Here is a 56,255-nt window from a genome sequence, read left to right as displayed (position 1 = left end):
CAACCTGGCCGCCGCCGGCGCCCGCATGGAGCATCTGAAGGCCCAGATCGACCAGACCCAGGCCACGCTCAAGGCCGACGAGGCGCGCCTGGGCTATACGCGCATCTACGCGCCCATGGCCGGCACCGTGGTGTCGGTGGAGGCGCGCGAGGGCCAGACGCTGAACGCCACCTACCAGACGCCCAACATCCTGCGCATTGCCGACCTGTCGGCCATGACGGTGTGGACCGAAGTGTCCGAGGCCGACGTGCGCCGCGTGCGCGACGACATGCCGGTGTACTTCACCACGCTGGGCGGCGCCGACCAGGCCAAGCCCCGGCGCTGGTCCAGCAAGGTGCGCCAGGTGCTGCCTTCGCCCTCGGCCAGCCAGGCGCCGGCCGGTGGCAGCGCGGGCCAGGCGCCTGCGCCCGCCACCAAGGCCGTGGCCTATACCGTGCTGTTCGACGTGGACAACGAAGACGCCGAACTCATGCCCCAGATGACGGCCCAGGTGGTCTTTGTCACCGGCCAGGCCGCGCAGGCACTCACCGTGCCGCTGATGGCCGTGACTGACAAGGGCGGCAGCGCGCACACGGCCCGCGTGCTGGACGCCAAGGGCCAGCCCGAGCAGCGCACCGTGCGCCTGGGCGTGCGCAGCCGCCACCAGGCCGAGGTGCTGGAGGGCCTGCAGGAAGGCGAGCGCGTCATCGTCGGCGAGACGCCTCTGGACCGTGGCCCGCGGTGGCTGCAATGGTGATGGCGCAGGGCATGCAGGCCGGCGCGCCGCTGACCGCACCGCTGATAGAGCTGCGCGGCATCACCAAGCACTACGGCGGCGGCGACAGCGGCCAGCCCGCCGTCACCGTGCTGCACGGCATCGACCTGGAGATACGCGCGGGCGAGTTCGTGGCCGTGGTGGGCAGCTCGGGCTCGGGCAAGTCCACGCTGATGAACATCCTGGGCTGCCTGGACCGGCCCAGCGAGGGCAGCTACCACTTCCAGGGCCAGGACGTGGCCACGCTGGACTCGGACGCGCTGGCCTGGCTGCGGCGCGAGGCCTTCGGCTTCGTCTTCCAGGGCTACCACCTGATAGCCAGCGAAAGCGCCAGCGAGAACGTGGAAATGCCCGCCATCTACGCGGGCCTGCCCAAGGAAGAGCGCGTGCGGCGCGCCCGTGCGCTGCTCGAGCGCCTGGGCCTGGGCTCGCGCCTGGGCAACCGGCCCAACCAGCTGTCGGGCGGCCAGCAGCAGCGTGTGTCGATTGCGCGTGCGCTGATGAACGGCGGCCAGATCATCCTGGCCGACGAGCCCACGGGTGCGCTGGACTCGCACAGCGGCGCCGAGGTCATGGCCCTGCTGCGCGAGCTGGCCGACGCGGGCCACACCATCATCCTCATCACCCACGACCGCACTGTGGCCGCCCAGGCGCGCCGCGTGATCGAGATCAGCGACGGCCGCATCACCAGCGACAGCCAGCGCGACGATGCCGCAAATGGGGTGAATGCGGGCGCCGCTGCCCTGCCGCTCACGCCGCAGCGCGGCAGCGCCGGCGCGCCCTGGCTGGCCGAGCTGTTCGAGGCCGCGCGCAGCGCCTGGCGCGGCATGCGCATGAACCGCGTGCGCACCAGCCTGACCTTGCTGGGCATCGTCATCGGCGTGGCCTCGGTCATCGTGATGCTGGCCATTGGCGAGGGCGCGCGGCGCAAGGTGGTCGAGCAGATGGGGACCATGGGCACGGCCATCCTCTACATGGGCAGCAAGCCGCCGGCCACGGGCGGGCCGGCCGGGCAGATGACCGAGGAAGACCTGGCCGCCGTGCGCGAACTGCCCGAGATACGGCGCGTCATGCCCGTGATTGGCGACCCCATCACCGTGCGCTACGGCAAGGCCGACAAGCAGATCTACGTGTTCGCCGCCAGCGAGGAGATGCCCCTGGTGCACCACTGGAAGGTGGCCCAGGGCCGCTACTACACCGAGGCCGAGGACCGCGACCTGGCGCCCCTGGTGGTCCTGGGCCACAAGGCGCACCAGCACTTCTTCCCCGACACGCCCAACCCGCTGGGCCGCCAGCTGATCATCGGCACGTCGGCCTTCGAAGTGATCGGCGTGATGAGCGAGCGCGGCGCGGACTCGGGCGCGCAGAACTATGACGACATGGTCTTCATTCCCTACCGCTCGGGCCGGGCGCGCGTCTACCAGTCGCAGACCCAGCCCGACTATGTGGTGATCGAGGCCATGTCCTCCGACGTGGTGCACGAGGCGGAGGAGGCCATGCGCAAGCTGCTGCTGGCCCGCCACGGCGGGCGTGAGGACTTCGGCATCGGCAATGCGGCCGCGCGCATCCAGGCCGAGGCGGCCACGCGCCAGAGCATGGCGGTGATGCTGGGCCTGATTGCCGCCGTCTCCCTGGTGGTGGGCGGCATCGGCGTGATGAACGTGATGCTGATGACGGTGCGCGAGCGCACGCGCGAGATCGGCATCCGCATGGCCACGGGCGCGCGCCAGCGCGACATCCTGCGCCAGTTCCTGACCGAGGCCAGCCTGGTCACCTTCGTGGGTGGCACGGTGGGCCTGCTGGCCGGGCTGGCCGTGGGCGTGGTGCTCATCGTGGCGGGCGTGCCCGTGGTGTTTTCGGTGCGCGCCATGCTGGGCGCCTTTGCCTGCGCCGTGGTGACGGGCCTGGTGTTCGGCTACATGCCTGCCAAGACGGCGGCGCGGCTGGACCCGGTGCGTGCGCTGGCGGGAGAGTGAGATGAAAGAAATGAACGACAAGATGCTGGGAAATGCGCGCCTGGGCTGCATCGCCCTGGCCCTGGCTGCGCTGGGCGGTTGCGCCGCACAGCAGACGGTGCCGGACAGGACAGCGCCTGCGCTAGCCGCTTCGTGGAAGCAGCAGGGCGAAGCCGTCCCTGCCTCTGTTTCACCGCAGTGGTGGCAGGCCTTTGGCAGCGCGGAGCTGGGCGGCATGGTGCAGGCCGCCCAGGACCAGAGCCTGGACATGGCTGCCGCCATGGCCCGCGTGCGCCAGGCCGAGGCGGCCACGCGCCAGGCAGGCGCGGCGCTGCTGCCGTCGCTCAGCGGCGAGCTGCGCGCCCAGCGCATGAACCATGCACAGGTGGCGGGCGGGCAGGCCAGCGTCTATGGCGCCGCGCTGACGGCCTCGTATGAGGTGGACTTCTGGGGCCGCAACCGCGCCACGCGCGATGCGGCGGCGGCGGCCTGGCAGGCCAGCCGGTTCGACCAGGACACGGTGCGCCTCACGGTCACCGCCCAGGTGGCCCATGGCTGGCTGCAGGCCGTGGCGCTGCGCGAACGCCAGGCCATTGCGGCGCGCAACGTGGCCAATGCCGAGCGGCTGCTGGGCCTGGTGGAGTCCCGCGCGCGCGCAGGTGCCGCCACCCAGCTGGAGCTGGCACAGCAGCGCGGCCTGGTGGCCAGCCAGCGCCAGGCCCTGGCCACGCTGCGCCGCCAGGGCGAGGATGCCGATGCCACGCTGGCCGTGCTGCTGGGCCAGGCCCGGCGCCCCGCGCTGGCCACGGATTCGCTGCAGGCCCTGCAGCTGCCCGAGATCGGCCCAGGCCTGCCCACGCAGCTGCTGCAGCGCCGCCCTGACATTGCCAGTGCTGAGGCGCAACTGACCGCCGCCAGCGCCAACCTGCAGGCCGCCCGTGCTGCACTGTGGCCCCGGCTGACCCTCACGGGCAGTGCAGGCACCAGCGCTGGGCGCGCCAGCGACTGGCTGCGCGAGCCGGTCTATTCGCTGCTGGCCGGACTGGCCGGCCCCATCTTCGACGGCGGCCGTCTGGCAGCCGAGCGCGATGGCGCCCAGGCCCGGCGCGAGGAGCTGCTGGCCGGCTATTACAAGTCCATCGTCGCGGCCTATGGCGATGTGGACCTGGCGCTCAACGCCGTCCACGGCCTCGAGGCCCAGTCCGACGCCCAGGCCGAGGTGCTGGCCCAGGCCCGCCAGGCCGTGTCGCTGGCCGAGCTGCGCTACAAGGCCGGGGCGGAAAGCCTGCTGTCCCTGCTGCAGGCCCAGACCACGCTGTATGCGGCGCAGGACGATGCCGTGCTGCAGCGCCTGCTGCAGCTGCAGGCGCGCGTGGCGCTGTACCGCGCGCTGGGCGGGGGATGGGAGGCGCCTGCCATGGGCACTGAAATGCCGGAAAGGCAGGCGCAAAAAAGCCAGGAGGCATTGCCACCTGGCTGAGAGGGAAGGGCCAGGGCCGCCACCCGGTCCTGCAGGGTGTGCGGCCTCAGGCCTCAGGCTTGAAGCCTGCTCAGCTGCCGCGCGTGATGGGCACGCCGGCATCCTTGCCGTAGGCGCCGTACTTGCCCAGCTCCCACTTGGCGATGGCGTTGCGGTGCACCTCGTCCGGGCCGTCGGCAAAGCGCAGCGTGCGCGCGTGGGCGTAGGCGCTGGCCAGCGGGAAGTCGTCGCTCATGCCGCCGCCGCCGTGCACCTGCATGGCCCAGTCGATGACCTGGCAGGCCATGCTGGGGGCCACGACCTTGATCATGGCGATCTCGCTGCGTGCCACCTTGTTGCCGGCGATGTCCATCAGCCAGGCGGCCTTGAGCGTGAGCAGGCGCGCCATGTCGATGCGGCAGCGCGCCTCGGCGATGCGTTCCTGCGTCACGGTCTGCTGCGCCACGCTCTTGCCGAAGGCGATGCGCGAGCTGGCGCGCTTGCACATCAGCTCCAGCGCGCGCTCGGCCAGGCCGATCAGACGCATGCAGTGGTGGATGCGGCCGGGGCCAAGGCGGCCCTGGGCGATCTCGAAGCCACGGCCCTCGCCCAGCAGGATGTTGCCAGCGGGCACGCGCACGTTCTCGAAGTACATCTCCATGTGGCCGTGCGGCGCATCGTCATAGCCCATGACGTTGAGCGGACGCACGATGCGGATGCCGGGCGCGTCGCCGGGCACGATGATCATGCTTTGCTGCGAGTGCTTGGGCGCATCGGGGTCGGTCTTGCCCATGGTGATGAAGACCTGGCAGCGCGGATCGCCGGCACCCGAGATCCACCACTTGTGGCCGTTGATCACGTACTCGTCGCCCTGGCGCTCGATGCGGGTGCAGATGTTGGTGGCGTCGGAGGAGGCCACTTCGGGCTCGGTCATGGCGAAGGCCGAGCGGATCTTGCCCTCCAGCAGCGGCTTGAGCCAGCGCTCCTTGAGTTCGGTGCTGCCGTAGCGCGCAATGGTCTCCATGTTGCCGGTGTCGGGCGCCGAGCAGTTGAACACCTCGCTGGACCATGGCACGCGGCCCATGATCTCGGCCAGCGGCGCGTATTCCTGGTTGGTCAGGCCGCCGCCCTTGTAGCCTGCGGCCTCGGCGCTGTCCACGGGCAGGAACAGGTTCCACAGGCCTTGCTCCCGGGCCTTGACCTTGAGCTTCTCGATGGTCTGCAGCGGCGTCCAGCGCTTGCCTGCGGCGGTGTTGGCTTCCATCTCGGCGGCATAGTCCTTTTCGCCGGGATAGATGTGCTCGTCCATGAACTTCAGCAGGCGTTCCTGCAGGTCCTTGGTCTTGGGCGAATATTCAAAGTCCATGGATGCGCTCCTTCTCTTGGCTTGTCGCTTGTGGTGGAAACGGGGTGATCAGTGAGTGTTGGGGGCTGGTCTGGATGGCTCAGCTGCGCTGGGCGAAGGACCAGGCCAGCTCGGCCATGGGCCGGGCCGTGTCGCCGGAGGCCTTGGCCTGGGCGCTGGAGGCCGTGCCGGCCTCCACGCGCTTGGCAATGCCCTGCAGGATGGCCGCGATGCGGAACATGTTGTAGGCCATGTAGAAGTTCCAGTCGGCGCGCAGCGTGTCCACGTCCTTGAGGCCCGTGCGCTCGCAGTAGCGGCGGATGTATTCCTCTTCGCCGGGAATGCCCAAAGCCGCCAAGTCCTTGCCTGCGATGCCCCGGCCCAGCGTGGCCGGGATGTGCCAGCTCATGCAGTGGTAGCTGAAGTCGGCCAGCGGGTGGCCCAGGGTGGACAGCTCCCAGTCCAGCACGGCGATGACGCGCGGCTCGGTGGGGTGGAACATGAGGTTGTCCAGGCGGAAGTCGCCGTGCACGATGGACACGCGCGAGGCATCCAGCGCGCTGGCCGGCATGTGGGCGGGCAGCCACTGCATGAGCTGGTCCATCTCGGGGATGGGCTGGGTGACCGAGGCCACGTACTGCTTGCTCCAGCGGCCGATCTGGCGCTCGAAGTAGTTGCCGCTCTTGCCGTAGTCGGCCAGGCCCTGGGCCGCGAAGTCCACGGTGTGCAGGGCCGAGATCACGCGGTTCATCTCGTCGTAGATGGCGGCGCGCTGGGCCGGCTCCATGCCGGGCAGGGACTGGTCCCAGAGCACGCGGCCTTCCATGCACTCCATGATGTAGAAGGCGCGGCCGATGATGGACTCGTCCTCGCACAGCGCATACATGTGGGGCACGGGCACGTCGGTGCCGGCCAGGCCCTTCATCACGCGGAACTCGCGCTCGATGGCATGGGCCGAGGGCAGCAGCTTGGCCACGGGGCCGGGCTTGGAACGCATCACGTAGCTGCGGCCGGGCGTGATCAGCTTGTAGGTGGGGTTGGACTGGCCGCCCTTGAACATCTCCACCTGCAGCGGGCCGGCAAAGCCCTGCACATGGCCCTGCATCCAGGCGGTGAGCGCGGGCACGTCGAATGCGTGCTGGTCGGAGACGGGGCGCGTGCCTACGAAATGGTCGAAAGTGCTCATGGGGCAGTCAGTCCTGTGATCGGTTCGGAAACCGGTTCTAGAAAGGGGTGCGGCCGCGCGGCACGGGCGCGGCAAGGCACCGGCCGGCGCGAACGTCCGGTCGGTGAAGGAAAGGGTTGTGTGTACGCGGCGCGGCGCGGGCCGCGCAGGTTCAGGCGTCGGGCGCGGCGATGCGCAGCAGCGTGTCGCGGTCGCAGACCACCAGGCCGCCCGGCTCGATGCGGATGGCGTTCTCGCGCTCCATGGCCTTGAGTTCCTGGTTCACGCGCTGGCGCGAGGCGCCCAGCAATTGGGCCAGTTCCTCCTGCGCCAGATGCAGGCCGATGCGGATCTCGCTGCCATCCGACAGGCTGGTCACGCCGTAGCTGCGCACCAGGTGCAGCAGCTGCTTGGCCAGGCGCGCGCGCAGCGGCAGGGTGTTGAGGTCCTCGACCAGGCCGTAGAGCTGGCGGATGCGCCGCGCATGCAGGCGCAGCATGGCTTCCGAGAACTCCACATGCATGGACAGGATTTTCTTGAAGTCGGTCTTGGACACGCACAGCAGCGTGGTCTCGCCGTGCGCATAGGCATCGTGCGTGCGCTTGTCCCCGTCCAGGATGGCCACGTCGCCGAACCAGATGCCCGGCTCCACGTAGTCCAGCGTGATCTGCTTGCCCGTGATCGAGGTCGAGCTCACGCGCACCGCACCCCGGGCGCAGGCGATCCATTCCTCGGGCGGTTCTCCGCGTGCGCAGATGAGCGTGCCATCTTTGAACCGTTTGACGTAAGCGCATCGAAGAATGTCGTGCCGAAGCGATGGAGAAAGTGATGAAAACCAGCGACCGGAATTGATCGCTTCACGTTCTTCGATGGTAAGAATCGGGTCGTCCATGGCCTGTCTTTTGCGTGACTGATGACGGTCACATTGTCGCGTGTGGGACCGCCGCGGCGCAGCATGCCGCCGGCGGGCCTGTCACTTCGGTGTCTGGGCCTGCCGAAAACGGGGCAGGGCGGCGAAAAAAAGGCGACCCGTCGTGCATCGGGTCGCCGGCTTTGCAGGGCTTATGGCTCCTCGTGCGTGAGGCTCAGCCCCAGCGCGCCACGGCGGCGCAGCCAGGGGCTGGGGCGGTAGCGCGGGTCGCCATACACGGTCTGCAGGTTGAACAGGACCTCCAGCATGTTGGTGGGGCCCCAGCGGTCGCCCATGGCCAGCGGGCCCATGGGATAGCCCAGGCCCAGGGTCACGGCCTTTTCCAGGTCGGCCGGGCTGCCGATGCCCTGCTGGCAGATGTCGCTGGCGATGTTGACGATGGAGCCCACCACGCGCTGGGTGACAAAGCCGCCGCTGTCTCGGATCACGCTGACGGCCTTGCCGTCGCTGGCAAAGAGCGCATGTGCGGCATCGCGCATGTCGGTGCGCGTGGCCGGCGTGGTGGCCAGCACGCGGCGGCGCGTGTCGGCGTCGGCGATCAGCATGTCGATGCCCATGGTGCGCGTGCAGTCCAGCCGCTCCACGGCAGCCACCGTGGTCACGTCCAGGCCCAGCGGCGCCACCAGGATCAGGGCCTGCTCGGTCGGTGCCTGCGCGGTTTCAATGCGCGCGCCCAGGCTCTTGAGCAACTGGTAGATCTCGTTGCGCCGGGCCGCGCGTGCGGACACCCAGACCGGTGGCAGCGTCTGCACCTGCGGCACGGCAGGCTCGGCAGGCTGCTCGGCGCGGCCTTCTGCATAGCGGTAAAAGCCCTGGCCGGTCTTGCGGCCCAGCAGGCCGGCCGCCACGCGCTGCGCGGCAATGGGGCTGGGGCGGTAGCGCGGCTCCTGGTAGTACTGGTGGTAGATGTGCTCCATCACGGCATGGGTGACATCCAGGCCGGTGAGATCCATCAGCTCGAACGGGCCGAGCTTGAATCCCACCTGCTCGCGCAGGATGCGGTCGATGGTGGCGAAGTCGGCAATGCCTTCCTGCACGATGCGCAGCGCCTCGGTCACATAGCCGCGGCCCAGGTGGTTGACCAGGAAGCCCGGCGTGTCCTGCGCACGCACGGGCGTGTGGCCGAAGCTGCGCGCGAACTGTGCCAGCGTGGCGCAGGTGGCCTCGTCCGTGGCCAGGCCACGCACGATCTCCACCACCTTCATCAGCGGCGCCGGGTTGAAGAAGTGAAAGCCGGCAAAGCGCTGCGGGTGCTTGAGCGCCGTGGCCAGCGTGGTGATGGAAAGCGCCGAGGTATTGCTGGCGATGAGGGTCCCGGGTGCGACGATGGCCTCCAGCTCGCGCAGCAGCGCCTGCTTGGCATCCATGCGCTCGACGATGGCCTCTATCACCAGATCGCAGTTCCTGAAGGCATCAAGATCGTCCACCACCGTCAGCCGGGCCTTGCAATCTGCGGCTTGCTCACTTGTTATTTTTTGTTTCTTCTGCAGCGTGTCCCACAGCGCAAGCAGCTGTTGTTGCGCTTGTGCGGCAGCACCGGGACGGGCATCCTGCAACAGCACCCTGGCGCCTGCCTGGGCGGCCAACTGGGCAATGCCTTGCCCCATGATGCCTGCGCCTATCAATCCGACGTTTCTGATAGGAGAAATGTTGTTTTGGATCATATACATAGAGGAGGTGTCCTACAGGTGTCTATGCAAAAATGCAAGCGTTCAAAGAAAGGCTGATGTGAGAATTTGTAGCACCATTCTCGGCGTCGCCCTGTCCTCCATGGCCTGGAACGCGTCCGCATTGTCGTTGGGCAGTCCTCGGGGCAACGTGGTGCTGGGCGCTCCGTTCGACCTGGTGGTGGGCTTGCAGCCCGATAGCGGAAACGACGCCGGCAGCTCCTGTGTGCGCGCCGAGCTGCTGGCCGGTGACAGGCCCATCGAATCCTCGCGCGTCAGTGTCAGCCCGACCTCGTCGGGCAAGGCCGTGCGGGTGCAGGCCCGCTATACGGTGGACGAGCCCATCGTGACGCTCAAGCTGTGGGCGGGCTGCGAAGGTGGCGGCATCAGCCGCAGCTATACGCTGCTGGCGCAGCTGCCAGATTCGGTGGACGCCTCAGGCAACCAGCCCATCAATGTGCGTGAACTGGCAGCAGCCCAGCCTGCGCTGCCGACCGTGGGCGCCGCAGCAGCAGCAGCCGGTGCTGGTGCTGGTGCTGGTGCAGCCGGTGTGGCTGGCACCGCTTCTGAATCTTCTTCGACACCCTCCCGCGCGGCCGCTGCCCGCAGTGCCCGGTCGGATGCCCGGCCTGCCACGGTGCCCGCTCCCAAGGAGGCGCAGCCCCAGCCCAAACCAAAGCCCAGGCCGAAACCCAAGGCCGCGGCCGAAAAGTCCAGGCCTCCCGTGGGTGTGACCGCCCAGGCCCAGGCCGGGCAGCTGCAGGCAGGCCTGCGCATCGAACCGCGCCTGCGCATGGAGCCGGTGGAAGAATGGCTGGGCACGGGCGGAACCCCGGGCGCCGCTGGAGCAGCCGGAACACCCGGAACACCCGAAGGCGGCGCCGCATCTGCGGCTCCCATGTTCGATGCCGGCAGCGAGCAGCTGGCCGAGGCCAACAAGCGCGTGCAGGCGCTGGAGGCCGAGATGGCGGCCTTCAAGAAGCGCGACGGCGTGGACCGTGGGCAACTGGCCCAGTTGCGGGCCGAGCTGGACGCAATGCGCCAGGAGTCCGGCGGCTCGTCCTGGCTGTTCAATGCGCTGCTGCTGGCCCTGATTGCCGCCGTGGCCGTGATCGGCTGGATGGCCTGGCGCATGCGCTCGGGTGCTTCGCTTTTCTCGCGCGAGCAGAACGCCTGGCGGGAATCGGTGGAGCGTTCGTCGCAGGACCCCGTGCCGTCGACCCCGCCGCATGTGCGCGATGACGAGATCCACACCCTGCCGCATTCCCTGGATCCCCATCGGCCCACGCGGCCCATGGCCCCCAGCCTGCGTGAGCACCGGCCTGCGGCACCGCAGCAGGACGACCGCCGGGGACCGGATACCCTGGCTTCGCCCTATGTGCAGCGCGGCGCCCAGATGCGTCCCGGCGTGACCTATGAGCTGCATGAGGATGTGGACCCTGGCGACTTCGGCCCGGCCACCATTCCCGTGCCTGTGTCCGTGCATGCCGAGCTGGAAACCGAGCCTGCGCCGCAGGCCCCGGCACCTGTGCGCACGTCTGCGCCCGAGGCCATCAAGGCCAGGCGCATGGTGCAGCCCGGCGAACTGTTCGACGTGCAGCAACAGGCGGAATTCTTCATCTCGGTGGGCGAGCACCAGCAGGCCATCGAGCTGCTGCGTTCGCATATCGACACGCATGAGGATTCCTCGCCGCTGGCCTATCTGGAGCTGCTGCACCTTTACTACACGCTGAGCCGCCGCGACGATTTCGACCAGCTGCGCGCGCGTTTTGCCAGGCATTTCAACGCCCGTGTGCCGGCCATGCCGGGCTTCACCGACAAGGGCAGCAGCCTGCTGCAGGGCTATCCCGAGCAACTGGCACGCATCGAGGCCCTGTGGCCCGTGGAAGAAGTCGAAGCTTGCCTGGCGCACTACCTGTTCAAGCAGGACGGTGCACCCGACCCCGATGCGCCGGCTCCCTTCGATCTGGCCGCCTTCGACGACCTGCTGCTGCTGCTGTCCATTGCGCGCACCTCACCTGCCGGAACACGCGGCGAACCCGGCCCGCGCGAGCGCACCACGCCCCGCATGGTGGCGGGCACGGCCGCAGCCGGCGCAGCCACGGCCGGCGCGGCTGCCTTCACAGCGGCTGCAGAAACCACGCCGGCGCAGGCTTCTGCATCCGCAGCCACGGGCGTGGACTGGATGGCAGAGCTGCAGCCGCCGATAGAACCTGCACAGCCGCAGCCGGCCTCTGTGATGCCGCTGGAGCCGGGCCTGGAGTTCACCCCCATGGACACGCTGCCCCTGTCCACGGGTGCAGTCGGTGGCGGCGACAAGCCTGCGAGCAGCGCACCGGACTCGTTGTCCGCACCGCTGCACTTCGAGCTGCAGCCCCTGAACTTCGATCTGGATCAGGCCGGCCAACTGCCCGCAGGCCAGGTGCGCGCCGTGCCCCTGGGCGAGGCGCCTTCCTTCATCCACGATGAGTCGGCACCGCTGCTGGACATAGACCTCACGGACCTGGGCGAGAACGAGCTGCCGCATGTCGACGTGCCCTCGCGCTTTCCGCCCGTGACGCTGTCGATGCCCGGTTCGGGTGCCGTGGGTTTCAGCAGCCACAATCTCAAGGCGCCGCTGGACATGGACCTGGCGCTGGACAAGTGGGAGCTGGAGCCGCCCGACACCGTGCGTGAGCACCGTGGCCTGGACGAGCCGCTGAGCCGCTCGGTGGACATGCTGCTGTCGCGCGAAACCGATCCGGCCTTTCGCACCGCGCTGCCTGATGCGGAAGCCGACAACGGGAAGGACAAGCACAATGATCCGCCGCTGAGGGGGTGATGGAGCGCAGGGCACCTGTTGAATAAATAAAGGGAGCCATTGCTCCCTTTATTTATTGGCTGATCAGCGCTGGCTGTCGTGTGGCAGATTGCTCAAATGCAGTGTCCTGGCAAATTCGTAAATTTACGGAGATTTGTCACTGAGGAAGCAGAAGGTCCTCTCTTATCTCGCCATTGCTACCAAACAGTTCAAGATAGCCGTCATCGGAAATATCGGTTAGCTGATATTCCGTTTTTTGGAGTTCGGGAAAATCCAAGTTTGTTTTTATGTCTGAGATGGTGTGCGCTTGAACTGATAGAGAAAAGCCTGCACTGAACACGAAAGCCGCAACCAGACTCGCATGAAGCCCTCTGACTCTGAAGTACCGAGGCAGCAAAAGACGGGCGGGACCATTGTCTGCGGTTCTCATCGGCGACCTTTCGGAGTTGGGGCAGCCCATTCTAGTTTTACGACTTCCGCAAGAGAAGTACATTCGCGCCATCGAACGGCGCAGGCCGATGCATTTAGATGATCGCCCTGCACTTTCAGGCCGACGCCTGCATGCTGGCCATCAACTCGCGTGCCGCCGCTTCAGGATCCTCGGCATTGACCAGTGCCCGCACCACGGCCACCGAGCCCACGCCCGTGGCGCGCACGGCCGGGAACTGGTCGGCCGAGATGCCGCCTATGGCCACCAGCGGATAGCGCTGCATCAGCCGCACATAGGCGCCCAGGCGCGCCAGGCCCTGCGGAGCCGTGGCCATTTTCTTGAGCGTGGTGGGGAAGACGGCGCCCAGCGCGATGTAGCTGGGCTGCACGGCATGGGCGCGCACCATTTCGGCATAGCCATGCGTGCTCACGCCCAGGCGCAGGCCCGAGGCGTGGATGGCCTGCAGGTCGGCGCCGGCCAGCGCATCCAGGTCTTCCTGGCCCACATGCACGCCATAGGCGCCGGCATCGATGGCCTCGCGCCAGTGGTCGTTGATGAAGAGCAGGGCGCCCGTGCCTTCCACGGCGGCCACGGCGGCGCGCACTTCGCGGGCGATGGCGTCGCGGTCCTCGGACTTGAAGCGCAATTGCACGGTGGGCACACCGGCGCGGGCCATGCGGCCCACCCATTGCGCATCGGGCAGCACGCCGTACAGGCCCAGGGACCTTGGACAGTCCGGGAAGGCCAGTGCGGGATCGGCGCCCTCCAGGCCGAAGTCGCGCGGATCGTCGGGCCATAGCGTGGCCTCGAAGCGGCCCCTGCGCAGCGTCTGCGCCTGCCAGGCGCAGGCCAGCGTTTCGGCGTCGATGGCGATGAAGCCCAGGGCGCTGCAGGCCTGCAGCGCCGCAAGATAGGCCGGCTCCTGGCGCTGTGCCTGCGGCACGGGCTGCGAGGGCAGGGCGGAGCCTTCAGGGGCGAAGGTGGCGCCGTGCAGGCGCACGATGGCATCTGCCCAGGATTGGATCGAGTCGTTGCTCATGGCCGGTCTCCTCAGCCGTGGTGCCAGAACGGCGTGCCCAGCACGGGCGTGCTGGGCTGGGCGGCCGATTGCTCGGCCATGGCGCCGGCGCGGTGGGCGGCGTGGCCGGCGTTCACGGCATCGGCAAAGGCGCCGGCCATGGCGACGGGATCTTCGGACAGGGCCACGGCCGTGTTCAGCAGCACGGCGTCATATCCCCATTCCATGACCTGGCAGGCATGCGAGGGCCGGCCCAGGCCCGCATCCACGATCAGCGGCACCTTCAGGCGTTCGCGCAGCGTCTGCATGGCGTAGGGGTTGACGGGGCCGCGGCCCGTGCCGATGGGCGCCGCCCAGGGCATGACGGCCTGGCAGCCCACATCCACCAGGCGCTGGCACAGCACCAGGTCCTCGGTGGTGTAGGGCAGGACCTGGAAGCCGTCCTTGATGAGGATGGAGGCGGCCTCGACCAGGTTCAGCGTGTCGGGCTGCAGGGTGTAGTCGTCGCCGATCAGCTCCAGCTTGATCCAGGGCGTCTCGAAGACTTCGCGCGCCATCTGGGCCGTGGTCACGGCTTCCTGCACGGTCATGCAGCCGGCGGTGTTGGGCAGCACGGGCACGTTGAGCTTTCTGAGCAGTTCCCAGAAGCTAGCACCGGTCTCGGCGGCATTGCTGCCCTGGCGGCGCAGCGAGGCCGTGACCATGGCCGGGCGGGCGCGCTGCACGGCAGCTTCCAGCACGGCGGGCGAGGGGTAGCGGGAGGTGCCCAGCAGCAGGCGGCTGTCAAAGCGCTGGCCGTACAGGACCAGGCTGTCGTCGGAGGAAGAGGCGGAAGTCGTCATGGCGTGAGGCAATGGGAGAGTCGGATGGGGCATCAGCCGCCGGTCACGGGCGAGATCACTTCGAGGCGGTCGCCGTCGTTCAGCGCCTGCTCGGCATAGCGGGCCTTGGGTACGAAGACGGTGTTGATGGCCACGGCAAAGGGCGGGCGCGGCGCAAGCTGGGCCAGCGCGTCGGCCACGGTGGCTCCGTCGCTCAGTTCGGTCGCTTGCTGGTTGATGGTGATGTTCATGGCGGCTGGGGGGAAACGAAAGGCGGGTACGGGGGGCTTGTTCGATCTTAGGCAGGGCCAGGCCTGGCGACCCTGCATGCATGTCCGGTCTGTTGTGCGTGAAAGTGCCGTGCGTGCCGTTCAGGCGGCTGCCTTGTGCTGCGATGGCGCATGCTCGACGGCAACATTGAAGCGGCGGGCCAGTTCGGAATCACCGCTGTCGAGCAGCTCCAGCACCACGTCCAGCATGGCCGGCGCGATCATGAAGCCATGGCGGTACAGGCCGTTGACCTCCATCACGCGCGGCGCGCTCCAGCGCACGGCCGGCAGATTGTCGGGCAGGGTGGGGCGGCATTGGGTGGCTATCTCGACGATGCGGCCCTCGGCAAAACCCGGATGCACGGTGTAGGCGGCACTGAGCAGCTCCAGCGTGGAGCGCACGCTGGCCGGCGACATGTCGTCGGACTCGATCTCGGTGGCGCCGATGACGAAGAGGTGGTCCTCCTTGGGCGCAATGTAGATCGGGTAGCGCGGATGGATCAGGCGCGTGGGCCGCTGCAGCGTGACCTCGGGCGCGTGGATGCGCACCACCTCGCCGCGCACGCCGCGCAGCGCAGGCCACTGGCCGCGTGCGCCCAGGCCCCGGCAGTCCAGCACCCAGTCGGGCTGGCCCGGCGTGCCGGGTTGGAAGTCGGCCAGCTCGCGCGGCTGGTTCCAGTGCTGCTCCACGCCCAGGCGGGTCAGCGTGGCGCGGAGTGAGGCCAGCAGCTGGCGGTTGTCCAATTGGCCCTCGCCCTGCAGGTACATGGCCTGGGCAAAGCGCCGTTCAAGCGCGGGCTCGCAGTCGTGCAGGGCCTGGTCGGCCAGCGGCTGCAGCGCGGGAAGGCTGGGGTTGATGCGGCGGTTTTTCTCCAGCAGGCCGAAGAAGCGCTGGGCATCGCCCGCGTCCTGGCGGTGCCAGAGGATGAGGGTGCCGTTTTGCTGGAAGAACACGGGCGCATCGAGCTGGGCCAGCAGTTCGGGCCAGCGCGTCAGGCCGTGCTGGCCCATGCGCACCACGCCGGGCTCGGTGATGGCCGATTCGGCCAGGGGCGCGAGCATGGCGGCTGCCACGCGGGCCGCTGCGCCATCGCCTTCGGGGCCGTGGGCGTCGTATACGGCAATGCCGTGGCCGCGACGGGCCAGCGCCAATGCCAGCAGCCGGCCCATGAGGCCGCCGCCCAGAATGGCGATGCGGGAAGAAGCTTGTAGAACGGACATGTGCATCTGGTGGTCAAGTGCGCCCATGCCCGTGGGACTGCCGGCCGGCTGTCCGCGCACAGGGCATGTGCTGGACAAAACGCGGCGTACCACCCCGATTGATTGAAACTCCCCACGCCAGCATGACCTGGATCGGGTGCAGGGGCGCTGCGCGGCAAGGTGCCTGTGGTGCAGGCTTGTGCGGCAGGGGGCTGGTCGCCCCGGGGCCCCAGGGTGTTTCTCAGTCACGCATCGGTGAGGCGGGCCAGGCCCTGTTTCACCGACGGGACACCCCTGTTTCGTCCGTCAGCAGGCATTACAGCACATCCCGCAGCTGCCGGTATTGACCATGCGCATGGGTGATAATTTTCGCCCATGACTGCCGACCACTCCCCTTCGACCGCCGCATCCCCCGAACCGGCTCCCGCCGCGCGCAAGCGCTATGCCCGCGTGCTCATCATCGCGGGCTCCGACAGCGGTGGCGGCGCCGGCATACAGGCCGACCTCAAGACCTGCAGCGCACTGGGCTGCTACGGCATGACGGCCATCACGGCCATCACCGTGCAGAACACGCTGGGCGTCAGCGGCATCCACGGCATTCCCGTGGACATACTGCGCGGCCAGATCGATGCGGTGGTCGAGGACATCGGCGCCGACGCCGTCAAGATCGGCATGCTGGCCACGCCCGAGGTGGTGCAGGTGGTGGCCGATGCCATCCGCCGCCACCAGCTGCGCAACGTGGTGCTGGACCCCGTGATGGTGGCCACCAGCGGCGACCGGCTGATCGCGCCGGAAACCGCCTCCGTGCTGGTGCGCGAACTGTTCCCCCTGGCCACCGTGGTCACGCCCAATCTGGACGAGGCCGCACTGCTGCTGGGCCACTCCATTGATGGCATAGATGCACTGGACGGCGCCGTGCAGGAACTGCTGGCGCTGGGCGCGCCGGCCGCCTTGCTCAAGGGCGGGCACTTGTCGGGCGATCTGGTGGTGGACCTGCTGGGCCATGGCAACGGCCAGCGGCTGCGCCTGCAGTCGCAGCGCATTGCCACGCACAACGGGCACGGCACGGGCTGCACGCTGTCTTCGGCGATTGCCTCGCACTTGGCGCTGGGCCTGCCGCTGGAGGCGGCCGTGGGCCAGGCGCGCGATTACATCCTGGGCGCGATTGCGGCCGGCGCCGATGTGTTCACGGGCGCCGGCCATGGCCCGCTGAACCACGGCTATGCGCCGCGCGCGCAGGTTGTGGTCAACGGCTGAACGTCAGCCAGACGTCCAGGTAATCAGCCCACGTCACCAGCCCCAGGTCAGGCTGCGCGCCACCCAGCCCTTTTGGCCGTTGTCGCGCTGGACCTGGGCCCAGGAGCCCTGTTTCCTGAGCGTGCGCACCACTTCCATTTCAGCCAGCTTGCCCACCACGCGATGGTTCTGGCCCGGGCCGGCGCGCAGGTTTGCGGTGCGTCCGGTCACCACCATGTGCGGGGTCTTGCCGGTCAGCGGCGCATGCACCCAGCCCAGCGTGCTCTCGTTGTCCCTGACGCGCAGCCACTGGCCCTTGCGCTGCACCACCTGCAGCGGATAGCCCTTGCCCAGTTCCCACAGCGTGGCCGAGCGCGTGGTGGGCTGCTGCCGCACATTGACGCTGGAACCCTTGACGCTGACGAACTCGCGCGCATGGGCGACGGCCGGGGCCAGGGTGGTGGTGAGGACGGCGAGGGCGGTGGCGGCTGCGGCCAGCCAGCGGGCGGCACGGCGTTGATTGCAAGGCACGGGAACGGGTCTCCTTTCGTTCGAGGTCGGCTGGCGCGCGGAGACTTTCCAGCGCGGGCCGAGCCCAGGGAAAGCGCGTGGGATCAGGCGATGCCGCTATAGTTCCTGAATGAAACTGACGGGCGGCCCCCCGGGTTCGCCTGCAATCGCCCGGGCTTGCCGTACGCTTGCCGCACCACAGTGTTTTCCAGGAGGGCTTGTATGCACCATGCTGTTTCCCGATCCGGCGCGCAGGGCCGGCACGCGGCGATTCTGACGGCCTGCCTTGCGGCGGGACTGGCGGATGTCCAGGCGCAGGAGGCCCAGGCCGTTGCCGCAGCCGCCGAGGGCCGCGACGCGGCCAAGGCGCAGGAGGGTGTGGTGAACCGCCCCGAATTCGGCCCCGCGCTGCTGGCGGCCGCCCAGGCGGGCGAAGCGCTGCAGGTGCGCGACTGGCTCAAGCGCGGCGCGCCGGTGGATGTGCGTGATCCGCAGGGCAACACTCCGCTGCTGCTGGCCGTGCGCGGCAACCATGTCGAGGTCGCGCGCTCCTTGCTGGTCCACGGGGCCAATCCCAATCTCAAGAACGACCTGCAGGACAGTGCCTATCTGCTGGCCGGTGCCCTGGGCCGGCTGGAAATCCTGCGCATGACACTGTCGTATGGTGCCGACCTGCAAAGCGTCAACCGCTACGGCGGCACGGCGCTGATCCCCGCCTGCGAGCGCGGCCACGTCGATACCGTGCAGGCCTTGCTGGCTGCCGGTGTGCGGGCCGACCATGTGAACCGGCTGGGCTGGACCTGCCTGCTCGAAGCCGTTTTGCTGGGCGATGGTGGCCCGCGCTACCAGGACATCGTGCGCCAACTGATCACGGCGAAGGCGGACCTCAGCCTGCCCGACAAGGACGGCGTCACGGCCCTGGCCCACGCCCGCCAGCGCAGCCAGCATGAGGTGGAGCGGCTGCTGCAGGAGGCGGGAGCGCGCTGATCGACGCAAGCGAAAACGCCTGAGATCGAGGTCTGAACACCAGAATCAGACGGATCTGATTGCTTGGGAAAGGTCTTGTTGCAAATGATTTCCATTTTCAACAAAGGCCCTTGCCATGCGCACTTCAGATTGCCGTTCCCGACCTTTCGTCTCCGGCCCCCAGTCATGCCTTTATTCGGTCTTCGCTGCGGCGCTGGTCACACCCGCATACGCGCAGGATGTGCCCCCTGAGGATCGCCAGGTCCAGCTGGCGCCGGTCACCGTTTCGGGACCGCGCACCACCGGCTCGCGCACCGAGGCATCCGAATCGGTCAAGTACGCCAAGCCGCTGCTGGACGTGCCCCAGACCATTACGGTGGTACCGGGGCAGGTGCTCCAGGAACAGAACGCCCTGAGCCTGCAGCAGGCGCTGTCCAATGTGTCGGGCATCACCTTCAATGCGGGCGAGGGCGGTGCGGGCTCGGGCGACAGCATCAATATCCGCGGCTTCAGCGCCAACGCCAACCTGCAGATCGACGGGCTGCGCGACAGTGGGCAGAACAACCGCAGCGACCTCTTCAACACGGAGTCTGTCGAAGTCATCAAGGGCCCGAACTCGGTCTTTGGCGGGGCAGGCACCTCGGGCGGCAGCATCAACATGATCAGCAAGCAGCCCAAGGCCCATGACTTCACCGAGGCCGACGCAGGCCTGGGCACGGCCAGCTACCGGCGCCTCACGCTCGACACCAACCGGGTGCTGGCTGGCGGCAAGGCCGCCATGCGCCTGAACCTCATGGGCCATGACAGCGACGTGGCCGGGCGCGACACCATCTTCAAGCGGCGCTGGGGTGTGGCGCCCTCGCTGGCTTTGGGATTGAATTCGCCCACGCGCGTGACTCTCAGCTTCTTCCACCAGAACGATGACAATCTTCCCGACTTTGGCGTGCCGGCCTTTCGCGGCAAGATGCTCGATGGCGTCTCGCGCAATGCCTATTTCGGCTGGCGCAACCTTGACCGGGAAAAGATCAGCCAGGACGCCCTGACCGCGAAGATCGAGCATGACTTCGCCTCGGGCGCCAAGCTGCAGAACCTCTCGCGCTACTCGCGGCTGAGCCGCGATACCGTGATCTCTGCCTCGCATGTCGATCTCCGGGGCATGCAGCCTGGCTACTACCGGCCCGCAGGGCCCCAGGCCTATGGCCGCGATGCGGCCACCACCCTGTGGATCAACCAGACCAACCTGACCCAGCGCTTCGACACAGGCGTGCTGGGGCATACGCTGATCACGGGCTTCGAGATCGCGCGCGAGACCTATGACCGCACCACCTCTTCCTACAACATCAACCGGCAGTTCCCTGCCGGCGGCTATCCGCTGGCCCGTCCGCCCGGATACTGGACGGGCACGACGGACTTGCAAAACAGCGGAAGGAACGAAACCAGCCTGGACACCCGCGCGCTGTATGCCACCGACTCCATTGCGCTGGGTCCGCGCTGGGATCTGAACCTTGGCCTGCGCTATGACTGGATTGACGGGCGCTCCAACGCCACAACGGCCGCTGGCGTGCGCACCTCGGTGGACAGCTCCGACGGCCGGCTCAGCGGCCGCACGGCCCTGAGCTTCAAGCCCGCCGACAACGGCCGCATCTACCTGGCCTACGGAACGGCATTCAACCCTTCCGCCGAATTCCTGGTCTCCACGGGCTCGGGCCTGGATGCGGCCACGGCCTCGCTGGCACCCGAGAAGAACACCAGCCTGGAACTGGGAACCAAGTGGGATGTGCTGGACCGCCAGCTGGCGCTGACCGGCGCCCTGTTCCAGGTGGACAAGACCAATGCCCGAGAGCAGATGGCCGATGGCAGCTATCTGCTGGCCGGAGAGCAGCGCGTGCGCGGGCTGGAGCTCGGTGCCGCAGGCAAGGTGACGCCGCAATGGGATGTCTTCGCCAACTACACCTTCATGGCCAGCAAGACCCTCAAGTCATTGAACGAGCCTGCGCGTGTGGGCCAGGCGCTGGGCAATACGCCGCGCCATTCGCTGAACCTGTGGACCACCTATGCATTGCCCCAAGGCTGGACGCTGGGCTATGGGGTGCGCTTCGTGGGCACGCGCAATGTCACCTCGGCAGGCGATGGGAAACTCTCTGCCTATTGGGTGCACAGCGCCATGGTCGGCTATGAACTCAACCGGCAATGGAAGCTCAGGCTCAATCTCGAAAACATCGGCAACAAGGCCTATGTGGCCGGCGTGCGCCAGCGCCTGGGCGAGCAGTCGCGCTCCTCGGCCGTTGAATACGGCGAAGGCCGCACGGCCAGGGTAACGGCAACCTATCAGTTCTGAAGTGCCGGATTGCCCGGGGCGCGACGCTCAGAGTCGGCCGCAGGTAACAATGCGTGCAAGCTGCCCCCAGAGGGCAGCTTTTGTTTTTGATAGGGTCGTCGGACAAAAAAAGAGCCCGCACAAGGCGGGCTGGTGATGGTCAGGCCGGCGGCAAAAACCGCCGACTCGTACGCATCTTACTGGATCTTGGCCTTTTCGCGCAGCGATTCCTGGAATTGCGCCAGCTTTTGCTGTTGCAGCTGCTGCACGATCTGGGGCTTGACTTCCTCGAACTTGGGCAGTTCGGCCTGACGTGCGTCGTCCAGGCGGATGATGTGGTAGCCGAACTGGGTCTTGACCGGCTCCTGGGTCATGCCACCCTTTTCGAGCTTGATCAGGGCTTCGGAGAACTCGGGCACGTAGTTGCCGGGGTTGGCCCAGTCGAGGTCACCGCCACGGGCGCCGGATCCGGGGTCCTTGGACTCCTTCTTGGCGATGTCTTCAAACTTCTTGCCGGCCTTGATCTCGGCAATGATGGCCTTGGCGCGGTCTTCCGACTCGACCAGGATGTGGCTGGCCTTGTATTCCTTGCCGCTGTTGGCAGCGACGGCCTTGTCGTACTCGGCCTTGGCTTCGGCGTCGGTCACGGGGTTCTTCTTCTGGAAGTCCTCGAACAGCGCGCGGATCAGGATGGTCTGGCGGGCCAGTTCCATCTGCTGCTTGTAGGCTTCGCTGTTGGCCAGGCTGCGCTTGTTGGCTTCCTGCATGAAGATCTCGCGGGCGATGACTTCTTCCTTGATCTGCCCTTCCAGCTCGGGCGTCACGGGGCGGCCGCTTTGCTCGATCTGTTGCTTGAGCGCTTCGGCGCGTGCCTTGGGCACAGCCTTGCCGTTGACGACGGCGATGTTCTGGGCCGAGGCGGACAGGGCCGCGGTGCTCAGCACGGCGGCAGTCACCAGGCTGGTCAGAAGCTGTTTTTTCATGCGAATTCCAGATATGAAGGAAAAATTGATTCTATAGCGCGGATACGCAACAGGCTCCGAATCGTCGGAGCCTGTAAAAGTTCAAAGAACCTCGATGGCGATGGCGTGTGCGCCCTGGTCAATGAATTCTTGCAGCGCATCATACACAAGGCGATGGCGTGCCACGCGTGGCTTGCCTTGAAACAAAGGTGACGCAATGCGCACGCGGAAATGCGTGCCGAAGCCGGTGCCGTTGGCGCCCACATGGCCGGCGTGCTGGTGGCTCTCGTCGATCACTTCCAGGTGATCGGGGGCGAGGCGCTCGCGCAGCACGGCCTGCATGGCTTCGGCGGTGATGGGCAGCGGATGGGCGGGCGCGCTCATGGCTGCTTGTCCTGCTGCACGCCAGACGGGGGCAGGGCGTCGGGCGTGGCGGCTGCTGCCTCGCCCTTGTCTTCCTGCATGAAGCGGCTCATGTAGATGGCCTGGCCGATCACGAAGACCAGCATCAGCCCCATGCCGCCGAACAGCTTGAAGTTGACCCAGGTGTCGGTGTCGAAGCGGTAGGCGATGACCAGGTTGAGCGCGCCCATGACCGCGAAGAACGCCGCCCAGCTCCAGTTCAGGGTGCGCCATGCGTTGTCGGGCAGTTGCAGCTGTGCGCCCATGACCGAGCGCAGCAGGTTCTTGCGGAACACCAGCTGGCCTATCAACAGGGCGCTGCCCATGAGCCAGTACAGCACGGTGGGCTTCCACTTGATGAAGGTGTCGTTGTGGGCCAGCAAGGTGGCGCCGCCGAACAGCACGATCACGCCCAGGCTTACCCATTGCATGGGCTCGACCTTGCCGTGGCGCACACGCAGATAGGCGATCTGGGCAATGGTGGCGACGATGGCCACGGCCGTTGCCGTGTAGATGCCCCAGACCTTGAAGGCGACGAAGAACAGGATGATGGGGAAAAAGTCGATCAGTAACTTCATTGGAAGGTTTCGATGGGCTTGGAGTCAGGCATGGGGCCTGAGCTTGGCAGGCGCATTGTGGCGCAGCCGGCGCGGCCCGGCATCGGTGCAGGGCCGCGTGGCCTGGGGTTTTTGCGGGCCTGGAGCCTAGGCCTTGGGCGGCTCGAATTCCAGCGATGCGGAATTCATGCAGTAGCGCAGTCCTGTGTCGGAGGGGCCGTCGGGGAATACATGCCCCAGGTGGGCGCCGCACTGGCTGCAGACGGTTTCGGTGCGCACCATGCCGTGGCTGCGGTCCACGATTTCGGTGATGGCGCCGGGGATGGCGCGGTCGAAGCTGGGCCAGCCGCAGCCGGCATCGAACTTGGTGTCGGAGTCGAACAGCTTGCTGCCGCAGCAGATGCAGCGGTAGCTGCCATCGGCCCAGAACTGTTCATAGCGGCCGGTGAACGGGCGCTCGGTGGCTGCATGGCGTGTCACCTGGAAGGCGGCAGGTTCGGCGCCCTTGGCCTGCAGCTCGGCCTGCCATTCCTGTTCGGTCTTGTGGATGGGAAAGCTCATGATGAACAGCTGATCTCGATGGAGGAAGCCCAGTCGGGCGGGAAGCCTGCCCATTCGGCATGCTCGGCGTGGGGGTCGAACGGAGTCTGCAGCACGGCCAGCAATTGGCGCACAGGAGCGAAGTCACCGGCCTTTGCGGCGCGGATGGTCATCTCGCCCAGGTGGTTGCGCAGCACGAAGCGCGGATTCGATTCTTGCATCAAAGCGGCGGCCGCCGCGGCATCCGTGCCTGCCAGGTGCCGTGCGTACAGGGCTGCCCAGCGGTCGAAGGCCTCGCGGTCCAGCACCAGGTCGCGCACGGGCTCGAGGTCGAGGTCGAGGTCCGTACCGGCACTGGCACCGGCAGCCACCGCATCGGTCAGGCGGCTGAAGAAGATGGTGTAGTCCACCGCGTTGTCGGCCATGAGCTGCAGCAGCGGGTTCACCAGGGCGGCAAAGCGCCCCTCGGCGGGCGGCGTGCCTGGCGCATCTTCGGGCAGGCCCAGCTTGCGCAGCATGAGGGCGCCATAGGCCTGCGGAAACACCTGCTTGTATGACTCCAGCGCCGCAATGGTCAGTTCCTCTTCGCCGATCAGCGGCAGCAGGGCCTGGCCCAGGCAGTACAGGTTCCAGTAGGCCACCTGGGGCTGGCGGTTGAAGGCGTAGCGGCCCTGGGTGTCACTGTGGTTGCAGATATGGCCGGGGTTGAAGGCATCGAGGAACTGGAAGGGCCCGTAGTCGATGGTCAGGCCCAGGATGCTCATGTTGTCGGTGTTCATCACGCCATGGCAAAAGCCCACGGCCTGCCAGTGCGCCAGCAGCCGCGCCGTGCGCTCGCTCACGGCCTGCAGGAAGTTGGCGTAGGCGTTGCCGGCCAGTGCCTCGGCCGTGCGGCATTCGGGGTAGTGCCGGTCGATCACGTAGTCGGCCAGCTGGCGCAGAGGGGCTATCTGGTCGCGCGCCGCAAAGTGCTCGAAATGGCCGAAGCGTATGAAGCTGGGCGCCACGCGTGCCACCACGGCGGCGGTCTCGATCTCTTCGCGGCGAATGGGGGCGGGCGATCCGGTGAGGCTCAGCGCGCGCGTGGTGGGAATGCCCAGGGCGTGCATGGCCTCGCTGCACAGGAACTCGCGGATGGACGAGCGCAGCACGGCGCGCCCGTCGCCCATGCGCGAGTAGGGCGTGCGGCCCGCGCCCTTGAGCTGGATTTCCTGGCCCGAGGCGGTCTCGCCCAGCAAGATGGCACGGCCGTCGCCAAGCTGGCCGGCCCAGACGCCGAACTGGTGGCCGCTGTAGACGCTGGCCAGCGGATGGCTGCCGGGCAGCACGGCATTGCCGGTGAGCGCCTGCAGGGCCTCATCGGAGGCCAGCCACTGCGGGTCCAGGCCCAGCAGCTCGGCGGTGCCGGTGCTGGTGGCAATCCAGTGCGGCTCGGGCAGCGGCGTGGGGCGCAGATGGGTGAAGAAGTCCGGGCCCAGGGCGGCGAAGCCGTCTTGCCAGGAGATGGGAGGGCGTGGGGAGGTCGCCGGAGCCTGGCCTTCGGCGGCAGCATGCAGGTTCATGCGGGAATTGTCCCCCAGCGCCTATGCCCCGTGGGGCGCAAGGTTCATGCGCGCATTCACCGCATGCATTCACGCACGCAGTTGCTGCCGGTACTGGCCCGGCGGCATGCCGAACCAGCGGCGGCAGGCGCGAAAGAGGTTGCTCTGGTCCACAAAGCCCAGCAGGTCGGCCACCTCGGCCAGGCTGCGGCGCGGCTCGCCCAGGTACTGCAGGGCCAGCTCGCGCCGGGTTTCGTCCAGCAGTTGCTGGTAGCTGGTGTCTTCGGCCTGCAGGCGGCGCTGCAAGGTGCGGTCGGTCAGGCCCAGCAGGCTGGCCACGTCTTCGCGGCGCGGCTCGCCCTGGGGCAGCAGGCGCGCGATCTCGTGGCGCACGCGCGCGCCCACGCCGGCCTGGCCCAGGTGGTCGAGTTCGGTTTCGACCAGCTTTTCGTGCAGTGCCAGCAGTTCGGGGTTGTGCGTGGGAATGGGGGCGAGCAGGTCGGCCTCGGACAGCAGGAAGCGGTTCGCGTCCTCGCCGAAGCGCGGCAGCAGGCCGAAGGCCGCGCGGTAGGCGGCCTCGTGCGAGGGGGCGGGCGCCTCGGCCATGAATTCCACGGCCAGCGGCCGGACATCGCGCCGCGTCAGCCAGTTGCACAGCACCAGCAGCGTGAGCACGGCGAACTCCACGCGCTGGCGCGGCACGGGCCGTGTGGCGCCGATGTGATGTATGGACAACCAGTAGCCGCGCGCATCGCGCTCCAGCGTGAAGGACGTTGCGTCCGAGATCACGGCCATGTGGCGTTCCAGGTCGCGGAAGCCGGCCAGCAGGTGCGGGCCCGAAGCCAGCGAGTAGCCGACCAGATCGATGTTGCCGTGGCGCGCGGCCAGTTGCCGGTCCAGCCCCAGCGTGGGATTGGCGGACTGGGCCACGGCCAGCTCCCAGAGCCGGCTCACGCGGTCCACATCGGTACGGGTCTGCGAATGCTGCAGTGCGGCAAGGTCGATATCGGCTGCGGCGCACAGGCTTTGCGGGGCCAGCCCTTCGGTGGCCATCATGTCCAGGATGCCGCGCACCCAGGCGGCGGAGCTGCTGCGCTGCGTTGTCATGACCGGGTTTTCCTGGGCCATTCGGGGCGCTGTTTGCGTTCTGAAGTCACTGTTTTGGCGTGGTTGCGATAGCGGCGTTTTGCCGCGCTGTTCCTAGAATTTTTGCAGCGCGGCGAACGACTGCGCAGTGTGACCCATGGGCCCGGCGCGGCCCATACGGGAAACCCCAAAAACCATTCAGGAGACAAGCATGCGCACAGGACAGCGGTGGATGGCTGGCGGCATACGCCTGGCCGTGGCTTCAATGGCTTTGTGGCTCGCGGCCTGCGGCGGCTCGGGCGGCGGAGGTCCCGAACTGCGCGAGACGGCCTACGGCCCCTTGCGCGGCGTGGACGACGGCGCCGCCACGGGCACCTATTACTGGAAGGGCGTGCCCTTTGCCCAGGCGCCCGTGGGCGCGCTACGCTGGCAGCCGCCGGCCGAGCCCAAGGCCTGGGAGGGCGTGCGCGAGGCGCGCCAGTTCGGCAATGCCTGCCTGCAGATCGGGCGCATGTACGGCCCGGGAGCCAACAACCGCTTCGACGACACCATTGCCTCCACCCTGGGCCAGCCCGTGGGCAGCGAGGACTGCCTGACGCTCAATATCTGGCGCCCGGCCAGCGGTGCCGAGAAGCTGCCGGTGCTGGTGTTCATCCACGGCGGCAGCGCCATCTCGGGCTATACGGCCGATCCGCTGTATGACGGCGCGGCCCTGGCACGCGCCGCCAATGCCGTGGTGGTGACGGCCAACTACCGGCTGGACATCCTGGGCTACATGCACATGCCGCAGATGCAGGCCGGCGCGCCCGCCACGGGCAACTTCGCGCTGCTGGACAACCTGCAGGCGCTGCGCTTTGTGCAGCGCAATATCGCGGGCTTTGGCGGCGATCCGGGCAATGTCACGCTCATGGGCCAGTCGGCAGGTGCCACCAATGTGCTGGCGCTGCTGACGGCCGAGTCGGCGCGTGGCCTGTTCCACAGGCTGGTGCCGATCAGCGGCGGGCTGTCGCTTCCATCCAACCTGCCGGCCGGCGTGCTGGCCACGCTCAAGCCGGCTTCGGCCTACGCCACCCAGTCCGCGCTGTTGCTGGCCCATCTGATGGTGGCCGATGGGCTGGCTGCCGATGTGGCGGCTGCGGCCACGGTGGCTGCCGGCTGGACACCGGCGCAGATTGCGGCCTACCTGCGCGGCAAGGATGCGCGCGTGCTGCTGCAGACCCTGGTGGCCAAGGGCCTGACGGGCGCGGGACCGATTCCCGACGGCCTGCTGCTGCCCACCGATCCCATGGCCGCGCTGGCTGCGGGCCAATACAACCGCATGCCCGTGATGGCCGGCTACACGGCCGAGGAGGGCAAGCTGTTCGCACCCCTGCTGGCGGCGCTGGGCGGCAAGCCGGGCTTCAGGATCGATGATGCGGCGCGCTTTCGCATGATGCAGTCCTTCGATGCGCAGTCGCCCAACGCGCCGGGCCTGGCCGACATCATCGATGCCGCCTACCTGCCCGTCGATACGCCGGTCACCGGCTACAACGCCCGCATGGCGCAATTGACCCATCTGTTCGCCGATCCCAGCCGCGACCAGTTGCTCAACACGCTGCGCACCCGGCAGGCCGAGGTCTGGAGCTACCGCTTCGACTGGGCGCGCCAGCCCGCGCCCTGGAACACGGTCTACGGAGCGGCCCATGCGTTCGATCTGCCCTTTCTCTTCGGCAACTTCGGGCCGTCCGTGTTCTCCCGCGTGACCAACAGCACGGCCAATGCCCCGGGCCGGCTGGCGCTGTCGAACGCCATGATGGCCAGCCTCAAGGCCTTCATGCAGACGGGCAATCCGCAGAACGCGGCCCTGGGCCAGACATGGAAGCCCTGGCCGTCCAGCCTGATCTTCGACGCCGAGCCGGGAGCGACCAGCATCCGGCTGCAGTGAGAGAGCCGTTGAGCGGGCAGGTGAGCGAGTAGATGAGCGAGCAGGGGCTTGCCGCGGCAAGCCCCGAGAGACAGCCAACAACAACGAAGGAGACAAGTACCCATGACAGTCAAGACCGTTTTCACACATGCCTGGCGCTGGCCGCTGGCGGGGGCCATTGCCGCCGCCGCCGTGGGCCTGGCCGCCTGCGGAGGGGGATCGTCGGGCATGCCCGCGCCCATGGGGCCGGGCCAGCAATCGGGCTACATCACCCTGCCGGACGGCAGCAGGATGCGCTACTCGCTGCTGCTGCCCGAGGGGCAGGGTCCGTTCCCGCTGCTGGTCGAGTACGACGGCTATATCTCGGGCTCGTACCCCAACATCAGCAGTCCCTGGACCAAGGAAGGCTATGCGGTCATGGGGCTGAACGTGCCGGGCACTGGCTGCTCCACGGGGGATGACAAGGTGTTTGACGCCAGCGTAGGTGCGGCCGGTGCCTTTGCCATCGAATGGGCCGGGCGGCAGGCCTGGTCCAACGGCCGCATCGGCATGATCGGCTACTCGTACTCGGGCTACAACCAGCTGTGGGTGGCGGCGCACCGGCCCAAGGGGCTGCTGGCGATCACGCCCAGCAAGAATGTGGGCGATCCCTACCGGGACGTGGGCTATCCGGGCGGCATTGCCAACATCGGCTTTCCGGCGCAGTGGTGGAACGGCTTCCCGCGCATCTGGCGCACGGCCGCCGACCTGGCGGTGAAGAACGGTGGCGACACGGAATGCGCCAAGACGGTGGCCGACAACATCGAGAAGATCAAGCGGCCCGAGCTGGACCTGATCAAGTGGCTGGACAACCCCTATGCCGATGGCCTGTACCTGGAGCGCAGCGCCATGCTGCAAAGCGGCAAGATCAATATCCCCACGCTGGGCACGCAGTCCTGGCAGGACGAGCAGATCGGCCCGCGCTCGGGCTACTACGAGGACACCATTGCGCCCGACAGGATGTGGCTGGTCAGCTCCAACGGCGACCACCACACGAACATCACCTCGGACCATATCGACCAGACGCTGAAGCGCTTCCTGGCGCGCTTCGTCAAGGGCGAGGACAACGGCTTCGACAAGGAGCCGCGCGTGCGCCTGCTGCAGGAGATGCAGACCACGGACGCCAAGGCCCTCAATGGCGGCGCCAAGCTCATGCCCACGGGCGAGGCACGGTTTGACCGGCTGCCTGTCCAGGTCAAGCCCCTGCGCCTGTGGATGCAGCCCGGCCAGGCGCTGGGCGACAGCGCACCCGCCTCCGGGACGGCTTCGTCCAGCTACCGCTATCCGGCCCTGAGTCCGCAGGTGAACAACCCGGCGGCCGAAGGCTGGCCCGCCGTGCCCGCTTCGGAAAAGGATGGCCAGCTGGTCTTCACCACGGCGGCCCTGCCGCAGGACCTGAGCTTCTATGGCGAAGGCTCGGCCGACCTGTGGCTCAGCGCCACGGCCGCCAATACCGACATCCAGGTCACCTTGTCCGAGGTGCGGCCGGACGGGCAGGAGATGTTCGTGCAGCGCGGCTGGCTGCGTGCCTCCAAGCGTGCGCTCGATGAGAGCCGATCCACGGCGCTGCGTCCCTGGGGTGCCTACACACGGGACAAGGATGTGCCACTGGTCGCCGGCCAGCCCCAGTTGATGCGGGTGGAGATTCAGAAATTCGCGCATGTGTTCCGCGCCGGTTCAAGCATTCGCGTGACAGTGGATTCGCCATCGCAGACCGGATACTGGATCTTCGGCAACGACAAGACGCCGTCCACGAACACGCTGTGGCATGACGCGGCGCATGCCTCCAGCATCGTCCTAGGGTATATCCCATACGAGCATGCGAAGACGCTGCCGAGTTGCGACAAGACAATGCGTCAACCATGCCGGAAAAACGATGCGCCTGTCCCTGCCGGGATCGGACCCAGGGCGCCGGCCTGAGCCACCCTCCATGCGGGCAGCGGCATCGCGCACCAGGGCCTTGGCCTTGCGCGAATCCGCGGTCCGCAGTTCACGAAGTTCAATCACCTTAGGAGCCTATAGATGCTGGGTCTGATGCAAAGCCAACCACTGTTGATTTCGTCGCTGATCGACTTCGCCGACCGCCACCATGGCGATGCGGAGATCGTCTCGCGCAGGGTGGAGGGCGATATCCATCGCTATACGTACCGCGACCTGGCACGGCGTTCGCGCCAGCTGGCGAACACGCTGGACGGCCTGGGCCTGCAGCCCGGCGACCGCGTGGCCTCGCTGGCCTGGAACGGCTACCGCCACATGGAGATGTACTTCGGCGTCAGCGGCTCGGGCCGCGTACTGCACACGGTCAACCCGCGCCTGCACCCCGACCAGGTGGCGTGGATCATCAACCACGCGGAAGACCGCGTCATGTGCTTTGACCTGACCTTCCTGCCCATCATCCAGGCCGTGCATGCCAAGTGCCCCACGGTGCGCCAGTGGGTGGCGCTGTGCGATGCGGACCGCCTGCCCGCCGACAGCGGCATTCCGGGCCTGGTCAGCTACGAGGACTGGATTGGCGGCCAGTCCGACCAGTACCAGTGGCCCGAATTCGACGAGAACACGGCCTCCAGCATGTGCTACACCAGCGGCACCACGGGCAACCCGAAGGCCGTGCTGTACAGCCACCGCTCCACCACGCTGCACGCCTACGCGGCCGCGCTGCCCGATGTGATGTGCATATCGGCGCGCGACTCGGTGCTGCCCGTCGTGCCCATGTTCCACGTCAACGCCTGGGGCATTCCCTACTCGGCCGCGCTCACGGGCTGCAAGCTGGTGTTCCCCGGCCCGGCGCTGGACGGCAAGTCGCTGTACGAGCTGATCGAGGCCGAAGGCGTCACCTACGCGGCCGGCGTGCCCACGGTCTGGCAGATGCTGCTGGGCCACATCAGGCCGGGCGGCCTGCGGTTTTCCACGCTCAAGCGCACGGTGATCGGCGGCTCCGCCTGCCCGCCGGCCATGATCACGGCCTTCCAGGACGAATTCGGCGTGGAGGTGCTGCATGCCTGGGGCATGACCGAGATGAGCCCGCTGGGCACGCTGTGCACGCTCAAGAACAAGCAGCTGCAGCTGCCCAAGGACGAGCAGATGAAGATCCTGCAAAAGCAGGGCCGTGCCATCTATGGCGTGGACATGCGCATCGTCGACAGCGACGGCACCGACCAGCCCTGGGACGGCAAGAGCTATGGCGACCTGCTGGTGCGCGGCCCCTGGATCGTGGACAGCTACTTCAAGGGCGAGAGCCCGCTGGTCAAGGACGCGCAGGGCCGCGGCTGGTTCCCCACGGGCGACGTGGCCACCATCGACCCGGACGGCTTCATGCAGATCACCGACCGCAGCAAGGACGTGATCAAGTCCGGCGGCGAGTGGATCAGCTCCATCGACATCGAGAACATCGCCATGGCCCATCCGGCTGTGGCCATGGCCGCCTGCATCGGCATGCCGCATCCCAAGTGGGACGAGCGCCCCATCGTCGCCGTGGCGAAGAAGCCCGGCGCCGAGGTCACGCGCGAGGAACTGCTCAAGTTCTACGAGGGCAAGACCGCCAAGTGGCAGATCCCCGACGACGTGGTCTTCATCGATGCCATCCCGCTGGGCGCCACCGGAAAAATGCTCAAGACCCGGCTGCGCGAGCAGCTGGCCGGCTACCGGCTGCCGGGGCTTTGAGCCGTTGCGGGCGGCCACCGGGCCAGGGCATGCGGGGGCATGTCCTGGCCGGGGCGGCCGGTCCGAGTCTCGTCGGCGATAGCCGCTAGGGGCAATCACCGATCAGGGCAGGGCACAGGGGCCATTACCCTGGGCCTCGCCCAGAAACCACCACAAGAGGAGACGCTTCATGAAGTTTGCGATCAAGGCATTGACGGCATCCCTGGCCCTGGCTTGCGCCACGGGCGCCATGGCCCAGAAGGGCGAGACGGTGAAGGTTGCGTGGATCGACCCGCTGTCCGGCCTCATGGCCGCGCTGGGGTCCAACCAGCTCAAGAGCCTGCAGTACATCGCCGAGGAGCTCAACAAGGGCACGGCCTCGGGCGTGAAGTTCGAGATCATCGGCATCGACAACAAGCTCAGCCCGCAGGAAACCACGGCAGCCCTGCGCTCGGCCATGGACCAGGGCGTGCGCTACGTCTTCCAGGGCAACGGCTCGGGCCCGGCCCTGGCCATCATGGATGCGCTGGAAAAGCACAACGCGCGCAACAAGGGCAAGGAAGTCGTCTACCTCAACTACGCGGCCGTGGACCCGGACCTGACCAACAGCAAGTGCAGCTACTGGCACTTCCGCCTGGATGCGGACACCTCCATGAAGATGGAAGCCTTGACCACGTACATGAAGGACGTGCCCGAGGTCAAGAAGGTCTACCTGATCAACCAGAACTACTCGCACGGCCAGCAGGTCTCCAAATACGCCAAGGAGATGCTCAAGCGCAAGCGCCCCGATGTGGAGATCGTGGGCGACGATTTCTCGCCGCTGGCCCAGGTGCGCGACTTCGCACCCTACATCGCCAAGATCAAGCAATCGGGTGCCGACTCGGTGATCACGGGCAACTGGGGCTCGGACCTGGCGCTGCTGATCAAGGCCGCCAGCGATGCAGGCCTGAACAACGTCAAGTTCTACACCTACTACGCCATCGCCACCGGCGCGCCCACGGCCATGGGCGCGGCCGCCGCCGACAAGGTCTACATGGTGGGCTACGGCCACATGAACCTGCCCGGCCCGCTGGACCGCATCACCAAGGGCTACAAGGCCAAGTTCAACGACGACATGTACACGGGCTCGCTGTACTCGGGCCTGACCATGCTGGACCAGGCCTTCCTGCGCGCCAAGACCACGGACCCGGCCAAGGTGGCTGCCACCATGGAAGGCATGAAGTTCAACAGCCTCAACGGCGAAGTGGAGATGCGCAAGAGCGACCACCAGCTGCAGCAGGGCCTGTTCATCGCGCGCTGGGAAAAGGCCGGCGGCAAGTATCCGATGGATTCGGAGAACACCGGCTACACCTTCGTTCCCGTGAAGTACTACGAGCCCTATGTGGCCAGCACGCCGACATCCTGTGAGATGAAGCGACCCTCATGACGGCATAACTGGCCATTGAACTTCGCAAAGGGGCGCGAGGCGCCCCTTTTTTTGCCCGAAATCAGGCAAAACACGGTTTTCTGGCCTGATCGATGGCGATCTGTCGCCAATGTGTCCAGGGCCGCAGCCAAGTCGCATGCGCGATAGTTTCTAAGGCATTCCCCAGAGGGAAATTGTCATTCAGGCGTTAGTCTGGCGCCAATACAGATATCCGAATCAACCGGAAAAAGGAGACAGAAAAATGAAGTGGATCGTGCATTCGGTGGCCGCCTCGGCCATGCTGGCCTGTGCATCGGGCGCCTGGGCGCAAAAGGGCGAGACGGTGAAGATCGGCTGGATCGATCCGCTGTCGGGTCTGATGGCCGCCGTGGGCACGAACCAGCTCAAGACCTTCCAGCTGATGGCCGAGGAGTTCAACAGGAAAAATGCCTCGGGCGTGAAGTTCGAGATCATCCCGCTGGACAACAAGCTCAGCCCGCAGGAGACCACGGCCGTGCTGCGCTCGGCCATGGACCAGGGCGCACGCTATGTGGTGCAGGGCAACGGCTCGGGCCCGGCCCTGGCCATCATGGATGCGCTGGAAAAGCACAACGCACGCAACAAGGGCAAGGAGGTGGTCTACCTCAACTATGCGGCGGTGGACCCGGACCTGACCAACAGCAAGTGCAGCTACTGGCACTTCCGCCTGGATGCGGACACCTCCATGAAGATGGAAGCGCTGACGACCTATATGAAGGACGTGCCCGAGGTCAAGAAGGTCTACCTGATCAACCAGAACTACTCGCACGGCCAGCAGGTCTCCAAGTACGCCAAGGAAATGCTCAAGGCCAAGCGGCCTGATGTGCAGGTGGTGGGCGACGACTTCGCGCCCCTGGCCCAGGTGCGCGACTTCGCTCCCTACATCGCCAAGATCAAGCAATCGGGCGCCGACACGGTGATCACGGGCAACTGGGGCTCGGACCTGTCGCTGCTGCTCAAGGCCGCCAATGACGCGGGCCTGAACAACGTCAAGTTCTACACCTATTACGCCTTCGGCTCGGGCTCGCCCACGGCCATGGGCGCGGCCTCCGACGGCAAGGTCTACACCGTGGGCTACGGCCACTACAACATGGGCGGCCCCATCCAGCCGCTGATGGCCGAGTTCAAGAAGAAGATGAACGACGACCTCACGCAAAGCTCGATCTACCACGTGTTCGCGCTGCTGGATGCGGCCTTCGTCAAGACCGGCGGCACCGACCCCGTGAAGGTGGCGGCCGCGCTGGAGGGCATGAAGCTCAAGAGCTTCAACGGCGAAGTGGAGATGCGCAAGACCGACCACCAGCTGCAGCAGGGTCTGTACATCACGCGCTGGGAAAAGGCCGGCGGCAAGAACCCGTATGACGCAGAGAACACGGGCTACACCTTCGCCCCGGTGAAGTACTACGAGCCCTACGTGGCCAGCACGCCCACCTCCTGCCAGATGAAGCGCCCGTCCTGAGAGCGGCCCGCACCGCTCCCTGTCCCCAACGCACCGAGACCAAGGCCTTTCGATGACGCTTGAGTTCTTCACCATATCGCTGCTCAACGGCGTGAGCTATGGACTGCTGCTGTTCATGCTCAGCTCGGGGCTGACGCTGATCTTCAGCATGATGGGCGTGCTCAACTTCGCCCACACCAGCTTCTACATGCTGGGCGCGTACTTCGGCTACACGCTCAGCGGCATCATCGGCTTCTGGGGCGCGCTTTTCGTCGCGCCCCTGCTGGTGGGCGCGCTGGGCGCCATGTTCGAGCGCTACAGCCTGCGCCGCGTGCACAAGTACGGCCATGTGCCCGAACTGCTCGTGACCTTCGGCCTGTCCTATCTCATCCTCGAGGTGGTGCAGCTGGTCTGGGGCCGCGGCACCGTGCCCTACGGACTGCCGCCCGCGCTGCAGGGCCCCCTGTTCACGCTGTACGGCACGCAGTTCCCGCGCTCGCGCTCCTTCGTGATGCTGCTGGCCCTGCTGATGCTGGTGGCCGTCTGGCTGCTGCTGACGCGCACGCGCATCGGCCTGGTCATCCAGGCCGCGCTCAAGAACCCCGAGATGGTGGAGGCCCTGGGCCACAACGTGCCGCGCGTGTTCATGATGGTGTTCGGCGGCGGCTGCGCGCTGGCGGGGCTGGCCGGCGTCATCGGCGGCAACACCTATGTGACCGAGCCGGCCATGGCCATGTCGGTCGGCTCCATCATCTTCGTGGTGGTGGTGGTTGGCGGCATGGGCTCGCTGGCGGGGGCCTTCGTGGCCTCGCTGCTGATCGGCGTCGTGCAGACCTTTGCCGTGGCCATCGACTGGTCGCTGGCCAGCCTGCTGACCTCGCTGGGCAGCCCGGTCGGCGAGCAGACCTTTGGCTGGCCGCTGCTCAAGCTCACCATCTCCCAGGTCGCGCCCATCCTGCCCTACCTGTTCCTGGTGCTGATCCTCATCTTCCGGCCCAAGGGCCTCCTGGGCACGCGGGGAGATTGACACCATGTCCTCGATCACCAAAACGACCATGACATCCACTGCCGCAAAAGGCGTTCCGGGCGCTTCGGGGGCTGCGGGCGCAGGGCGCCACTACAGCTTCCAGCCGCTCAACATCGGCCGCATCCTGATCTGGGGCGCCTTCGCCCTGGCGCTGATCGTCGCGCCGCTGGTGTTCACCAGCAGCCTGGCGCTGACCATGCTCAGCCAGATCGGCTATCTCATCATCATCTGCCTGTCCTACAACATCCTGCTGGGGCAGGGCGGCATGCTGAGCTTCGGCCATGCGGTCTACACGGGGCTGGGCTCGTTCATCGCCATCCATGCGATGAACCGGGCCAGCTCCGGCGACTGGGGCATTCCGTTGGTGCTGATTCCCATCATCGGCGGCCTGGGCGGCATGTTCTTCGCGGCCCTGCTGGGCTATGTGACCACCAAGAAGTCGGGCACCACCTTCGCCATGATCACCATGGGCATCGGCGAGCTGGTGGCGTCCATGGCGCTGATGTTCCCCGAGTTCTTCGGGGGCGAGGGCGGCATCACCACCGACCGCGTCTATGGCAAGCCCTTCTTCGGGCTGACCTTCGGCTCGGGCATGGAGGTGTACTACCTGATCGCCGCCTACTGCTTCATCTGCACGGCCGCCATGTTCGCCTTCACGGGCACGCCTCTGGGCCGCATGCTCAACGCCGTGCGCGACAACCCCGAGCGCGTGGAGTTCGTGGGCTACAACACGCAGCGCGTGCGCTACTTCTCCTTCATCATCGCGGGCTTCTTCGCAGGCGTGGGCGGGGGGCTTGCAGCCATCAACTTCGAGATCATCACGGCCATGGACAGCGTGAGCGTGATGCGCTCGGGCTCGTACCTGCTGTTCACCTTCCTGGGCGGCGCCACCTTCTTCTTCGGGCCCATCATCGGCGCCGTGCTGCTGGTGCTGGCCTCGGTGCTGCTGTCGGAGCTGACCAAGGCCTGGCTGCTGTACCTGGGCCTGGTGTTCCTGCTGATGGTGATGTACGCACCGGGCGGCGTTGCCAGCCTGATCATGATGAACCTGCGCGTGGCGCGCTTCGGCAAGTGGCGCCGGCTGGCCCAGCCCTACCTGGCCATCGCGGCCAGCGCCCTGGTCATGATCGTGGGCGGCGCGGCCATCGTCGAGATGATCTACCACCTGCAGCTCAACGCGGCCCTGGGTCCCCAGGTCTCGTTCATGGGCGTGCAGCTCGATACCAGCTCGGCATCGACCTGGACCGTGGCCGTTGCCATCTTCGTGGTGGGCCTGGGCCTGCTGGAAGTGGCCAGGCGCTGGTGCCTGCGCCGCTGGGAGCGCATCCAGGAAGAAATCGAAGAAGCCATCAAGCGCGGGGAGGGTTGAACCATGTCCAGCATTGCAATCGAACGTCCGGGCACCGCGGCCGCCGCCGTGGCTGGCGAGGCCACCTATGCGCTGGAGCTGCGCGACCTGTACAAGCGCTTCGGCAAGGCAGAGATCATCCGTGGCGCCCAGCTGGCCGTGAAGCCGGGCGAGCGCGTGGCCATCATCGGCCCCAACGGTGCGGGCAAGAGCACGCTGTTCAACCTGATCAGTGGCCGCTTCGAGCCCACCAGCGGCCAGGTGCTGCTCAACGGCCAGCGCATCGACGGCAAGAAACCCTATGAAATCAACCGCATGGGGCTGTCGCGCAGCTTTCAGATCACCAACATCTTTCCCAAGCTCAGCGTGTTCGAGAACCTGCGCTGCAGCGTGCTGTGGAGCCTGGGCTACCGCTACAGCTGCTGGCGCTTCCTGTCGAAGCTGCGCGACGCCAATGCCCGCGCCGATGAGCTGATGGAGATGATCGGCCTGCATAGAAAGCGCGACACGCTGGCGGTGAACCTGACCTATGCCGAACAGCGTGCGCTGGAGATCGGCATCACCATCGGCGGCGGCGCCGGCGTCATCCTGCTGGACGAACCCACGGCCGGCATGAGCAACAGCGAGACGGCCCACTTCATCCAGCTGATCAAGAAGGTCACCGAAGGCAAGACCCTGCTGACCGTGGAGCACGACATGGGCGTGGTCTTCGGCCTGGCCGACAAGATCGCCGTCGTGGTCTACGGCGAAGTCATCGCCTACGACACGCCCGAGGCCGTGCGTGCCAATCCGCGCGTGCAGGAGGCCTATCTGGGCTCGTCCGTGGCGGATCAACAAGCTGGTGCACATTGAGGGAGCGCGGATGCTGAACATCAACAACCTGCATGCCTATTACGGCAAAAGCCATGTGTTGCATGGCGTGGATTTCTCGGTGCAGCCCGGCGAAATCGTCGCGCTGCTGGGGCGCAACGGCTCGGGCCGCTCGACCACGGCCAAGGCCATCATGGGCCTGGTGCACTGGGAGGGCTCGCTGGACTGGAAGGGCCAGAGCCTGACCGGCCGCAAGGCCTACGAGATCGCCCACCTGGGCGTGGGCTACGTGCCCGAGAGCCGCGACGTGTTCCCCAACCTCACCGTGCACCAGAACCTGCTGCTGGGACAGAAGGGCAAGGGCCGGGACAGCCGCTGGGGCTTCGACGACATGTACGCCATGTTCCCGCGCCTGAAGGAGCGCCAGCACACCGAGGCCGGCGTGATGTCGGGCGGCGAGCAGCAGATGCTGACCCTGTGCCGCACGCTGATGGGCGACCCCGACCTGATCATCATCGACGAGCCCACCGAGGGCCTGGCTCCCAAGATCGTCGAGTTGGTGGGCGAGTACCTGCAAAAGATCAAGCAGCGCGGCGTGTCCGTGCTGCTGATCGAGCAAAAGCTCACCATTGCCATGAGCATCTCCGACCGGGCCCTGGTCATGGGCCATGGGCGCATCGTCTTCGACGGCACGCCCGACGGGCTGCGCGCCGATCAGAAGGTGCGCAAGGAGTGGCTGGAGGTCTGATACCTGACTGTTCTCTGTTCAGGGTGCACTGGCCAGGGCGCTCGTTGCCTGCGTACGCTCCGTCCAGCCGCCGCCCAATGACTTGTACAGATCGATCAGGTTGCCCAGGCGCGCCAGCCGCGTCAGCACCAGCGCCTGCTGCGATCCGTAGCGCGTGCGCTGCGCATCCAGCAGGCTGAGGTTGTCGTCCAGGCCTTCGGCAAAGCGCTGGGCGGCCAGTTCCTCGGCCTTTTCGCTGGCGTCCAGCAGCAGTTGCTGCGCTTGCATCTGCTCGTCCAGCGTGCGTTTGCCGGCCAGACCATCGGCCACTTCGGCGAAGGCGGTCTGGATGGCCTTCTCGTAGCTGGCGACCTCGGCGCGCTGGCGCACCCGGGCGACGTCTAGCTGGGCCCGCAGCGAGCCGCCCTGGAAGATGGGCAGGCCAATGCGCGGCATGAAGCTCCAGGTGCCCGAGCCTGCGTCGAACAGGCCGCCCAGGCTGGCGCTGGCCGTGCCGGCAACGCCCGTCAGCCCGATGGTGGGGAAGAACGCTGCCTGCGCGGCGCCGATGCTGGCGTTGGCTGCGCGCAGCCGGTGCTCGGCGGCGCGCAGGTCGGGCCGGCGCATCAGCAGGTCCGAGGGCAGGCCTGCTGGCAGATTGGCGGGCACCAGGTCGTCTGGCAGCGTGAGGGCCCTGTCGAGCTGGTGTGACAGCTCGGGTGTCAGCGGCTGGCCCAGCAGCAGCACCAGGGCGTTGCGGTCCCGTGCCGCCTGGCGCGTGTACAGCGCCCGGTTGGCCTGCGCCGTGCGCAGGGCGATCTCAGCGCGCCGCAGGTCGATGCGGTTGGCGCTGCCAGCCTCCACCAACTGGGCCGTCAGTGCGAAGGAGCGCTGCTGGGCCTCCAGCGTCTGCTGCGTCAGGCCCAGCAGTTCCTGGTCTGCGCGCAGCGCCAGATAGGCGTTGGCCACTTCGGCGACCAGGCTCAGTTGCCCGGCCGTGCGGGTTTCGTCCAGGGCCAGGTAGGCGGCCAGCGCCTGTTCGCCGAGGCTGCGTATGCGGCCCCACAGGTCCAGCTCCCACGAGACGACGCCCGCGACCTGGAAATTGCGACGGATGCCGGCTGTGCCGCTGGGGTTGAGGTCGGCTGGCAGGCGCTGTGCCGAACCGTCGGCGCCCAAGCCGATGCGCGGCAGCAGGTCGGCGCGCTGTATGCGGTACTGGGCCCGCGCCATCTCCACGTTCAGCGCGGCCTTGCGCAGGTCGCGGTTGTTGGCCAGGGACAGGGCCACCAGTTCCTGCAGCAGCGGGTCGCGCAGGAAGTCTCGCCAGCCGATGTCGGCCACGGCCTGCGGGGCCGCATCGGCATCGCCATAGGCGGGACCGCTGGGGTAGATGGTTTCGATGGGCGCTGGCGGGCGCTCATATCTGGGGGCCAGCGAGCAGCCGGCCAGCAGGCTGGCCAGGGCCAGCAGCGACAGTTTTTTCAGGGGACGTTCAGTCCGCATGGCGTACTCCGATCTGCTGCGCGGGTGAGGTGGATGGCGTGGCCGCAGGGCGCTGGCGGCGCGTGGTCCAGCGCCTCACCAGCACGTAGAACACAGGCGTGAGCACCAGGCCGAACAGCGTCACGCCCAGCATGCCGGCGAACACGGCCACGCCCATGGCATGGCGCATCTCGGCACCGGCGCCGCTGGCCAGCACCAGGGGCACGACTCCCGCAATGAAGGCCAGCGAGGTCATCAGGATCGGGCGCAGGCGCAGGCGCGCCGCTTCGAGCACGGCGGCGAGCGGGTCGGCCCCTTCGTCTTCCTTGGCGCGTGCGAACTCCACGATGAGGATGGCGTTCTTGGCGGCCAGCCCCACAAGCACCACAAAGCCGATCTGCGTGAAGATGTTGTTGTCGCCGCCGGTCAGCCACACCCCGGCGATCGCCGACAGCAGCGCCATGGGGGCGATCAGCAGCACGGCGAAGGGCAGCGACCAGCTGTTGTACTGGGCCGCGAGGATCAGGAAGGCCAGCAGCACGGCCAGCGGGAAGATGTACAGCGCCGAGTTGCCGGCCTGCTTTTCCTGGTAGACCAAGTCCGTCCATTCGAAGGTCATGCCTTCGGGCAGGGTTTCGCGCGCAATCCGCTCCATGGCGTCGGTGGCCTGGCCCGAGGAGTAGCCGGGCGCCGGCCCGCCGCTGATGTCGGCCGAGGGAAAGCCGTTGTAGTGGATCACCCGGTCCGGGCCCGAGCTGCGGGTGATGCGCACGAAGGCGCTCAGCGGGATCATGTCCCCGGCCGCGTTGCGCAGCTTGAGCCGGCCGATGTCCTCGGCCTGCATGCGAAACGGCGCGTCGGCCTGTGCCATGACGCGGTAGGTGCGGCCGAAGCGGTTGAAGTCGTTGACGTACAGCGAGCCCAGGTTGATCTGCAGCGTCTCGAACACGTCGGTCAGCGAGATGCCCAGCGACTTGGCCTTGGTCCGGTCGACGTCCACCTGCAGCTGCGGCGCGTTGGTCTGGAAGCTGGCCAACATGCTGGCCAGCTCGGGCGTCTGCATGGCCTTGGCCATGAGGGCGCCCTGGGCCTGCACCAGCGCCTCCAGGCCCAGGCCCGCGCGGTCTTCGATCTGCATCTTGAAACCGCCCATGCTGCCCAGGCCCGGCACGGGCGGCGGCGGAAACATGCCCAGAAAACCGTCGGGGATCTGGCTGAACCGGCCCATCAGTTTCCCCGCGATGGCATTGGCGGACAGCGATGGGTCCTTGCGCTCGGCAAAGGGCTTGAGCATGGCGAACATGACGGCCGAGTTGGGCACGTTCACGAAGCCGTTGATGGACAGGCCCGGGAAGGCCACCACGCTCTCCACCCCGGGCTCGGCCAGCGCGATCTCGGACATCTGCTTGACCACGGCCTCGGTGCGGTCCAGCGAGGCCCCGGTGGGCAACTGGGCGATGCCGACCAGGAAGTACTTGTCCTGGGCCGGAACGAAGCCACCGGGCACCTGCTGGAAGCCCAGCCAGGCCAGGGCCACGAAGCCGCCATACAGCAGCAGCACGATGGCGCTGCCGCGCACTGCGCGGCGTACCGTGCCCACGTAGGCATTGGAGGCGCCGTCGAAGAAGCGGTTGAACAGGCGGAAGAACCCGCCGAACACGGCGTCCATGGCGCGCGTGAGCCGGTCGGGCCTTGCCCCGCCGTGGTGGGGCTTGAGCAGGATGGCCGACAGCGCGGGCGACAGTGTCAGCGAGTTGATGGCCGACAGGATGGTCGATATGGCGATGGTCAGCGCGAACTGGCGGTAGAACTCGCCCTGCAGGCCCGACAGAAAGGCCGATGGGATGAAGACCGCCGCCAGCACCGAGGTGATGGCCAGGATGGGACCGGTGACCTCGTCCATGGCCTTGCGCGCCGCGTCGCGCGGCGATTCGCCCAGGGCGATGTGGCGTTCCACGTTCTCGACCACCACGATGGCATCGTCCACCACGATGCCGATGGACAGCACCAGCCCGAACAGCGACAGCGTGTTCAGCGAAAAGCCGAAGATCTGCATCAGCGCGAAGGTGCCCACCAGTGACACCGGTACGGCCACCAGCGGGATGATGGAGGCGCGCCAGGTCTGCAGGAACAGCACCACCACGATGACCACCAGCACGATGGCCTCCAGCAGCGTGACGGCCACCGATTGCAGCGAGGCGCGCACGAAGACCGTGGGGTCGTAGGCGATGCGGTACTCGATGTCCTGCGGGAAACCCTTTTGCAGCTCTTGCATCCTGGCGCGCACGGCATTGGAGACGTCGATGGCATTGGCGCCGGGGCTCTGGATGATCTGCATGGCCAGTGCCGGCTCGCCATCGAGCAGGCTGCGCAGGGTGTAGGCGTCGGCGCCCAGCGAGATGCGGGCTACGTCGCGCAGGCGCGTGACCTGGCCGTCGGCGCCGGATTGGACGATGATGTCGCCGAACTGTTCCTCGCTGGCCAGGCGGCCCATGGTATTGACCGTCACCTGGAAGGCCGACGAGGTGTCGGGCTGCTGGCCCACCGAGCCGGCCGCGACCTGCACGTTCTGCTCACGGATGGCGGCGACCACATCGCTGGCACTGAGCCCGCGCGTGGCCACCTTGGCCGGATCCAGCCACACGCGCATGGAGTATTCGCCCGCGCCCCAGACCTGCACATCGCCGATGCCGGGCAGGCGCGCCAGTTCGTCGCGCACCTGGCGCAGGGCGAAGTTGGACAGGTACAGCGGGTCGTAGCGCTTGCCGGGCGAGACCAGGTGCACCACCATCAGCACGTCGGGCGAGGTCTTTTGCGTGACCACGCCGATGCGCTGCACCTCCTGCGGCAGGCGGGGCAGGGCGCGCGAGACCCGGTTTTGCACCTGGATCTGCGCCATGTCCGGGTCGGTGCCCTGCTTGAAGGCGATGCTGATCGCCATCCGGCCGTCGGTGGTCATCTGGGAGCTCATGTAGAGCATGTTCTCCACGCCGTTGATGACCTGCTCCAGCGGCGCGGCCACGGTGTCGGCGATGACCTCGGGATTGGCGCCAGGGTAGCTGGCCGTGACCTGCACCGTGGGCGGCGTGACGGCCGGATACTCGCTCAGCGGCAATTGCCAGAAAGCGATGGCGCCGGCCAGCAGCATCAGCAGCGACAGCACGATGGCGAAGATCGGCCGCGCGATGAAAAAGCGGGGAAAGTTCATTGGCGTGCCTCCACCCGGTCATTGGCGGCGCCAGCCGCTGCGGGTGAGGCGGCAGCGGAGGCCGTCTGCTGCATGGGGGTCGGGCGGGGCGTGACCTGCATGCCGGGACGCACCAGCCCCTTGAGGATGATTTTCTCGCCGCTTTTCAGGCCCTCGTCGATCACGCGCAGGCCATCCACCAGCGGCCCCAGCCGCACCGGGCGGTACTGGGCCTGGTTGTCCTCTGCCACGACCAGCACATAGTTCTTGCCCTGGTCGGTGCCCACGGCCTGGTCATCGATCAGGATGGCCTCGCGCGCAGCACTCGTGGCCAGCCTGGCCCGTGCGAACAGGCCCGGGGCCAGTACACCCTTGGGGTTGGGCACCACGGCGCGTGCGCGGATGGTGCCGGTGGCGCGGTCCATCCTGTTGCCCACGAAGTCGAGCACGCCTTCATGGGGGAAGCCCTGGTCCGTGACCAGCCCCAGCGCCACGCGCGGCGCCGCCTTGCCGCCACGCGCCTCGGGCCGGGCCTGGCGCACGGCCGTGAGATAGGTGGCTTCGTCGATGTCGAAATAGGCGTGCATGGGATCGACCGAGACGATGGTGGTCAGCAGCGTGGCCGCGCCCGCCGAACCTCCCGAGCTGCCGCCGACCAGGTTGCCCTCGGTCACCAGCACCCGGTCCACGCGGCCCGAGATAGGCGCCGTGATGCGCGCGTAGGACAGGTCCAGCCGCGCCGCTGCCACGGCGGCCTGGGCCGCCTGCACCTGTGCCTGGCGGGCGTTGTGCGCGGAGACGGCATCGTCATGGGTCTTGCGCGAGACGGCGCCCGTGGGCGCCAGCCGTTCGGCGCGCTCGACATCGGCCTGGGCCTGGCTGGCCAGCACCTGGGCCTGGCGCAACTGTGCGGCCGCATTGTCCAGCGCAACATGGAAGGGGCGCGGGTCGATCTGGAACAGCAACTGGCCCTTGCGCACCAGACTGCCCTCGGGAACGCTCACGGCCTCGACCGCACCGCCCACGCGCGAGCGCAGCTCCACCGTCTTGGGCGCGGCGAGAAAGCCCGTGAACTCGGCCGATGGCGTGACCGTGCGCGTAATGACTTCGGCCACCGGCACCTGCGGCCCGGCGGGTGCGGCCGCCTTTGGCTGGTCGCCCGAGGCCTCGCGGGTGGCGAGGGCTATGCCCAGTACCCCCGCCATGGCGCCGGCAAGCGCGGCGATTCTGATTTTTTCACGCATGGAAGTGCCCCTTTCTCGGCTGCAGGGCCCCGGACCATCCGGCGCGTCGCTGCATCGACATGCGCAAAGGCTGGGGCTTACAACGGCGGCAAGGTCAAGCTTTGCCAAAAGAACTCCGGGCCGCGAGGGCACTTGACCTTGACGTTGTGTGAAGGATCAAGCTGTGCACGCCGTGAGGCTGGTCCTGCGGGGCAGGCCATGCCACGGCACTTTGAAACAGGAGATAGACCATGAACATCGGAGAAGCCTCCAAGGCATCTCGTATCTCGGCCAAGATGATTCGTTATTACGAGCAGATCGGGCTGATACCCCCGGCGAATCGCTGCGAAGCGGGCTACCGCGTCTATGGCGGTCCCGACATCCTGCGGCTGCACTTCATCCGCGGCGCGCGCGACTTCGGCTTTTCGGCGTACGAGATAAAGGACCTGCTGGACCTGTGGACCGATCCATCGCGGCGCAGCGCGGACGTCAAGCGCGTGGCCGAGCAGCACATCGCGGCGTTGGAGCAGCGCATCGATGACATGCGGCAGGTGGCCTCGTCCCTGAAGGCGCTGACCAGATCCTGCGCAGGCGATCAGTCGCCGGCCTGTCCTATTCTGCAGGGACTGCAGCAGCCCGATAGCGGCAAGAGGGAACCCTCGCGGCGCACAGGCGCCGTACCGCGCAAGAACCACCCGCATGCGTGCGGCAGGACGAACGAAGTTGCGGGCCGCTGCGCCTGTCCGCACTGAAGGGAGGGCCGCCACCATGCCACAACTGACCGTGATCGCGCACGCCGAACTGGCCCCGGAGGGGGCGGTGTTGCAGGTGCCTGCGGGCACGTCGATCTGCGAAGCCCTGCTGGACCACGGCATTGCCATCGAGCACGCCTGCGAGCAGGTCGGCGCCTGCACGACCTGCCACTGCATCGTGCGCCAGGGATTCGGCTCCTTGAACGACGTCGAGGAGCAGGAGGAAGACATGCTGGACCGGGCCTGGGGGCTGCAGGCGCAATCGCGCCTGAGCTGCCAGGCCATCGTGGGGCGGGAGGATCTGACCGTGGAGCTTCCCCGCTACACGATCAATCACGCCAAGGAGGGCCGGTGACCCTCCGAGGAGGCTGGCGCGGGGCTCGCGTCCGTGGGAGGGCCGCAATCCATCGGCCTTGCCGACGGATTGCGGCGGCGTGTCATCCCTTGCCTGGCGGGTAGCCCGCCTGGCGCAGTGCGGTGGCGATCTGCTCCTCGGTGGCGCTGGTCTGCACCTCCACCCCACGGGTCAGCGGGTCCGTGGCCACCCTGGCATCCGGATCGACGGTCTTTATGGCCTTGGTCACGGAACGGGCGCAGCCGCCACAGGTCATGTCTTCAAGAAAAAACTGCATGAAAAACTCCTTGGGGGTTGAAGGTCCATGCAGTCTGGGCATTGCTACGGTGGGAAGGTCAAGTCCCTCAAGCTGGATTTCCCTGTCGGTACAAACACTGGAGCCTTGGCGCTTGCATGACTTTGCGAGGCCGCCTCCCCGTAAGCTGGCGCGGGCGCGGACCCCGGCGAGACCTGCTGGACGCTGCAGCGCAGCAAAACTTGTCCCGACCGGGACAGCTTGCACCGCCAACGGCATGGCGCTGCCGGTCAAGCCTTCCTAGAATGGAAAAAGCACGTCCGTACTATTTGCTTAAACCTCAGGAGACATTGCATGACGGCTGAATACAAGGTCGACGGCTCGGTTGCCGTGATCACGCTCAACAATCCCCCCGTCAACGGCCTGGGCCTTTCCACGCGCCGCGGCATCGTCGAGGGGCTGGACAAGGCTTACGCCGACCCGGCCATCAAGGCCATCGTCATCACGGGTGCCGGCAAGGCCTTCTCGGGCGGCGCCGATATCAACGAGTTCGGCAAGGAAGAGGCGTATCGCGAGCCTCACCTGGTCTCGCTGATCAACTCGCTGGACCAGGGCAGCAAGCCCGTGGTGGCCGCCATCCACACCGTCTGCATGGGCGGTGGGCTGGAGCTGGCGCTGGGCTGCAACTACCGCGTGGCCGCTCCCGGCACCCTGGTGGCCCTGCCTGAAGTCAAGCTGGGCCTGCTGCCCGGTGCAGGCGGCACGCAGCGCCTGCCGCGCGTGCTGGGCGTGGAGACCGCGCTGAACATGATTGTCAGCGGCGAACCCGTCAAGAGCGAGCTGCTGGCCTCCATCCCCGGCCAGAAGCTGTTCGACAAGATGGCCGCTTCGCCCGAGTCCCTGCTGGACGAGGCCAAGGCGTTTGCGCTGGAAGTGGCCGACAAGCGTCCGCTGCCGCGCGTGCGCGACCTGCCCTGCAAGCATCCCCAGGGCGACGCCTACTTCCAGTTCGCGCGCAACATGGTCAAGGGCATGGCCAAGAACTACCCGGCCCCGGCCCGCTGCGTGGACACGGTGGAGAACGCCGCGCGCAAGAAGTTCGACGAAGGCATGGCCCTGGAGCGCGATGCCTTCATGCAACTGATGTGGTCGCCCGAGTCGCGCGCGCTGCGCCACCTGTTCATGGCCGAGCGCGCGGCCTCCAAGATCGCCGACGTGCCCTCGGACACGGCTGTGCGCGACATCAAGACCGTGGGCGTCATCGGTGCCGGCACCATGGGCGGCGGCATCTCCATGAACTTCCTGAACGCGGGCATTCCCGTGACCATTCTGGAGACCAAGCAGGAAGCGCTGGACCGTGGCGTGGCCACCATCCGCAAGAACTACGAAGCCCAGGTCAAGAAGGGCAAGCTCACCCAGGAAAAGTACGACCAGCGCATGGCGCTGCTGAGCACCACGCTGTCGTATGACGCGCTCAAGAATGCCGACCTCATCATCGAGGCGGTGTTCGAGGAACTGGGCGTCAAGGAAACCGTGTTCAAGCAACTGGACGAGGTGGCCAAGCCCGGCGCCATCCTGGCCTCCAACACCTCCACGCTGGACGTGGACAAGATCGCCGCCTTCACCAAGCGCCCGCAGGACGTGGTGGGCATGCACTTCTTCAGCCCCGCCAACGTGATGAAGCTGCTGGAAGTGGTGCGCGGCAAGCACACCGCCAAGGACGTGCTGGCCACCGTGATGAAGCTGGCCAAGAAGATCAAGAAGACCGCCGTGGTCTCGGGCGTGTGCGATGGCTTCATCGGCAACCGCATGATCGAGCAGTACTCGCGCCAGGCCGGCTTCCTGCTGGACGAAGGCGCCACGCCCGCCCAGGTGGACAAGGCCATCGAGAAGTTCGGTTTCGCCATGGGCCCGTTCCGCATGGGCGATCTGGCCGGCAACGACATCGGCTGGGCCATCCGCAAGCGCCGCGCCGTCGAGCGCGCCGACATGAAGTACAGCCGCACGGCCGACAAGCTGTGCGAGCTGGGCCGCTTCGGCCAGAAGACCGGTGCGGGCTGGTACGACTACCAGGCGGGCAAGCGCGACGCCATCCCGTCCGAGCTGGTCAACCAGATGATCGAGTCCCACCGCAAGGAGCTGGGCATCACCCCGCGCAAGATCTCCGATGAGGAAATCGTCCAGCGCCTGGTCTTCGCCCTGGTCAACGAAGGCGCCCACATCCTGGAAGACGGCATCGCCGGCAAGTCGGGCGATATCGACATGGTCTACCTGACCGGCTATGGCTTCCCCATCTGGCGCGGCGGCCCCATGCACTACGCGGGTGAGGTCGGGCTGTTCAACGTGGTCCAGGCCATGAACCGCTTCGCCAAGAACCCCAACGACGACGCCGATTTCTGGCAGCCTGCCCCGCTGCTGGCGAAGCTGGCGGCCGAAGGCAAGCAATTCAGCTGAGACGTGCGGCGCACGAACTTTTTGCGAACCACCGCAAACCCGCCATACAAGGAATATCCATGACATCCGCCGTGATCGTTTCCACCGCCCGCACGCCCCTGGCCAAAAGCTGGAAGGGCTCCTTCAACATGACCCATGGCGCCACGCTGGGCGGCCATGCCGTGCAGCACGCCGTGCAGCGCGCAGGCGTCGACCCTGCCGCCGTCGATGACGTGATCATGGGCTGCGCCAACCCCGAAGGCGCCACCGGCATGAACATTGCGCGCCAGATCGCGCTCAAGGCCGGCCTGCCCATCACCGCATCGGGCATGACCATCAACCGCTTCTGCTCCTCGGGCCTGCAGACCATCGCCACCGCATCGCAGCGCATCATCGCGGGCGAGGGCGATGTCTACGTGGCCGGCGGCGTGGAGTCCATCTCCTGCGTGCAGCAGGAAATGAACCTGCACATGATCCAGGACCTGGCCCTGGCCAAGCAAAAGCCCGAGATCTACTGGAGCATGCTGCAGACCGCCGAACAGGTCGCCAAGCGCTACGGCATCGGCCGTGACGCCATGGACGAATACGGCGCCGCCAGCCAGCAAAAGGCCTGCGCGGCCCAGGCCGCCGGCCTGCTGGACGCCGAGATCGCGCCCATCACCGTGACCATGGGCGTGGCCGACAAGGTGCGCGGCCTGATCACCAAGGAAGTGACCTGCAGCAAGGACGAGGGCGTGCGCGAAGGCACGACCAAGGAAGGCATCTCGGGCATCCGCCCCGCGCTGCCCGGCGGCGTGATCTCGGCCGGCAATGCCAGCCAGTTCTCCGATGGCGCAGGCGCCTGCGTGGTGGTGAGCGAGGACTATGCCTCGCGCAACAACCTCAAGCCTCTTGGCCGCTTCCTGGGCTTTGCCGTGGCCGGCTGCGAGCCCGACGAAATGGGCATCGGCCCCGTCTTCGCCGTGCCCAAGGTGCTCAAGAAGCTGGGCCTGACGGTGCAGGACATCGACCTGTGGGAGCTCAATGAAGCCTTTGCCGTGCAGGTGCTGTACTGCCGCGACAAGCTGGGCATCCCCAACGATCGCCTCAATGTCAACGGCGGCGCCATCGCCCTGGGCCATCCCTATGGCGTGTCGGGCCAGCGCCTGACGGGCCACGCCCTGATCGAAGGCAAGCGCCGCGGTGCCAAGCGTGTCTGCGTGACCATGTGCATCGGCGGCGGCATGGGTGCCGCCGGCGTGTTCGAAGTGCTGTAAGTGCAGGTGGCGGCTGCGGCCGCCACCGCCTGTTCCCGTTACTCCTGTTGGCCGCACGCGCTTCCTCTGGCGGCGTCTGCGGCTTCTTTTTTGATTCCGGACATCACCATGCGCCTGCGTTCCACCATCGATTTCCTGCTCTATGAATGGCTGCGCGCCGATGCGCTGGGCGAGCGCGAGCGCTTTGCCGACCATTCGCGCGACACCTTCGATGCCGTGCTCGACACCTGCGAGCGCATCGCCCGCGAGAAATACGCCCCCTTCAACCGCACCGTGGACACGCATGAGCCGCAGTTCGACGGCGAGAAAGTCATCCTGCCCCAGTGCACCCACGATGCGCGCCAGGCCTATGCCGACTCGGGCATGCTCAGCGCCGCCCAGGACTACGACATCGGCGGCATGCAGCTGCCCTACACCGTGGAGGCGGCAGCCAACAGCTTCTTCGCGGCGGCCTCCATCAGCATCGGCTCCAACATGCTGACCTCGGGCAATGCCAATGCCATCATGGCCCACGGCACGGACATGCAAAAGCAGGTCTTTGCCACCAATGAATTCAATGGCCGCTGGGCCGGCACCATGTGCCTGTCCGAACCCCAGGCCGGCTCGTCACTGAGCGACATTGCCACCCGTGCCGAGCCCGATGGCGCCGATTTCGAGAGCGATGCGCTGGGCCCGCGCTACCGTCTCAAGGGCAACAAGATGTGGATCAGCGCGGGTGACCATGAGCTGACCGAGAACATCGTCCACCTCGTGCTGGCCAAGATCCCCGGCCCCGATGGCAAGCCCGTGCCCGGCGTGCGGGGCATCTCGCTGTTCATCGTGCCCAAGAAGCTCGTGGACACCGAAGGCCAACTCACCGGCGAGCGCAACGACGTGGCCCTGGCCGGCCTCAACCACAAGCTGGGCTGGCGCGGCACCACCAATACGCTGCTGAACTTCGGGGAAGGGCGCTTTCCCGTGCGCGGCGGCGCCGGGGCCGTGGGCTACCTCGTCGGCAAGCCCGGCGAGGGCCTCAAATGCATGTTCCACATGATGAACGAGGCCCGCATCTCCATCGGCATGGCCGCCACCATGCTGGGCCTGGCCGGCTACCACGCCAGCCTGGACTATGCGCAGAACCGCCCGCAGGGCCGGCCGATCAAGGGGGCGCCGGGTGCAGCCGGCAAGGATGCCACGCGCCCCCAGTCGCGCATCATCGAGCACGCCGACGTCAAGCGCATGCTGCTGGCGCAGAAGTCCTATTGCGAAGGCGCGCTGGCGCTGAACCTGTTCTGCGCACGCCTGGTCGATGAGCAGCACACCGGCACGCCCGAATCCGTGGCCGAGGCCCGGCTGCTGCTGGAAGTGCTGACCCCCATCTCCAAGAGCTGGCCCAGCGAGTTCTGCCTGGAGGCCAACTCCCTGGCCATCCAGATCCACGGCGGCTACGGCTACACGCGCGACTTTCCCGTGGAGCAATATTGGCGCGACAACCGCCTGAACATGATCCATGAAGGCACGCACGGCATACAGGCCATGGACCTGCTGGGCCGCAAGGTGCTCATGGAGGGCGGCAGGGGCCTGCAGCTGCTGGCCTCGCGCATCAACGACACCATCCAGCGCGCCATGGCCCGGCCCGAACTGGCTGGCCATGCCAATGAACTGGCCAAGGCCCTGCAGGAAGTCGGCGCCGCCACCAAGGCCGCATGGGCCACCGACGACCCGCAACAGGCCCTGGCCAATGCCGTGCCGTATATGCAGGCCTTTGGCCACACGGTGCTGGCCTGGACCTGGCTGGACGTGTCCCTGGCCGTACTCGCCAAGGACGCCGCCCTGGCCGAACCCGCCAACGCTGGTCGCATGGCCGCCATGCGCTACTTCTTCCGATACGAACTGCCCCGGATAGGCGCATGGCTCAAGGTCGTGCGTGAGCGCGACATGACCTGCGCGGAGATGAGTGAAGAGGCGTTCTGAGGGAGTTGGCAGCACGGCTGCCGTAGGATGCAAAAAAGCGCGGACCATGTGGTCTGCGCTTTTTTTTATTTCAGGGATTTTCAAGGTTGCCGGAGAGCCTGGCCTGCTCTTTGACCCATTCCCTGGTTTTTCCGCGAACGCACCATTCTGGGTTTTTGACCCAGTCTGAGAAATACATGTTTGGATGGCCTTGTAGGAGGTTGCAATGGGTGTAGCCGAGTTTTGGCATTGCCTTATATTGAAGCGGGGCTAGGAATAAAAGACAGAATAGTGCCGAGATAAAGCATAAAATAAGCGATTTGATTAATATGCCTTCTATATTTGTTTGAATGCGTGGCTTGCAAGGAATGGCTTTTACGATATATAGTAAAATCAATGATAAGAGAAATGGTAAGCAAAGAACCGGAAAAGGTGCCATTGGCCATATTCGAACGACTGGCGCCAGTGTTTTGATTTCATGGGTTGTTGTTATAATTGTTTCATTAATTAAGAAGACGCACGATAATAATACCAGGGTGGTCAGTAAGATCCCGAGGTAGGCGTTTTTTCTGATTCTTTGAATATCATGCATTTTTATCTTCTGTGGCTTAATTTGCACAATAGGTCTTCACTATTCTTTTCGGGAATGTAGAGTGTTTCGTTATTTTTGTTTGAAGGATTCCTTGACTGAATGTTGCTCCAATCTGGATGGCTTGTGTTAATCCGGTAAAATCCCTGCGCTGTATCATTTGGCGTGGATTTTATAGCCTTGATAACGTTTTGCTTTATCTGCCAGCGCTCGTCAGCGGAATTCAGTGCGAGACTGGTAATAAGAATCATTGCAGCCATGATTGCTAAGGGCAGTACGGCAACAGATATCATGCTTGCAGTCGTCATTCCCGCGGTCAAACCCGCTATTGTCGCCAATCCCGCCTTGACCGCCTCCACTCCAATCCCACCCACAAGATCATGCATGGTCTTCTCGTCATTGAAGATGAAGTCCAGTGTCTCTATCCCGGTGCCCACCACCAGGCTCAGAAGGAACCCGCCCTTGGCCACATTCTGCAGACCGCGAATACCCAGGCCCATCTGGACCATGCGTGGATTGGCGGCAAGGAATCGCGTGCCTTGCAGCAACTTGCGGCGAAGTCCCGCGTAGCCCGTGATGATGATATAGGTGCCTGTGGCGGTTGTCTTGATATAGGAGCGGGCACCGGCCAAGCCCAATGCAATCAGCGTTTTGGTGATGAGGTACGCGTCGCTGACCATCAGGGAGGCGGGAGCGACCCAGGGTTTGCCTGCATTCGGGCTGGCGGTGTGTGTCCAGTATCGCCCAAGCGCACTGTGGGCCAGCATGGCATGCAGCGTGCCCGCCAGGCGAGGATTGTTGCGCGCCTTGTCACTCAGTATGTCTGCGTATTCCTGTGGCGTGAGCACAATGGCATCGATCTGTTTTTGCTCCATTTGGCGAGCAAGCATGTCGGCATAGCCGATCTGATAGAAGGTGGCGGCAATGGAGGCTGGCATGGTGTATGGAGACGCTGGATCAGAAGCGGAATCGAGAATTCCAGTCAATGCGCCTTGATCAATAAAGGCAATTTGACGGAAATGAGTGGTTGCAAGCAGGCGAATAATCCGCTGTCAGTGTCCAGGCGGGTTTCTGATGTTTGCTGTGCGAAGAGTCCTCATTTGATTTCATGGCCTGCACGAGGTCAATCAAAGAAGTCGCCCACAGATCATTTTCAGAATTATCCTTAGGACAATTCCTAAAATCAGGTTTGAAATGCCAGGTGAATAGAGATGCTGCCAATGAGCGTTTGGTCCCAGGCAGCGCCATTCGCCATGGGTGGTATTCACGGGGCACAAGCGCAGGCCGCCCGGCTCGGCCACGGGCATTTGCGGATGAAGGATGCGGGGAGAGGTGGTCCGTACCGCCGCTGCGCTTGCGGGCAGGCTGTTGGACCGGGGTATGGGCTACGGTCTCACCGTGCTGAATGCTTGCAGACGAGGACTCAGGGACCGGGTGTCAGCGCATCGGAAGCCGTGCAGGCGCTGAAGGCCGCCTGCCGGAGGGTGCATGCCTCAAAGATCCAGTCCGAGATAACGCGTGCCCGGCACGGGATTGAAGCTCACCGGCTCTGCATCCGTAAAACCCAGGGACTCATACAGCCGCTGCGCAGCCTGGAACTCGGGCAGCACGTCCAGGCAGATGCGGGTGTAGCCCGCGTGGCGCGCAGCGTCCAGGATGCCTTCCACCAGGCGGCGACCCAGGTTCTCGCCGCGTACCGTGGGGCGCACGTAGACGCGCTTCATTTCGCCTGTCTGCGCATCCACCTGGCGCAGGGCGGCGCAGCCCACGGGCTGGCCGTCTTTCCAGGCCAGCAGCACGCAGCCCTCGGGCGCGGCGTACTTGCCGGGCAGGGCGGCGAACTCGGTCTCGAAGTCCTGGAAGTCCAGGCTCACGGTGGGGCTGGCCACGTACTCCCGGAAGATGCGGACCACGGCGTCGAGGTCTTCGGGAAAGCGGGCGGGGCGGATATCGGTCATGGGTGGCAAGGGGTCAAGCCCTGTTCAAGGGCGCTGCTCAGTTGGAATGAAAGCGCACAAGGATAGGGCAAGACGCCCGGGCCGCCGCCGATCCGCTACAGCATGGACACCACGCCCAAGCACAGGGCATCGTCGTGCGCCAGGCTGGCAACGGGATAGCCCGCAACTCACTCCTTCGGGGGCGCCTGTTCAGGGCGTTCGCACTTGCCGGTTTGCCTGGAGATCTGTGCTCCAGCTTTCAGGCATTTGTCTTTCTCCACATGGTTCAGGATCAGTGGCGCCAGCCACGCTGCCAGCAAGGCAAGCGCCAAGGGCAGCACGCCAAGCACCCACAGCATCCACTTCGCCTCACGCCGGAAATGCCCGGAGATTCCTGCGTTGGGCGATGCGGGATCTTTCATGGCGATGGCACCGCCTCAACTGCACAAGCGCAGATTGGTGCGCGCAGCCTTGAGCATGGGCAGCACCACATCGGCATCGGTGGGTGGATAGGCCTCGCGCAGTTCCTGATCCGTCTTGCCAGCTTCCTCGGCCAGCGGGGCCAGGGTCTGGCGGCAGGCGGCTGCGTCGCCCGAGCGAAGCTGTGCCAGCGCCAGGTCGTTGCGCAGCCAGCCCTTGGTAACGCCGGTCAGCACCTCATCGCAGTCCTGCAGCACCGGCGCCAGCGTGGTCAGCGCCAGGCGGTAGTCCTTGGCGTCGTACGCGCGCTTGAAGTTTCTGCGCGATGCGGCAATGGCCTTGTCCGTGCAGCCGGGTGTGGGCCGAAGGTAGTCGCCACCGAACCAGGCCCGCATGCCGCAGAAGTCCCGGCATGCCTCGGCGGTGGCCGCGTCGACCCCGACGCGCTGACCGGCAGGCGTGAAGTCCACGGCGCAGGCCGAATTCGCCATCCTGGCCCGGCCGTTGGTGATGGTGCCTTCCAGCTCACAGGTATGGCCGTTGGCACCGACGGTCTGGATATGGAACTTGCCATTGGCCCGCACCACCAGATCGCCACCCCCGCCCTTGCGCACATAGGTGCCTGCTGAGGGCGTGGTGATCTGTGCGCAGGCCAGGCCGATGTGGCAGGTGAGGACCAAGGGCGACAGGCGGAGCAGGCAGTTGGTGAGTTGCATGGGCAGGGCTTTGGATTTGCGGCGTGTACGAGGGCGCAGGAATTGCAGCGAGTGTATCGATCAAGGCCGTTTTGCATGGCGGGTTCGTTTGTCTGCGGACGGTACGGCGCCGTGCCCAGCTACAGTGATCCAGAATCTTGCAGCTCACCATGGACACTACAAAGCACATCAATCCAGACCACTATCTGGAAACCGAACAAGGTCGCCTGTTCACCCCGGAACGCAGTGCTGCCGCATGGGAGTTGGCGTACCGGGACTTGGACAAAGCACTGTCTGTCAGCTCGCCCGCGACCAAGCTCTATGTGGTGGTGGGGGTGCAAGCTGCAGGCAAGAGCAGCTGGATTCAACAGAACGCCGCAGCGTTGGGTGGTGATGCGGTGTTCTTTGATGCCGCCCTTCCGAAGACGGTGCATCGTGAGCGTGCCATTCAGATCGCCAGATCACATGGCGTGCCCGTAGTCTGTATTTGGCTCAAAGCCGATTTGCAGACCGCCTTGCGGAGGAACACGCAGCGGCGAGCCGATCACCAGGTGCCGGAGCAGGCCATTCGCAGCGTGTTTGCCATGTTCGAGCCGCCGAGTGAGCAGGAAGGGTTCGCGGTAGTCCATATCGACGACACCGAGCCGGCCCCCGGGAGCTCCATCCAGCCCATGGGGCCGCGCCAGTTCCCGTCCCTTCAGGATCTCGACCAGCAGGTGATTGTGGGCTGGCGAGCTTGCGAGATGGCGTTGGCCGAAGGTGGCCGCTGGGATATGGATGAATCAGGTCGGCAGCACTGGGTACCTGGCGAAGCAGTCTGGAGCCATCCGCAGGTGCCCTATCTCCAGTTCATCGAGATTTGGATCCAACTGGTGGACGGACGTGTCTGGTCAATGCTTTCCCGTATCGACGATGGCAGCGGGTTTCACGGCCTGTACCTTGTGACTCCAGAGGCGTCTGAGTCGGGTCCCGGCGTGCCTGCATCCATTGGTTACCGTGACCGACTGCTGGCTGAGTTGCCCTTGGGCCTTGTGCGGATAAAAGACATGCGCCGGGATGCAGATGGCTTTGTCGTGGAGATGTGCATGCTCATCGGCCAGAAAGTGGTTCGGTTCCTGTCAGGGGAGGTCTATGAGCGGGGTCAGGGCCTGTTTGAAGTCATAGAGCTTGATGAATCGATACTCGTCCAGATAGAAGGCTAGATGCAGCCAAGCATTGGGCAGCAATCGCTGATGTGCCTTTTGCCGTCGGTATGTCCTGATGTGGAAAGCGCGCAGAGACAGGCTCCTCACAACGCCAGATGCAAAGCCTCCCCCGTCTCCTGCGCAGGCACGGCGCAGCAGATCAGGGCCTCGCCTGCTGGCACGGCGAAGGAGGGTGGCGAGGCATAGGTCACCCCGCCCTGCAGCACACGCGCGCGGCAGTCGCCGCAGCTGCCGCCCCGGCAGCC

General features: G+C 66.4%; 47 protein-coding genes and 1 pseudogene (2 of these 48 cut by a window edge). 22 read left to right on the top strand and 26 right to left on the bottom strand.

Annotation, left to right across the window (positions count from 1 at the left end; genetic code table 11):
* The 3 genes in view from ACUTR7_RS04415 to ACUTR7_RS04405 are tightly spaced (at most 1 nt apart) and all read left to right on the top strand, a layout consistent with a single transcriptional unit that may run on beyond the window.
* A protein-coding gene (locus ACUTR7_RS04415; protein ID WP_216293400.1) for an efflux RND transporter periplasmic adaptor subunit crosses the window boundary here: on the top strand, positions 1-736 show its 3' portion. Its footprint begins 452 nt before the window's first position; only the last 736 of its 1,188 coding nucleotides appear in the window; the start codon falls outside the window, past its left edge; its stop codon occupies positions 734-736.
* A complete protein-coding gene (locus tag ACUTR7_RS04410) occupies positions 736-2,730 on the top strand; it encodes an ABC transporter permease (RefSeq protein ID WP_046986457.1) in 1,995 nt (664 codons plus the stop codon). Before ACUTR7_RS04415 ends, ACUTR7_RS04410 begins: the two co-directional genes overlap by 1 nt.
* Position 2,731: 1 nt before the next feature.
* Positions 2,732-4,189, top strand: coding sequence for an efflux transporter outer membrane subunit (locus ACUTR7_RS04405; RefSeq protein WP_445608222.1), 1,458 nt, complete (start codon positions 2,732-2,734; stop codon positions 4,187-4,189).
* A gap of 70 nt (positions 4,190-4,259) precedes the next feature.
* On the opposite strand, the gene ACUTR7_RS04400 is transcribed toward ACUTR7_RS04405, so the two are convergent.
* The 4 genes from ACUTR7_RS04400 to ACUTR7_RS04385 all read right to left on the bottom strand — a co-directional run bounded on the left by ACUTR7_RS04400 (position 4,260) and on the right by ACUTR7_RS04385 (position 9,279).
* The gene (locus tag ACUTR7_RS04400; RefSeq protein WP_013802791.1) at positions 4,260-5,534 is read right to left on the bottom strand and encodes an acyl-CoA dehydrogenase family protein; all 1,275 of its coding nucleotides are present in this window, start codon (positions 5,532-5,534) and stop codon (positions 4,260-4,262) included.
* Between the two features lie 79 nt (positions 5,535-5,613).
* Positions 5,614-6,699 carry a phosphotransferase gene (locus ACUTR7_RS04395; RefSeq protein WP_013802790.1) on the bottom strand — a complete coding sequence of 362 codons (1,086 nt, stop codon included), beginning with the start codon at positions 6,697-6,699 and terminating at the stop codon, positions 5,614-5,616.
* Positions 6,700-6,850: 151 nt separating this feature from the next.
* Entirely contained in the window at positions 6,851-7,570 is a 720-nt protein-coding gene (locus tag ACUTR7_RS04390; protein ID WP_012205125.1) for a Crp/Fnr family transcriptional regulator, read from the bottom strand.
* A 170-nt stretch (positions 7,571-7,740) separates the two neighbouring features.
* Positions 7,741-9,279, bottom strand: a complete 1,539-nt coding sequence (locus tag ACUTR7_RS04385; RefSeq protein WP_445608221.1) for a 3-hydroxyacyl-CoA dehydrogenase — start codon at positions 9,277-9,279, stop codon at positions 7,741-7,743.
* 58 nt (positions 9,280-9,337) lie between these two features.
* Here ACUTR7_RS04385 and ACUTR7_RS04380 point away from each other — a divergent pair, with 58 nt between their 5' ends.
* A complete protein-coding gene (locus ACUTR7_RS04380; protein ID WP_445608220.1) occupies positions 9,338-12,097 on the top strand; it encodes a type IV pilus assembly protein FimV in 2,760 nt (919 codons plus the stop codon).
* Between the two features lie 136 nt (positions 12,098-12,233).
* Here the strand turns inward: ACUTR7_RS04380 and ACUTR7_RS04375 are convergent, their stop codons facing one another.
* The 5 genes from ACUTR7_RS04375 to ACUTR7_RS04355 form a co-directional block, all read right to left on the bottom strand.
* Complete coding sequence (locus ACUTR7_RS04375; RefSeq protein WP_207443315.1) at positions 12,234-12,506, bottom strand: hypothetical protein; 273 nt, start codon at positions 12,504-12,506, stop codon at positions 12,234-12,236.
* Between the two features lie 115 nt (positions 12,507-12,621).
* Positions 12,622-13,545 (bottom strand): thiamine phosphate synthase, encoded by a 924-nt coding sequence (thiE, locus tag ACUTR7_RS04370; protein ID WP_071955420.1) that lies wholly within the window; start codon positions 13,543-13,545, stop codon positions 12,622-12,624.
* A gap of 11 nt (positions 13,546-13,556) precedes the next feature.
* The gene (locus ACUTR7_RS04365; RefSeq protein ID WP_016446735.1) at positions 13,557-14,366 is read right to left on the bottom strand and encodes a thiazole synthase; all 810 of its coding nucleotides are present in this window, start codon (positions 14,364-14,366) and stop codon (positions 13,557-13,559) included.
* Between the two features lie 32 nt (positions 14,367-14,398).
* Positions 14,399-14,596, bottom strand: coding sequence for a sulfur carrier protein ThiS (thiS, locus tag ACUTR7_RS04360; protein ID WP_012205130.1), 198 nt, complete (start codon positions 14,594-14,596; stop codon positions 14,399-14,401).
* Positions 14,597-14,716: 120 nt separating this feature from the next.
* A complete protein-coding gene (locus ACUTR7_RS04355) occupies positions 14,717-15,835 on the bottom strand; it encodes an FAD-dependent oxidoreductase (protein ID WP_445608219.1) in 1,119 nt (372 codons plus the stop codon).
* A 354-nt stretch (positions 15,836-16,189) separates the two neighbouring features.
* On the opposite strand from ACUTR7_RS04355, the gene thiD reads away from it, so the two are divergent.
* Positions 16,190-17,071 (top strand): bifunctional hydroxymethylpyrimidine kinase/phosphomethylpyrimidine kinase, encoded by an 882-nt coding sequence (gene thiD, locus ACUTR7_RS04350; protein WP_445608218.1) that lies wholly within the window; start codon positions 16,190-16,192, stop codon positions 17,069-17,071.
* Positions 17,072-17,104: 33 nt separating this feature from the next.
* On the opposite strand, the gene ACUTR7_RS04345 is transcribed toward thiD, so the two are convergent.
* Entirely contained in the window at positions 17,105-17,581 is a 477-nt protein-coding gene (locus ACUTR7_RS04345; protein ID WP_071955424.1) for an SH3 domain-containing protein, read from the bottom strand.
* Positions 17,582-17,782: 201 nt separating this feature from the next.
* Between ACUTR7_RS04345 and ACUTR7_RS04340 the strand changes: the two genes are divergently transcribed.
* Together ACUTR7_RS04340 and ACUTR7_RS04335 are read left to right on the top strand one after the other, a co-directional pair.
* Positions 17,783-18,547, top strand: coding sequence for an ankyrin repeat domain-containing protein (locus ACUTR7_RS04340; RefSeq protein WP_012205134.1), 765 nt, complete (start codon positions 17,783-17,785; stop codon positions 18,545-18,547).
* A 115-nt stretch (positions 18,548-18,662) separates the two neighbouring features.
* Complete coding sequence (locus tag ACUTR7_RS04335; protein WP_445608217.1) at positions 18,663-20,864, top strand: TonB-dependent receptor; 2,202 nt, start codon at positions 18,663-18,665, stop codon at positions 20,862-20,864.
* Between the two features lie 176 nt (positions 20,865-21,040).
* On the opposite strand, the gene ACUTR7_RS04330 is transcribed toward ACUTR7_RS04335, so the two are convergent.
* From ACUTR7_RS04330 to ACUTR7_RS04305, 6 genes are all read right to left on the bottom strand, one after another.
* Positions 21,041-21,826: a foldase protein PrsA gene (locus ACUTR7_RS04330; protein WP_012205136.1), complete on the bottom strand. Its 786-nt coding sequence runs from the start codon at positions 21,824-21,826 to the stop codon at positions 21,041-21,043.
* Between the two features lie 81 nt (positions 21,827-21,907).
* The gene (locus ACUTR7_RS04325) at positions 21,908-22,189 is read right to left on the bottom strand and encodes a BolA family protein (protein WP_013802780.1); all 282 of its coding nucleotides are present in this window, start codon (positions 22,187-22,189) and stop codon (positions 21,908-21,910) included.
* A complete protein-coding gene (locus ACUTR7_RS04320; RefSeq protein WP_034392671.1) occupies positions 22,186-22,785 on the bottom strand; it encodes a septation protein A in 600 nt (199 codons plus the stop codon). The genes ACUTR7_RS04325 and ACUTR7_RS04320 overlap by 4 nt, the downstream gene beginning before the upstream one ends.
* Before the next feature lie 126 nt (positions 22,786-22,911).
* Positions 22,912-23,325: a peptide-methionine (R)-S-oxide reductase MsrB gene (gene msrB, locus ACUTR7_RS04315; protein ID WP_445608216.1), complete on the bottom strand. Its 414-nt coding sequence runs from the start codon at positions 23,323-23,325 to the stop codon at positions 22,912-22,914.
* Complete coding sequence (locus tag ACUTR7_RS04310; RefSeq protein WP_445608215.1) at positions 23,322-24,866, bottom strand: protein adenylyltransferase SelO; 1,545 nt, start codon at positions 24,864-24,866, stop codon at positions 23,322-23,324. Before ACUTR7_RS04310 ends, msrB begins: the two co-directional genes overlap by 4 nt.
* 69 nt (positions 24,867-24,935) lie before the next feature.
* Positions 24,936-25,952 carry an AraC family transcriptional regulator gene (locus ACUTR7_RS04305; RefSeq protein WP_043822774.1) on the bottom strand — a complete coding sequence of 339 codons (1,017 nt, stop codon included), beginning with the start codon at positions 25,950-25,952 and terminating at the stop codon, positions 24,936-24,938.
* 190 nt (positions 25,953-26,142) lie between these two features.
* Here ACUTR7_RS04305 and ACUTR7_RS04300 point away from each other — a divergent pair, with 190 nt between their 5' ends.
* From ACUTR7_RS04300 to ACUTR7_RS04260, 9 genes are all read left to right on the top strand, one after another.
* Positions 26,143-27,855, top strand: a complete 1,713-nt coding sequence (locus tag ACUTR7_RS04300) for a carboxylesterase/lipase family protein (protein ID WP_445608214.1) — start codon at positions 26,143-26,145, stop codon at positions 27,853-27,855.
* A 102-nt stretch (positions 27,856-27,957) separates the two neighbouring features.
* Complete coding sequence (locus tag ACUTR7_RS04295) at positions 27,958-29,793, top strand: CocE/NonD family hydrolase (RefSeq protein WP_445608213.1); 1,836 nt, start codon at positions 27,958-27,960, stop codon at positions 29,791-29,793.
* Between the two features lie 102 nt (positions 29,794-29,895).
* A complete protein-coding gene (locus tag ACUTR7_RS04290) occupies positions 29,896-31,533 on the top strand; it encodes a 3-(methylthio)propionyl-CoA ligase (RefSeq protein ID WP_445608212.1) in 1,638 nt (545 codons plus the stop codon).
* Positions 31,534-31,702: 169 nt separating this feature from the next.
* Entirely contained in the window at positions 31,703-32,938 is a 1,236-nt protein-coding gene (locus ACUTR7_RS04285) for a branched-chain amino acid ABC transporter substrate-binding protein (protein ID WP_013802774.1), read from the top strand.
* Between the two features lie 241 nt (positions 32,939-33,179).
* Positions 33,180-34,415 (top strand): branched-chain amino acid ABC transporter substrate-binding protein, encoded by a 1,236-nt coding sequence (locus ACUTR7_RS04280; RefSeq protein ID WP_012205146.1) that lies wholly within the window; start codon positions 33,180-33,182, stop codon positions 34,413-34,415.
* A 52-nt stretch (positions 34,416-34,467) separates the two neighbouring features.
* Positions 34,468-35,421 carry a branched-chain amino acid ABC transporter permease gene (locus ACUTR7_RS04275; RefSeq protein ID WP_013802772.1) on the top strand — a complete coding sequence of 318 codons (954 nt, stop codon included), beginning with the start codon at positions 34,468-34,470 and terminating at the stop codon, positions 35,419-35,421.
* Between the two features lie 4 nt (positions 35,422-35,425).
* Positions 35,426-36,790, top strand: coding sequence for a branched-chain amino acid ABC transporter permease (locus ACUTR7_RS04270; RefSeq protein ID WP_013802771.1), 1,365 nt, complete (start codon positions 35,426-35,428; stop codon positions 36,788-36,790).
* A 3-nt stretch (positions 36,791-36,793) separates the two neighbouring features.
* Positions 36,794-37,621: an ABC transporter ATP-binding protein gene (locus ACUTR7_RS04265; protein ID WP_051940671.1), complete on the top strand. Its 828-nt coding sequence runs from the start codon at positions 36,794-36,796 to the stop codon at positions 37,619-37,621.
* A 10-nt stretch (positions 37,622-37,631) separates the two neighbouring features.
* Positions 37,632-38,327: an ABC transporter ATP-binding protein gene (locus ACUTR7_RS04260; protein WP_012205150.1), complete on the top strand. Its 696-nt coding sequence runs from the start codon at positions 37,632-37,634 to the stop codon at positions 38,325-38,327.
* An 18-nt stretch (positions 38,328-38,345) separates the two neighbouring features.
* Here the strand turns inward: ACUTR7_RS04260 and ACUTR7_RS04255 are convergent, their stop codons facing one another.
* Genes ACUTR7_RS04255 through ACUTR7_RS04245 form a run of 3 tightly spaced genes read right to left on the bottom strand, consistent with a single transcriptional unit; the run spans position 38,346 to position 44,222 of the window.
* On the bottom strand, positions 38,346-39,812 hold the full coding sequence (locus ACUTR7_RS04255) for an efflux transporter outer membrane subunit (protein ID WP_445608211.1): 1,467 nt from the start codon (positions 39,810-39,812) through the stop codon (positions 38,346-38,348).
* The gene (locus ACUTR7_RS04250) at positions 39,802-42,999 is read right to left on the bottom strand and encodes an efflux RND transporter permease subunit (RefSeq protein ID WP_034392691.1); all 3,198 of its coding nucleotides are present in this window, start codon (positions 42,997-42,999) and stop codon (positions 39,802-39,804) included. The genes ACUTR7_RS04255 and ACUTR7_RS04250 overlap by 11 nt, the downstream gene beginning before the upstream one ends.
* The gene (locus tag ACUTR7_RS04245) at positions 42,996-44,222 is read right to left on the bottom strand and encodes an efflux RND transporter periplasmic adaptor subunit (RefSeq protein ID WP_088165017.1); all 1,227 of its coding nucleotides are present in this window, start codon (positions 44,220-44,222) and stop codon (positions 42,996-42,998) included. Before ACUTR7_RS04245 ends, ACUTR7_RS04250 begins: the two co-directional genes overlap by 4 nt.
* A gap of 230 nt (positions 44,223-44,452) precedes the next feature.
* Here ACUTR7_RS04245 and cueR point away from each other — a divergent pair.
* Positions 44,453-44,842 (top strand): annotated as a pseudogene (gene cueR / locus ACUTR7_RS04240) (Cu(I)-responsive transcriptional regulator); the annotation flags it as partial.
* Between the two features lie 127 nt (positions 44,843-44,969).
* Positions 44,970-45,308, top strand: coding sequence for an ISC system 2Fe-2S type ferredoxin (gene fdx, locus ACUTR7_RS04235; protein WP_034392695.1), 339 nt, complete (start codon positions 44,970-44,972; stop codon positions 45,306-45,308).
* A gap of 82 nt (positions 45,309-45,390) precedes the next feature.
* On the opposite strand, the gene ACUTR7_RS04230 is transcribed toward fdx, so the two are convergent.
* Positions 45,391-45,585: a heavy-metal-associated domain-containing protein gene (locus tag ACUTR7_RS04230; RefSeq protein WP_034392696.1), complete on the bottom strand. Its 195-nt coding sequence runs from the start codon at positions 45,583-45,585 to the stop codon at positions 45,391-45,393.
* 312 nt (positions 45,586-45,897) lie between these two features.
* Here ACUTR7_RS04230 and ACUTR7_RS04225 point away from each other — a divergent pair, with 312 nt between their 5' ends.
* The 3 genes from ACUTR7_RS04225 (at position 45,898) to ACUTR7_RS04215 (ending at position 51,185) form a co-directional block, all read left to right on the top strand.
* Positions 45,898-47,997, top strand: a complete 2,100-nt coding sequence (locus ACUTR7_RS04225; RefSeq protein WP_239971025.1) for a 3-hydroxyacyl-CoA dehydrogenase NAD-binding domain-containing protein — start codon at positions 45,898-45,900, stop codon at positions 47,995-47,997.
* A 59-nt stretch (positions 47,998-48,056) separates the two neighbouring features.
* On the top strand, positions 48,057-49,232 hold the full coding sequence (locus ACUTR7_RS04220; RefSeq protein ID WP_013802768.1) for an acetyl-CoA C-acyltransferase: 1,176 nt from the start codon (positions 48,057-48,059) through the stop codon (positions 49,230-49,232).
* A gap of 108 nt (positions 49,233-49,340) precedes the next feature.
* Positions 49,341-51,185 carry an acyl-CoA dehydrogenase gene (locus ACUTR7_RS04215; RefSeq protein ID WP_445608210.1) on the top strand — a complete coding sequence of 615 codons (1,845 nt, stop codon included), beginning with the start codon at positions 49,341-49,343 and terminating at the stop codon, positions 51,183-51,185.
* A gap of 70 nt (positions 51,186-51,255) precedes the next feature.
* Here ACUTR7_RS04215 and ACUTR7_RS04210 read toward each other — a convergent pair whose 3' ends face one another.
* The 5 genes from ACUTR7_RS04210 to ACUTR7_RS04190 all read right to left on the bottom strand — a co-directional run bounded on the left by ACUTR7_RS04210 (position 51,256) and on the right by ACUTR7_RS04190 (position 54,826).
* Positions 51,256-51,756 carry a hypothetical protein gene (locus ACUTR7_RS04210; RefSeq protein WP_199961534.1) on the bottom strand — a complete coding sequence of 167 codons (501 nt, stop codon included), beginning with the start codon at positions 51,754-51,756 and terminating at the stop codon, positions 51,256-51,258.
* Between the two features lie 2 nt (positions 51,757-51,758).
* Positions 51,759-52,691: a hypothetical protein gene (locus tag ACUTR7_RS04205; RefSeq protein ID WP_233626298.1), complete on the bottom strand. Its 933-nt coding sequence runs from the start codon at positions 52,689-52,691 to the stop codon at positions 51,759-51,761.
* A 555-nt stretch (positions 52,692-53,246) separates the two neighbouring features.
* Positions 53,247-53,711, bottom strand: a complete 465-nt coding sequence (locus tag ACUTR7_RS04200) for a GNAT family N-acetyltransferase (protein WP_199961513.1) — start codon at positions 53,709-53,711, stop codon at positions 53,247-53,249.
* A 167-nt stretch (positions 53,712-53,878) separates the two neighbouring features.
* Positions 53,879-54,112, bottom strand: coding sequence for a hypothetical protein (locus ACUTR7_RS04195; RefSeq protein ID WP_199961512.1), 234 nt, complete (start codon positions 54,110-54,112; stop codon positions 53,879-53,881).
* A 15-nt stretch (positions 54,113-54,127) separates the two neighbouring features.
* A complete protein-coding gene (locus ACUTR7_RS04190) occupies positions 54,128-54,826 on the bottom strand; it encodes a hypothetical protein (protein ID WP_445608209.1) in 699 nt (232 codons plus the stop codon).
* 149 nt (positions 54,827-54,975) lie between these two features.
* On the opposite strand from ACUTR7_RS04190, the gene ACUTR7_RS04185 reads away from it, so the two are divergent.
* A complete protein-coding gene (locus ACUTR7_RS04185) occupies positions 54,976-56,007 on the top strand; it encodes an AAA family ATPase (RefSeq protein ID WP_207443330.1) in 1,032 nt (343 codons plus the stop codon).
* 86 nt (positions 56,008-56,093) lie between these two features.
* Here the strand turns inward: ACUTR7_RS04185 and ACUTR7_RS04180 are convergent, their stop codons facing one another.
* Positions 56,094-56,255, bottom strand: the end of a protein-coding gene (locus ACUTR7_RS04180; protein ID WP_445608208.1) for an FAD-binding oxidoreductase. The gene runs 1,914 nt beyond the window's last position; 162 of the gene's 2,076 nt are visible here — the last part of the coding sequence; its start codon lies beyond the right edge, outside the window — the gene reads right to left on this strand; it ends in the stop codon at positions 56,094-56,096.

Source organism: Delftia sp. NA_296.1, from assembly GCF_052692095.1.
Note: the sequence above shows the minus strand (reverse complement) of the source record. Positions and strands in the feature narration are given on the sequence as shown.

What these genes read in the sequence shown, in the direction of transcription:
- ACUTR7_RS04245 (WP_088165017.1), bottom strand. Translation starts at nt 44,222, where the DNA reads ATGCGTGAAAAAATCAGAATCGCCGCGCTTGCCGGCGCCATGGCGGGG.
- fdx (WP_034392695.1), top strand. Translation starts at nt 44,970, where the DNA reads ATGCCACAACTGACCGTGATCGCGCACGCCGAACTGGCCCCGGAGGGG.
- ACUTR7_RS04305 (WP_043822774.1), bottom strand. Translation starts at nt 25,952, where the DNA reads ATGACAACGCAGCGCAGCAGCTCCGCCGCCTGGGTGCGCGGCATCCTG.
- thiD (WP_445608218.1), top strand. Translation starts at nt 16,190, where the DNA reads ATGACTGCCGACCACTCCCCTTCGACCGCCGCATCCCCCGAACCGGCT.
- thiE (WP_071955420.1), bottom strand. Translation starts at nt 13,545, where the DNA reads ATGAGCAACGACTCGATCCAATCCTGGGCAGATGCCATCGTGCGCCTG.
- ACUTR7_RS04270 (WP_013802771.1), top strand. Translation starts at nt 35,426, where the DNA reads ATGTCCTCGATCACCAAAACGACCATGACATCCACTGCCGCAAAAGGC.
- ACUTR7_RS04220 (WP_013802768.1), top strand. Translation starts at nt 48,057, where the DNA reads ATGACATCCGCCGTGATCGTTTCCACCGCCCGCACGCCCCTGGCCAAA.
- ACUTR7_RS04375 (WP_207443315.1), bottom strand. Translation starts at nt 12,506, where the DNA reads ATGAGAACCGCAGACAATGGTCCCGCCCGTCTTTTGCTGCCTCGGTAC.
- ACUTR7_RS04225 (WP_239971025.1), top strand. Translation starts at nt 45,898, where the DNA reads ATGACGGCTGAATACAAGGTCGACGGCTCGGTTGCCGTGATCACGCTC.
- ACUTR7_RS04405 (WP_445608222.1), top strand. Translation starts at nt 2,732, where the DNA reads ATGAAAGAAATGAACGACAAGATGCTGGGAAATGCGCGCCTGGGCTGC.
- ACUTR7_RS04355 (WP_445608219.1), bottom strand. Translation starts at nt 15,835, where the DNA reads ATGTCCGTTCTACAAGCTTCTTCCCGCATCGCCATTCTGGGCGGCGGC.
- ACUTR7_RS04325 (WP_013802780.1), bottom strand. Translation starts at nt 22,189, where the DNA reads ATGAGCGCGCCCGCCCATCCGCTGCCCATCACCGCCGAAGCCATGCAG.
- ACUTR7_RS04250 (WP_034392691.1), bottom strand. Translation starts at nt 42,999, where the DNA reads ATGAACTTTCCCCGCTTTTTCATCGCGCGGCCGATCTTCGCCATCGTG.
- ACUTR7_RS04255 (WP_445608211.1), bottom strand. Translation starts at nt 39,812, where the DNA reads ATGCGGACTGAACGTCCCCTGAAAAAACTGTCGCTGCTGGCCCTGGCC.
- thiS (WP_012205130.1), bottom strand. Translation starts at nt 14,596, where the DNA reads ATGAACATCACCATCAACCAGCAAGCGACCGAACTGAGCGACGGAGCC.
- ACUTR7_RS04230 (WP_034392696.1), bottom strand. Translation starts at nt 45,585, where the DNA reads ATGCAGTTTTTTCTTGAAGACATGACCTGTGGCGGCTGCGCCCGTTCC.
- ACUTR7_RS04200 (WP_199961513.1), bottom strand. Translation starts at nt 53,711, where the DNA reads ATGACCGATATCCGCCCCGCCCGCTTTCCCGAAGACCTCGACGCCGTG.
- ACUTR7_RS04215 (WP_445608210.1), top strand. Translation starts at nt 49,341, where the DNA reads ATGCGCCTGCGTTCCACCATCGATTTCCTGCTCTATGAATGGCTGCGC.
- ACUTR7_RS04280 (WP_012205146.1), top strand. Translation starts at nt 33,180, where the DNA reads ATGAAGTGGATCGTGCATTCGGTGGCCGCCTCGGCCATGCTGGCCTGT.
- ACUTR7_RS04385 (WP_445608221.1), bottom strand. Translation starts at nt 9,279, where the DNA reads ATGTATATGATCCAAAACAACATTTCTCCTATCAGAAACGTCGGATTG.
- ACUTR7_RS04260 (WP_012205150.1), top strand. Translation starts at nt 37,632, where the DNA reads ATGCTGAACATCAACAACCTGCATGCCTATTACGGCAAAAGCCATGTG.
- ACUTR7_RS04195 (WP_199961512.1), bottom strand. Translation starts at nt 54,112, where the DNA reads ATGAAAGATCCCGCATCGCCCAACGCAGGAATCTCCGGGCATTTCCGG.
- ACUTR7_RS04390 (WP_012205125.1), bottom strand. Translation starts at nt 7,570, where the DNA reads ATGGACGACCCGATTCTTACCATCGAAGAACGTGAAGCGATCAATTCC.
- ACUTR7_RS04410 (WP_046986457.1), top strand. Translation starts at nt 736, where the DNA reads ATGGCGCAGGGCATGCAGGCCGGCGCGCCGCTGACCGCACCGCTGATA.
- ACUTR7_RS04285 (WP_013802774.1), top strand. Translation starts at nt 31,703, where the DNA reads ATGAAGTTTGCGATCAAGGCATTGACGGCATCCCTGGCCCTGGCTTGC.
- ACUTR7_RS04310 (WP_445608215.1), bottom strand. Translation starts at nt 24,866, where the DNA reads ATGAACCTGCATGCTGCCGCCGAAGGCCAGGCTCCGGCGACCTCCCCA.
- ACUTR7_RS04265 (WP_051940671.1), top strand. Translation starts at nt 36,794, where the DNA reads ATGTCCAGCATTGCAATCGAACGTCCGGGCACCGCGGCCGCCGCCGTG.
- ACUTR7_RS04300 (WP_445608214.1), top strand. Translation starts at nt 26,143, where the DNA reads ATGCGCACAGGACAGCGGTGGATGGCTGGCGGCATACGCCTGGCCGTG.
- ACUTR7_RS04290 (WP_445608212.1), top strand. Translation starts at nt 29,896, where the DNA reads ATGCTGGGTCTGATGCAAAGCCAACCACTGTTGATTTCGTCGCTGATC.
- ACUTR7_RS04190 (WP_445608209.1), bottom strand. Translation starts at nt 54,826, where the DNA reads ATGCAACTCACCAACTGCCTGCTCCGCCTGTCGCCCTTGGTCCTCACC.
- ACUTR7_RS04275 (WP_013802772.1), top strand. Translation starts at nt 34,468, where the DNA reads ATGACGCTTGAGTTCTTCACCATATCGCTGCTCAACGGCGTGAGCTAT.
- ACUTR7_RS04395 (WP_013802790.1), bottom strand. Translation starts at nt 6,699, where the DNA reads ATGAGCACTTTCGACCATTTCGTAGGCACGCGCCCCGTCTCCGACCAG.
- ACUTR7_RS04340 (WP_012205134.1), top strand. Translation starts at nt 17,783, where the DNA reads ATGCACCATGCTGTTTCCCGATCCGGCGCGCAGGGCCGGCACGCGGCG.
- ACUTR7_RS04400 (WP_013802791.1), bottom strand. Translation starts at nt 5,534, where the DNA reads ATGGACTTTGAATATTCGCCCAAGACCAAGGACCTGCAGGAACGCCTG.
- ACUTR7_RS04210 (WP_199961534.1), bottom strand. Translation starts at nt 51,756, where the DNA reads ATGCATGATATTCAAAGAATCAGAAAAAACGCCTACCTCGGGATCTTA.
- ACUTR7_RS04330 (WP_012205136.1), bottom strand. Translation starts at nt 21,826, where the DNA reads ATGAAAAAACAGCTTCTGACCAGCCTGGTGACTGCCGCCGTGCTGAGC.
- ACUTR7_RS04205 (WP_233626298.1), bottom strand. Translation starts at nt 52,691, where the DNA reads ATGCCAGCCTCCATTGCCGCCACCTTCTATCAGATCGGCTATGCCGAC.
- ACUTR7_RS04365 (WP_016446735.1), bottom strand. Translation starts at nt 14,366, where the DNA reads ATGACGACTTCCGCCTCTTCCTCCGACGACAGCCTGGTCCTGTACGGC.
- ACUTR7_RS04335 (WP_445608217.1), top strand. Translation starts at nt 18,663, where the DNA reads ATGCGCACTTCAGATTGCCGTTCCCGACCTTTCGTCTCCGGCCCCCAG.
- ACUTR7_RS04320 (WP_034392671.1), bottom strand. Translation starts at nt 22,785, where the DNA reads ATGAAGTTACTGATCGACTTTTTCCCCATCATCCTGTTCTTCGTCGCC.
- ACUTR7_RS04295 (WP_445608213.1), top strand. Translation starts at nt 27,958, where the DNA reads ATGACAGTCAAGACCGTTTTCACACATGCCTGGCGCTGGCCGCTGGCG.
- msrB (WP_445608216.1), bottom strand. Translation starts at nt 23,325, where the DNA reads ATGAGCTTTCCCATCCACAAGACCGAACAGGAATGGCAGGCCGAGCTG.
- ACUTR7_RS04185 (WP_207443330.1), top strand. Translation starts at nt 54,976, where the DNA reads ATGGACACTACAAAGCACATCAATCCAGACCACTATCTGGAAACCGAA.